General features: G+C 57.6%; 52 protein-coding genes and 1 pseudogene (2 of these 53 only partly in view). 22 read left to right on the top strand and 31 right to left on the bottom strand.

Features of this window, described 5'->3' with window-relative positions; all coding sequences use genetic code 11:
* Positions 1-456: the 5' portion of an NAD(P)H-dependent flavin oxidoreductase gene (locus ACQKPC_RS07825; RefSeq protein WP_427623987.1), read on the bottom strand. 609 nt of this gene lie to the left of the window's left edge; only the first 456 of its 1,065 coding nucleotides appear in the window; it begins with the start codon at positions 454-456; the stop codon falls past the left edge of the window.
* 160 nt (positions 457-616) lie between these two features.
* Between ACQKPC_RS07825 and ACQKPC_RS07820 the strand changes: the two genes are divergently transcribed.
* Entirely contained in the window at positions 617-1,600 is a 984-nt protein-coding gene (locus tag ACQKPC_RS07820; RefSeq protein ID WP_427623985.1) for an MDR family oxidoreductase, read from the top strand.
* Between the two features lie 53 nt (positions 1,601-1,653).
* Positions 1,654-2,142, top strand: coding sequence for a GyrI-like domain-containing protein (locus tag ACQKPC_RS07815; RefSeq protein WP_427623983.1), 489 nt, complete (start codon positions 1,654-1,656; stop codon positions 2,140-2,142).
* On the opposite strand, the gene ada is transcribed toward ACQKPC_RS07815, so the two are convergent.
* The 5 genes from ada to ACQKPC_RS07790 form a co-directional block, all read right to left on the bottom strand.
* A complete protein-coding gene (ada, locus tag ACQKPC_RS07810) occupies positions 2,106-3,179 on the bottom strand; it encodes a bifunctional DNA-binding transcriptional regulator/O6-methylguanine-DNA methyltransferase Ada (protein ID WP_427623981.1) in 1,074 nt (357 codons plus the stop codon). The two genes, ACQKPC_RS07815 and ada, sit on opposite strands and share 37 nt — an antisense overlap.
* 87 nt (positions 3,180-3,266) lie before the next feature.
* Complete coding sequence (gene alkB / locus ACQKPC_RS07805) at positions 3,267-3,947, bottom strand: DNA oxidative demethylase AlkB (RefSeq protein ID WP_427623980.1); 681 nt, start codon at positions 3,945-3,947, stop codon at positions 3,267-3,269.
* On the bottom strand, positions 3,937-4,647 hold the full coding sequence (locus ACQKPC_RS07800) for a 2OG-Fe(II) oxygenase (RefSeq protein ID WP_427623978.1): 711 nt from the start codon (positions 4,645-4,647) through the stop codon (positions 3,937-3,939). Before ACQKPC_RS07800 ends, alkB begins: the two co-directional genes overlap by 11 nt.
* Before the next feature lie 126 nt (positions 4,648-4,773).
* Positions 4,774-4,944, bottom strand: coding sequence for a hypothetical protein (locus tag ACQKPC_RS07795; protein ID WP_162130638.1), 171 nt, complete (start codon positions 4,942-4,944; stop codon positions 4,774-4,776).
* Positions 4,945-4,972: 28 nt separating this feature from the next.
* Positions 4,973-5,275: a DUF1883 domain-containing protein gene (locus ACQKPC_RS07790; RefSeq protein WP_007900033.1), complete on the bottom strand. Its 303-nt coding sequence runs from the start codon at positions 5,273-5,275 to the stop codon at positions 4,973-4,975.
* 212 nt (positions 5,276-5,487) lie between these two features.
* Here ACQKPC_RS07790 and ACQKPC_RS07785 point away from each other — a divergent pair, with 212 nt between their 5' ends.
* Positions 5,488-5,844, top strand: coding sequence for a hypothetical protein (locus ACQKPC_RS07785; RefSeq protein WP_427623976.1), 357 nt, complete (start codon positions 5,488-5,490; stop codon positions 5,842-5,844).
* Between the two features lie 72 nt (positions 5,845-5,916).
* Complete coding sequence (locus ACQKPC_RS07780; protein WP_007935641.1) at positions 5,917-6,147, top strand: hypothetical protein; 231 nt, start codon at positions 5,917-5,919, stop codon at positions 6,145-6,147.
* 168 nt (positions 6,148-6,315) lie between these two features.
* On the opposite strand, the gene ACQKPC_RS07775 is transcribed toward ACQKPC_RS07780, so the two are convergent.
* The gene (locus ACQKPC_RS07775; RefSeq protein WP_123495387.1) at positions 6,316-6,597 is read right to left on the bottom strand and encodes a hypothetical protein; all 282 of its coding nucleotides are present in this window, start codon (positions 6,595-6,597) and stop codon (positions 6,316-6,318) included.
* 139 nt (positions 6,598-6,736) lie between these two features.
* Positions 6,737-6,925 carry a hypothetical protein gene (locus ACQKPC_RS07770; RefSeq protein ID WP_007900038.1) on the bottom strand — a complete coding sequence of 63 codons (189 nt, stop codon included), beginning with the start codon at positions 6,923-6,925 and terminating at the stop codon, positions 6,737-6,739.
* A gap of 280 nt (positions 6,926-7,205) precedes the next feature.
* Here ACQKPC_RS07770 and galU point away from each other — a divergent pair, with 280 nt between their 5' ends.
* The gene (gene galU / locus ACQKPC_RS07765; protein WP_007900040.1) at positions 7,206-8,045 is read left to right on the top strand and encodes a UTP--glucose-1-phosphate uridylyltransferase GalU; all 840 of its coding nucleotides are present in this window, start codon (positions 7,206-7,208) and stop codon (positions 8,043-8,045) included.
* A 129-nt stretch (positions 8,046-8,174) separates the two neighbouring features.
* Positions 8,175-9,533 carry a glutathione-disulfide reductase gene (gene gorA, locus ACQKPC_RS07760; protein ID WP_427623974.1) on the top strand — a complete coding sequence of 453 codons (1,359 nt, stop codon included), beginning with the start codon at positions 8,175-8,177 and terminating at the stop codon, positions 9,531-9,533.
* Here the strand turns inward: gorA and ACQKPC_RS07755 are convergent.
* Positions 9,530-10,549, bottom strand: a complete 1,020-nt coding sequence (locus ACQKPC_RS07755) for a DNA-binding protein (RefSeq protein ID WP_427623973.1) — start codon at positions 10,547-10,549, stop codon at positions 9,530-9,532. The two genes, gorA and ACQKPC_RS07755, sit on opposite strands and share 4 nt — an antisense overlap.
* A 178-nt stretch (positions 10,550-10,727) precedes the next feature.
* Between ACQKPC_RS07755 and ACQKPC_RS07750 the strand changes: the two genes are divergently transcribed.
* From ACQKPC_RS07750 to ahpF, 3 genes are all read left to right on the top strand, one after another.
* Complete coding sequence (locus ACQKPC_RS07750) at positions 10,728-11,666, top strand: site-specific integrase (RefSeq protein ID WP_427623971.1); 939 nt, start codon at positions 10,728-10,730, stop codon at positions 11,664-11,666.
* Between the two features lie 137 nt (positions 11,667-11,803).
* Positions 11,804-12,367 carry an alkyl hydroperoxide reductase subunit C gene (ahpC, locus tag ACQKPC_RS07745; protein ID WP_007900047.1) on the top strand — a complete coding sequence of 188 codons (564 nt, stop codon included), beginning with the start codon at positions 11,804-11,806 and terminating at the stop codon, positions 12,365-12,367.
* Positions 12,368-12,492: 125 nt separating this feature from the next.
* Positions 12,493-14,055: an alkyl hydroperoxide reductase subunit F gene (gene ahpF, locus ACQKPC_RS07740; RefSeq protein ID WP_427623970.1), complete on the top strand. Its 1,563-nt coding sequence runs from the start codon at positions 12,493-12,495 to the stop codon at positions 14,053-14,055.
* A gap of 186 nt (positions 14,056-14,241) precedes the next feature.
* Here ahpF and gloA read toward each other — a convergent pair whose 3' ends face one another.
* Positions 14,242-14,763, bottom strand: a complete 522-nt coding sequence (gene gloA, locus ACQKPC_RS07735) for a lactoylglutathione lyase (RefSeq protein ID WP_008075428.1) — start codon at positions 14,761-14,763, stop codon at positions 14,242-14,244.
* Positions 14,764-14,919: 156 nt separating this feature from the next.
* Here gloA and ACQKPC_RS07730 point away from each other — a divergent pair, with 156 nt between their 5' ends.
* Positions 14,920-15,423, top strand: coding sequence for a DUF4946 domain-containing protein (locus tag ACQKPC_RS07730; protein ID WP_427623969.1), 504 nt, complete (start codon positions 14,920-14,922; stop codon positions 15,421-15,423).
* Positions 15,424-15,596: 173 nt separating this feature from the next.
* Here ACQKPC_RS07730 and ACQKPC_RS07725 read toward each other — a convergent pair whose 3' ends face one another.
* The 3 genes from ACQKPC_RS07725 to ACQKPC_RS07715 form a co-directional block, all read right to left on the bottom strand.
* Complete coding sequence (locus ACQKPC_RS07725; protein ID WP_008075430.1) at positions 15,597-15,962, bottom strand: histone-like nucleoid-structuring protein, MvaT/MvaU family; 366 nt, start codon at positions 15,960-15,962, stop codon at positions 15,597-15,599.
* A 233-nt stretch (positions 15,963-16,195) separates the two neighbouring features.
* Entirely contained in the window at positions 16,196-17,731 is a 1,536-nt protein-coding gene (locus ACQKPC_RS07720; RefSeq protein WP_427623968.1) for an EAL domain-containing protein, read from the bottom strand.
* A 103-nt stretch (positions 17,732-17,834) separates the two neighbouring features.
* The gene (locus tag ACQKPC_RS07715; RefSeq protein ID WP_427623966.1) at positions 17,835-18,707 is read right to left on the bottom strand and encodes a LysR family transcriptional regulator; all 873 of its coding nucleotides are present in this window, start codon (positions 18,705-18,707) and stop codon (positions 17,835-17,837) included.
* A gap of 274 nt (positions 18,708-18,981) precedes the next feature.
* On the opposite strand from ACQKPC_RS07715, the gene ACQKPC_RS07710 reads away from it, so the two are divergent.
* Both ACQKPC_RS07710 and hppD read left to right on the top strand, forming a co-directional pair.
* A complete protein-coding gene (locus tag ACQKPC_RS07710) occupies positions 18,982-19,929 on the top strand; it encodes a DMT family transporter (protein ID WP_427623965.1) in 948 nt (315 codons plus the stop codon).
* Positions 19,930-20,177: 248 nt separating this feature from the next.
* Complete coding sequence (hppD, locus tag ACQKPC_RS07705; RefSeq protein ID WP_218394992.1) at positions 20,178-21,254, top strand: 4-hydroxyphenylpyruvate dioxygenase; 1,077 nt, start codon at positions 20,178-20,180, stop codon at positions 21,252-21,254.
* A 128-nt stretch (positions 21,255-21,382) separates the two neighbouring features.
* Here the strand turns inward: hppD and rarD are convergent, their stop codons facing one another.
* The 3 genes from rarD to ACQKPC_RS07690 form a co-directional block, all read right to left on the bottom strand.
* Positions 21,383-22,264 carry an EamA family transporter RarD gene (gene rarD, locus ACQKPC_RS07700; protein ID WP_427623964.1) on the bottom strand — a complete coding sequence of 294 codons (882 nt, stop codon included), beginning with the start codon at positions 22,262-22,264 and terminating at the stop codon, positions 21,383-21,385.
* 357 nt (positions 22,265-22,621) lie between these two features.
* Positions 22,622-23,635, bottom strand: a complete 1,014-nt coding sequence (locus ACQKPC_RS07695) for an aldo/keto reductase (RefSeq protein ID WP_427623963.1) — start codon at positions 23,633-23,635, stop codon at positions 22,622-22,624.
* Positions 23,636-23,904: 269 nt separating this feature from the next.
* Positions 23,905-25,215 carry an MFS transporter gene (locus tag ACQKPC_RS07690; RefSeq protein WP_063343739.1) on the bottom strand — a complete coding sequence of 437 codons (1,311 nt, stop codon included), beginning with the start codon at positions 25,213-25,215 and terminating at the stop codon, positions 23,905-23,907.
* A 169-nt stretch (positions 25,216-25,384) separates the two neighbouring features.
* On the opposite strand from ACQKPC_RS07690, the gene ACQKPC_RS07685 reads away from it, so the two are divergent.
* The 4 genes from ACQKPC_RS07685 to ACQKPC_RS07670 all read left to right on the top strand — a co-directional run bounded on the left by ACQKPC_RS07685 (position 25,385) and on the right by ACQKPC_RS07670 (position 31,114).
* Complete coding sequence (locus ACQKPC_RS07685) at positions 25,385-26,497, top strand: sugar diacid recognition domain-containing protein (protein WP_427623961.1); 1,113 nt, start codon at positions 25,385-25,387, stop codon at positions 26,495-26,497.
* Between the two features lie 274 nt (positions 26,498-26,771).
* Complete coding sequence (locus ACQKPC_RS07680) at positions 26,772-27,914, top strand: glycerate kinase (protein WP_427623960.1); 1,143 nt, start codon at positions 26,772-26,774, stop codon at positions 27,912-27,914.
* Between the two features lie 346 nt (positions 27,915-28,260).
* Complete coding sequence (locus tag ACQKPC_RS07675) at positions 28,261-29,886, top strand: methyl-accepting chemotaxis protein (RefSeq protein WP_427623958.1); 1,626 nt, start codon at positions 28,261-28,263, stop codon at positions 29,884-29,886.
* Between the two features lie 40 nt (positions 29,887-29,926).
* Positions 29,927-31,114, top strand: coding sequence for a pyridoxal phosphate-dependent aminotransferase (locus ACQKPC_RS07670; protein WP_427623957.1), 1,188 nt, complete (start codon positions 29,927-29,929; stop codon positions 31,112-31,114).
* A 129-nt stretch (positions 31,115-31,243) separates the two neighbouring features.
* On the opposite strand, the gene ACQKPC_RS07665 is transcribed toward ACQKPC_RS07670, so the two are convergent.
* Together ACQKPC_RS07665 and potE are read right to left on the bottom strand one after the other, a co-directional pair.
* On the bottom strand, positions 31,244-32,149 hold the full coding sequence (locus ACQKPC_RS07665) for an amino acid ABC transporter substrate-binding protein (RefSeq protein ID WP_427623955.1): 906 nt from the start codon (positions 32,147-32,149) through the stop codon (positions 31,244-31,246).
* Positions 32,150-32,197: 48 nt separating this feature from the next.
* A complete protein-coding gene (gene potE, locus ACQKPC_RS07660; protein WP_427623954.1) occupies positions 32,198-33,538 on the bottom strand; it encodes a putrescine-ornithine antiporter in 1,341 nt (446 codons plus the stop codon).
* A gap of 302 nt (positions 33,539-33,840) precedes the next feature.
* Between potE and ACQKPC_RS07655 the strand changes: the two genes are divergently transcribed.
* Complete coding sequence (locus tag ACQKPC_RS07655) at positions 33,841-34,206, top strand: histone-like nucleoid-structuring protein, MvaT/MvaU family (protein WP_427623953.1); 366 nt, start codon at positions 33,841-33,843, stop codon at positions 34,204-34,206.
* Positions 34,207-34,333: 127 nt separating this feature from the next.
* Here the strand turns inward: ACQKPC_RS07655 and ACQKPC_RS07650 are convergent, their stop codons facing one another.
* Positions 34,334-35,860, bottom strand: a complete 1,527-nt coding sequence (locus ACQKPC_RS07650; RefSeq protein ID WP_427623952.1) for an amino acid racemase — start codon at positions 35,858-35,860, stop codon at positions 34,334-34,336.
* Between the two features lie 10 nt (positions 35,861-35,870).
* Positions 35,871-37,160 (bottom strand): dicarboxylate/amino acid:cation symporter, encoded by a 1,290-nt coding sequence (locus tag ACQKPC_RS07645; protein ID WP_427624009.1) that lies wholly within the window; start codon positions 37,158-37,160, stop codon positions 35,871-35,873.
* A gap of 229 nt (positions 37,161-37,389) precedes the next feature.
* On the opposite strand from ACQKPC_RS07645, the gene ACQKPC_RS07640 reads away from it, so the two are divergent.
* Positions 37,390-38,319 carry a LysR substrate-binding domain-containing protein gene (locus ACQKPC_RS07640; RefSeq protein WP_427623951.1) on the top strand — a complete coding sequence of 310 codons (930 nt, stop codon included), beginning with the start codon at positions 37,390-37,392 and terminating at the stop codon, positions 38,317-38,319.
* A gap of 42 nt (positions 38,320-38,361) precedes the next feature.
* Here the strand turns inward: ACQKPC_RS07640 and ACQKPC_RS07635 are convergent, their stop codons facing one another.
* Both ACQKPC_RS07635 and ACQKPC_RS07630 read right to left on the bottom strand, forming a co-directional pair.
* Positions 38,362-39,561 carry an MFS transporter gene (locus tag ACQKPC_RS07635; RefSeq protein WP_427623950.1) on the bottom strand — a complete coding sequence of 400 codons (1,200 nt, stop codon included), beginning with the start codon at positions 39,559-39,561 and terminating at the stop codon, positions 38,362-38,364.
* Between the two features lie 86 nt (positions 39,562-39,647).
* Complete coding sequence (locus ACQKPC_RS07630) at positions 39,648-40,607, bottom strand: alpha/beta hydrolase (protein ID WP_427623949.1); 960 nt, start codon at positions 40,605-40,607, stop codon at positions 39,648-39,650.
* 331 nt (positions 40,608-40,938) lie between these two features.
* Between ACQKPC_RS07630 and ACQKPC_RS07625 the strand changes: the two genes are divergently transcribed.
* The gene (locus ACQKPC_RS07625; protein ID WP_427623948.1) at positions 40,939-41,856 is read left to right on the top strand and encodes an AraC family transcriptional regulator N-terminal domain-containing protein; all 918 of its coding nucleotides are present in this window, start codon (positions 40,939-40,941) and stop codon (positions 41,854-41,856) included.
* Positions 41,857-41,999: 143 nt separating this feature from the next.
* Positions 42,000-42,524, top strand: a complete 525-nt coding sequence (locus ACQKPC_RS07620; protein ID WP_427623947.1) for a cupin domain-containing protein — start codon at positions 42,000-42,002, stop codon at positions 42,522-42,524.
* Positions 42,525-42,825: 301 nt separating this feature from the next.
* On the opposite strand, the gene ACQKPC_RS07615 is transcribed toward ACQKPC_RS07620, so the two are convergent.
* From ACQKPC_RS07615 to ACQKPC_RS07600, 4 genes are all read right to left on the bottom strand, one after another.
* Positions 42,826-43,482, bottom strand: coding sequence for a dTMP kinase (locus ACQKPC_RS07615; RefSeq protein WP_427623946.1), 657 nt, complete (start codon positions 43,480-43,482; stop codon positions 42,826-42,828).
* Between the two features lie 264 nt (positions 43,483-43,746).
* Positions 43,747-45,030, bottom strand: coding sequence for a salicylate 1-monooxygenase (salA, locus tag ACQKPC_RS07610; protein WP_427623944.1), 1,284 nt, complete (start codon positions 45,028-45,030; stop codon positions 43,747-43,749).
* Between the two features lie 234 nt (positions 45,031-45,264).
* Positions 45,265-45,843, bottom strand: a complete 579-nt coding sequence (gfa, locus tag ACQKPC_RS07605; RefSeq protein ID WP_427623942.1) for an S-(hydroxymethyl)glutathione synthase — start codon at positions 45,841-45,843, stop codon at positions 45,265-45,267.
* A 115-nt stretch (positions 45,844-45,958) separates the two neighbouring features.
* Positions 45,959-47,299 (bottom strand): MFS transporter, encoded by a 1,341-nt coding sequence (locus ACQKPC_RS07600; protein ID WP_427623941.1) that lies wholly within the window; start codon positions 47,297-47,299, stop codon positions 45,959-45,961.
* A 337-nt stretch (positions 47,300-47,636) separates the two neighbouring features.
* Between ACQKPC_RS07600 and ACQKPC_RS07595 the strand changes: the two genes are divergently transcribed.
* Both ACQKPC_RS07595 and ACQKPC_RS07590 read left to right on the top strand, forming a co-directional pair.
* A complete protein-coding gene (locus ACQKPC_RS07595; RefSeq protein WP_427623940.1) occupies positions 47,637-48,539 on the top strand; it encodes a LysR family transcriptional regulator in 903 nt (300 codons plus the stop codon).
* Between the two features lie 347 nt (positions 48,540-48,886).
* Entirely contained in the window at positions 48,887-53,719 is a 4,833-nt protein-coding gene (locus tag ACQKPC_RS07590) for a M10 family metallopeptidase C-terminal domain-containing protein (RefSeq protein WP_427623939.1), read from the top strand.
* A gap of 61 nt (positions 53,720-53,780) precedes the next feature.
* On the opposite strand, the gene ACQKPC_RS07585 is transcribed toward ACQKPC_RS07590, so the two are convergent.
* From ACQKPC_RS07585 to ACQKPC_RS07565, 5 genes and pseudogenes are all read right to left on the bottom strand, one after another.
* The gene (locus tag ACQKPC_RS07585) at positions 53,781-54,668 is read right to left on the bottom strand and encodes a DUF2950 domain-containing protein (protein ID WP_427623938.1); all 888 of its coding nucleotides are present in this window, start codon (positions 54,666-54,668) and stop codon (positions 53,781-53,783) included.
* 26 nt (positions 54,669-54,694) lie between these two features.
* A complete protein-coding gene (locus ACQKPC_RS07580; protein WP_427623937.1) occupies positions 54,695-56,167 on the bottom strand; it encodes a DUF3300 domain-containing protein in 1,473 nt (490 codons plus the stop codon).
* A 28-nt stretch (positions 56,168-56,195) separates the two neighbouring features.
* Positions 56,196-56,261: pseudogene (locus tag ACQKPC_RS07575) on the bottom strand (hypothetical protein); the annotation flags it as partial.
* Between the two features lie 24 nt (positions 56,262-56,285).
* Positions 56,286-56,735, bottom strand: coding sequence for a hypothetical protein (locus ACQKPC_RS07570; RefSeq protein ID WP_427623935.1), 450 nt, complete (start codon positions 56,733-56,735; stop codon positions 56,286-56,288).
* A 185-nt stretch (positions 56,736-56,920) separates the two neighbouring features.
* Positions 56,921-57,091, bottom strand: partial view of an alpha/beta fold hydrolase gene (locus ACQKPC_RS07565; protein WP_427623934.1) — the end only. The gene runs 1,587 nt beyond the window's last position; 171 of the gene's 1,758 nt are visible here — the last part of the coding sequence; the start codon falls outside the window, past its right edge; it ends in the stop codon at positions 56,921-56,923.

Genomic DNA, 57,091 nt, shown 5'->3' with positions numbered 1-57,091 from the left:
CCCGGTAGCTTTTACCCGATCCAATAGAGACTTTTCCGGCAAGCCAAAGTGAAAACTCACCACTGCGGGACGAAATTCTTCGATCACTTCGCAGGCCGCATGATCGAACGGTGCGCGATTGGACACTGGCGTCGGCGCGTCGAAGTCGACACCCAGTTCCCGGTAATACGGTTCCAGCAGGTTTTTCCAGTCCCGTGCGCGTTGCTCATCGGGGGCCGGAGGTTGATGGCAGAAGAAATTCACGCTGAACGGGCGCTGGGTGTGTTGGCGAATCGTTTTCAGCTCCTCGCGCAACTGCTCGATGCTCAGCATCGCGGCGGGCATCGAGCCCAGGCCGCCAGCGTTGCTCACCGCAATCACCATGGCCGACGTTGTCGCGCCGGCCAAGGGGCCCTGGATGATCGGCAGTTCGATCCCGAGCAGGTCAAGAATGCGGGTGTCTGGCCATTGACTCATGTGCAGTGTTCTCCAACGTCGGTAGAAGCGAATTTGTATCAGTAATGACTGACGCAAGGCCAGTCGAGTTTGAGGATTGGCTTAAAGTCGGCTACGGCGATGTGTTTTCATGTGTTATTTCAACAGCACGACAACTGAGCGATTCCATCGGGAGGCAGTGATGTTCAAAGGTATTTTGATCGACAAGGACGACAACGGTTACCGGGCCACCTTGCAAGAGATCAGTGATGATCAATTGCCTGAGGGCGATGTGACGGTGCGTGTGGCGTACAGCACGCTGAACTTCAAGGATGGCCTGGCGATCACCGGCAGCAGCCCGGTGGTGCGCAAATTCCCGATGGTGCCGGGGATCGATCTGGCAGGCACTGTCGAAGTCAGCGGTCATCCGGATTACAAGGTTGGTGATCAAGTCCTGCTCAATGGCTGGGGTGTGGGCGAAGGACACTGGGGCGGATTGGCGCAGAAAGCTCGCCTGAATGGCGACTGGCTGATCCCGTTGCCCAAAGCCTTCACCGCCGCGCAAGCGATGGCCATCGGCACGGCCGGTTACACAGCGATGCTGAGCATCCTGGCGCTGGAGCACAACGGTGTGAACCCCGATCAAGGCGAAGTGCTGGTGACAGGCGCCAACGGTGGCGTAGGCAGTTTCGCCATCGCGCTGCTGAACAAACTCGGCTATCGCGTGGTGGCGTCCACCGGCCGCACCGCCGAGCACGACTACCTCAAGCAATTGGGTGCCAGTGAAATCATCGATCGCGCCACGTTGTCGGAGCCGGGCAAACCATTGGCCAAGGAACGTTGGGCGGCGGTGATCGATTCGGTCGGCAGCCACACGCTGGCCAACGCTTGCGCCAGCACTCGGGCCAACGGCATCGTCGCTGCTTGCGGACTGGCCCAGGGCATGGACTTCCCGGCCTCCGTTGCGCCGTTCATTTTGCGCGGTGTGACCCTGGCCGGCATCAACAGCGTGACCCAACCCAAAGCCAAGCGGATACTGGCCTGGAATCGCCTGGCCAAGGATCTGGACTTTGCCTTGCTGCCGCTGATCAGCCACGAAATCGGCTTGAGTGAAGCCATCGACGCGGCCCAGCGCCTGCTTGCCGGCCAGTTGCGTGGTCGGGTGGTAGTCGACGTCAATCGTTGATCGTTTTCGTTCCAATCAAACAGACAAATTGTAGAAACAAGGAAATAGCGACAATGGATGTAAAGCTGCGTGAAGTGCTGCCCTTTAGCGTCTCTGGGTTGCAGGTTCGAACCCTCAATGCCGCAGAAAAGCAGCCAGATACCGCGCGAATCGGCCCAATGTGGGAACAGTTTTTCGTTGAGGACGTTTTCGACAAGATCGCCCACAAACAGCCGGATTCCTTTATGTACGGCGTCTATTCCAACTACGAGTCCGACGCTTCGGGTCACTTCGATGTAACCGCGGGTGCAGCGGTCACCGCGCCCTCCGAGGACTTTGCGCAAATTCAGGTTGAGGGCGGCGATTACCTGGTATTCAGCGCCAAAGGGCCGATGCCCGACAGCGTCATCCAGACGTGGGGCCTGGTCTGGGCTTACTTCGAGGATAACCCGCAGGTTCGCCGCAAGTTCGCCACGGACTTCGAGGTCTACACCGGCCCGGAGACCGTGGCGGTCTACATCGGCATTCAGGACTCAGCCGCGTTTTCGCGTTCCAGCAACTGACGCTTGCGCTCCACGCCCCAGCGATAGCCCGACAGGTTGCCGTCGCTGCGCACCACGCGATGGCAAGGGATTGCCACCGCCAGGCTGTTCGCACCACAGGCCTGGGCCACGGCGCGCACGGCTTTCGGTGCGCCGATGCGTTGAGCGATATCGGCGTAACTGGCGGTGCTGCCGGCGGGAATCTCCCGCAGGGCTTGCCACACCCGCTCCTGAAATGCCGTGCCGCGTACGTCCAGCGGCAAGTCCAGGCCGAGGGCCGGGGCTTCGATAAAGCCCACCACTTTAGCGATCAACTGCTCGAACTCATGATCGGCGCCAATCAGGTTGGCACGCCGAAACTTGTCCTGCAGGTCACAGACCAATTGATGCGGGTCGTCCCCCAATAGAATCGCGCAGACGCCGCGCTCACTTTGCGCCACCAGAATCGCCCCGAGGGAACACTGGCCGACGGCAAAACGAATGTCATTGTTCTGCCCGGCCGCACGGTAATCGCCGGGCTTCATGCCCAGCACTTGATCCGCGGCCTCATAGAATCGGCTGTTGGAGTTGAATCCGGCGTCATACAGGGCGTCGGTGACCGTGCCGCCGTCCGCCAGGCGCTCGCGAACCTTGCGTGAACGATGGGCGGTGGCGTAGCCCTTGGGCGTCAGGCCGGTGATGGCCTTGAACACGCGATGGAAGTGGAAACTGCTCAGACCGGCTGCGTCCGCCAGTTCATTCAGCGCCGGCAACGTCTCGGCGGATTCGATGTGACGGCATGCGGCGGCCACGGTCGTGGCGTGCTGTGCGGCGACGTCGCTTTGATCCTTCGCGGCTCGTTTGCTGGGGCGATAACCCGCCGCCTGAGCTTGCTCGGCGGTGTCGAAGAACTCGACATTCTGCGGTTTCGGCAAACGCGCCAGGCTGCTGGGGCGGCAGTAGATGCCGGTGGTTTTCACCGCATACACAAACTGCCCGTCGGCGCGGGGATCGCGCGCGACCACGGCAGCCCAGCGAGGATCGTTCTCGGTAGCGATTTTTGTCGATTGAGTTGTCATGGCTTCATGTCCGTTGACCCGTTTCATGCAGATTAACCAGCCGGCAGAGACGCCACACTCCGGGTCTTGCGGTCGAACTCAACGGTTTCATCCCGCGGTACGAAAGGTGAAGTTGATCCGTTGTTCGCCCAACTGAGGGTGATAACCCTCCTTGATCGGCAATACGCCGTGATAACGCAAACGGTCGACGCCGCCCCAGACCACAATATCGCCGTGCAACAGCGGCACGCGTTGGCTTTTGGTGCTGCGTTCGAAGCCACCGAACAGGAACGTCGCCGGCAACCCCAAGGACACCGAAACGATGGGAGCCGCGTAGGAACCTTCGTCTTTGTCCTGATGCAACGACATTCTGGCACCGGGAATATAGCGGTTGATCAGGCAGGAGTCCGGTACGAAATCCATAAAGTCTGCCTCTCGTGCCGCCGCTTGCGCCAGCTCGAAAAACACCTCAGGCATTTCAGGCCAGGGTGCGCCGGTCTGCGGATCATTACGGGTGTACTGGTAGCCGCTGCGGTCAGTCGTCCAGCCCCAGGTGCCGCAACTGCTCAGTGCCACTGACATGGTAAAGCCGCCGGGCGTGACCATCTGCCGAAAGGGCGCGGCGGCCAGAACCGCCTCCAGCGCCGGCAGCAACCGGTCGAGCCAGGGCAGGGCAAAGCCTCTAAGCACGTAGGATTGTTCGCCAATCTGCTCGCGTCTGGACGGCTGCTCGGGTTCTGTATCGGCAAACAGATCAAAAGTGATCGGGCTCATGGGGTCATAACGCATCGTGAAAGATGATTCCAAGGGTATGCCGTTTTCCACTGTGCAGGCGACTCACGCCATGACGCATCGTTACTCGGTAATAGCCGCGAACACCTTTTACCGGACGCTGATTCACGGCAAAAATCAACGCGTCGCCTTTCTTCAGACCGATGACTTGCGGGCGCGACTGCATTCTCGGACGTTGTTCCGTCAGCACAAACTCACCGCCGGTAAAGTCTTCCCCCGGTTCTGACAGAAGAATCGCCACTTGCAGCGGAAAAACGTGTTCGCCGTACAGGTCCTGATGCAAACAGTTGTAGTCCTGCGGCCCATATTGCAGCAACAAAGGTGTCGGGCGTTCCTGACCGGCGGCATGACAGCGCTGCAAAAATGCTTCGTGCGATTCGGGGAAACGGGTCGGCAGGTCCATCGATTCGTACCAGCGATTGGCGATTGGAACCAGTCGAGGGTAGAGCGCGCTACGCAACCGGGCCACCGGATCCGGCAACGGGTACTTGAAGTACTTGTACTCGCCCCGGCCAAAACCGTGGCGAGCCATCACCACTTTGGAGCGAAAGGGCTCGGGCCGGTCGTACAGGGCGCTTATTTCATCGCAGGACTGATGGCCTAAAAACGACCGGATTAGCGCGCAGCCATCCTGATCGAGTTGCTGCGCAAGCGTGATCCAGTCGAGGGCATCGTTATGAATCGGGTCGGTAAACAAGGTTCTGACTCCTTGACCAAAAGGTCGAGGCGGTCAGTTTAGTGAGCGTTGCGGGAGTGGGCACTCCGGCGCTTGCGGTCGAATTCGAAAGGGGAGCAGACGTCCATGTTGTCGCTCCAGATCGCTTTACAGCGCTTTGCTCACGCTGATCTCGCTGATGACATCTTCAGTCTGGCCATGAATGACGTCGAGTGCAGCCTTGGCTTCTGCTTCCGTGCCGTTTTCCAGCTGGGCGAATTCAAAGCGGCGCTCGCCGTTGAGTTTGTATTTGATGACGTATTTGGTCGTCTGGGCCACGGTCATACCTGCCTGTTTTGGTGTGGGCTCAGCTCAGTTTGGAGCTGGAGCGGCGGATGATTTTGATCGAGTGCGTCAGGGTCGGTTTGCGGGTCACGCTGATCGGCCGGCGATTGACCGTGTCGATGGTGATGTTCCAGAAACCGGTGCTTGGCGCAGTGATGCGGGCCGGGAAGGTGTCGAATGCGCCGCCGTGGTAAGTATGACGGCCGCCATTCTTGAAGCTGCGGAAGTTGGCGTCGTTCATCAAGCGGATGTTGCACATTTGGGAGCACTGGATGACGACGATGTCGTCTTCGTTGAGGTGCTCGCGCTGGTGGATAAATTTCATGAGGCGCCTCCAGAAGGGCTTTTTCTACAAAATCAAAACGATAGCATGGGCGATTGGCGCAGTTTATCAGCCCGAACAGGTTATTATCCGGCTCTCGAGGTGCGCTTTGACAATTAAAAACAGTTATACGGAATTCTATGAGCGATAAAAGCAGTGAGCCTCGGAGAAAACCAGCATTTGTGCTGTCGGAAGGTCTTTATCGGAGGTTCTGTATGAAGTGGGGAGTTCTGGTCGGGCCGTTGGCGTTGGCAGTGGGTGGATGTGCGAGTGTCTCGGACATCAATGAGACACTGCCCACCATGAGCGTGATATCAGGCAAGAATCCCCATGAGTACGCCCAATGCCTGGTCGAAAAGCTCGCCGATAGCCGTGGAGCCCTGCAAGTCGAACCGCACAAGGACGGCGTGCGAGTTATCGTGCCGCAAAAGTTCTCGTCGGGGCCGGCCGCCGTGTTTGAAATTGAAGACCGCTCTGGCGGCAGCAGCATCAAGCTGCATGAGCGCATCTCCAATGTGCCATTGCGCCCATGGGATGTACGCAATGCCGCCACCGCATGCATATCCGGCTGATAAACTACCCCCAGTCAGCATCGATGCCGTCAAAGTCGCGCTTTGACGGCATTGTCATTTCTGGAGTCAAGCATGAAGCGAGAGCAGGTGCGGGAGCGCCATGCAGAGGGTCATATCTCTGCCACCCACGTGATTCAGAACCCGGCGAATCCGGGGGAGTGGATCGTGTTTTTCAAGAAAAGCGCCGGGCGCAGTTTTTTCCTGGTGGATGACAACGATGAAGTCGAGTCCTTCAGTCGCCTCGACGATTTAATCGAGACCGTGCGCGGGCTCGGGATCAAATTCGCCGAAATCCATATGTAGGGCAGGGGGAGCCCTAATGACGTTAAGTTAAGACACTGAACCTGTGGGAGCGAGGCTTGCCCGCGAAGAATACACCGCGGTTTTTCAGGTATTACGCGTCATCGTTCTTCGCGGGCAAGCCACGCTCCCACAGGATTTGCGTAGCTCAAGTTTCTCAACACGGGAGAGCTACTTGCAGACCACCACCACGCTGCGGTTTTTGTAATTGCCGACGTCGACGCCCAAGGTCTTGTCGCTTTCCTGCGGCGAAGGTGTGCCGTCGGTACCGACAATCCGATAACCGGTGCCAGCGCACGAGGCATCGGCTTTTTCGTAGCAGGTGGCCCAGTCGTTGGCTTCCCCGGAGCAGTCGATGCTCAGGCCTTGTTCGCCATTTTTCAGGTAAGTGGTTTCGGACGTGGCGCAGCCGCTCAGGGCCAGAACTGCAATCAGTGGCAAAAATTTATTCATGTCGTGGTGGTCGTCAGTGATGGTGGCTAAAAGCTGTGACAGCGGCTGCATCGAAAGGTTATAGCGAATGGCCACTTCGTTGCGGACAATCACAAAAAAGCCCTGCGCAAAGGCAGGGCTACGTCGTGTCAGGTTCAGCTCAAGGCTTGTCCTTGCCGCGCCGCTTGGGGCCTGCGGGTTGATCTTGCAACACCGATGCCACTTCAATCGCCAACGCTTCGGTAGGGAACGGCCCGGCAATATTTTCGCCGCCGACGCTGTCTACCCACCACTGGCCGTCTTTTGCCTGATTGATCAGGTACCCATTAACACTTTTTGCTGCCGACATCTATCTGCCTCGTTGGCTGGTTCAATCGCACAATGATAGCGCCAAATGCCCTCAACGGGTGCCTATGGTGTAGGGTAGGGCGGATTGTCTTTCGGATGATGGCCGCGCAAATCTGCCGATCTCTGCTATCTATAAGAGGTTGTGCAATGTATCTGCGGAACTATCCATCAGAATATTTCTCTATGATGGCATCGGTTAGCCAGCGCGGGGCATTGTAAGGTGCACGCCGCCTGATTAGACTGCGCCGAAACTCGTACACACAGCCCTTTCAAGGACTTATATGATCAAGAAATGCTTGTTCCCAGCAGCCGGTTACGGTACTCGCTTCCTGCCAGCGACTAAAGCCATGCCCAAAGAAATGCTGCCGGTGGTAAACAAGCCACTGATCCAGTACGGCGTTGAAGAAGCACTGGATGCCGGGTTGACCGAAATTTCCATCGTCACCGGTCGTGGCAAGCGCGCTCTGGAAGACCACTTCGACATCAGCTACGAGCTGGAAAACCAGATCAAGGGCACCGACAAAGAGAAATACCTGGTCGGTATCCGCAAACTGCTCGACGAGTGCTCGTTCTCCTACACTCGCCAGACCGAAATGAAAGGCTTGGGCCACGCGATTCTGACGGGTCGCCCGCTGATCGGCGACGAACCTTTCGCCGTGGTACTGGCGGATGACTTGTGCGTAAACCTGGAAGGCGACGGCGTACTGACCCAGATGGTCAAGCTGTACAAGCAGTTCCGCTGCTCCATCGTTGCCATTCAGGAAGTCGACCCGCAAGAAACTCACAAGTACGGCGTGATTGCCGGTGAGATGATCCGCGACGACATCTACCGCGTTCACAGCATGGTTGAAAAACCAAAGCCTGAAGATGCACCGTCGAACCTGGCGATCATCGGCCGTTACATCCTGACCCCGGACATCTTCGACCTGATCGAACAAACCGAGCCAGGCAAGGGCGGCGAAATCCAGATCACCGACGCCCTGATGAAGCAGGCACAAAACGGCTGCGTCATGGCCTACAAGTTCAAAGGCAAGCGTTTCGACTGCGGTGGCGCCGAAGGCTACATCGATGCGACCAACTTCTGCTTCGAGAACTTCTACAAGACTGGCAAGGCTTACTGATAGCGCCTGAGCTGCTTGTATTGAAAAGCCACCTTCGGGTGGCTTTTTCATTTTCCGGCCCCACATAGTTTGCAACGCTTGCCCAAAGGCCGCCCGCAGGTATGCTGGTGGCCTGCCGAGGAGATAGAAATGGCCTACGATTTTGACCTGTATGTGATTGGCGCCGGTTCCGGCGGTGTGCGGGCTGCGCGGTTTTCGGCCGGTTTCGGCGCGAAAGTCGCCGTGGCCGAGAGTCGCTACCTGGGCGGTACGTGTGTGAACGTCGGCTGTGTGCCGAAAAAATTGCTGGTCTACGGTGCGCACTTCGCCGAAGACTTCGAGCAGTCGCAAGGTTTTGGCTGGACCCCGGGTGAGGCGAAGTTCGACTGGGCGACGCTGATCGCCAACAAGGATCGCGAGATCAATCGCCTGAACGGCATCTATCGCAATCTGCTGGTCAACAGCGGTGTGACCCTGCATGAAGGCCACGCGAAAATCGTCGATCCGCATACCGTCGAGTTCGATGGCAAGCGCTACACCGCCAAAAACATCCTGATCGCTACCGGTGGCTGGCCGCAGGTCCCGGAGATTCCGGGGCACGAGCACGCGATCAGTTCCAACCAGGCGTTCTTCCTTAAAGAGCTGCCAAAGCGCGTTCTGGTGGTCGGTGGTGGTTACATTGCGGTGGAGTTTGCCGGGATTTTCCACGGGCTGGGTGCCGAGACCACGCTGCTGTATCGCGGAGATCTGTTCTTGCGTGGCTTCGATGGTGCGGTGCGCAAGCATTTGCAGGAAGAGCTGTCCAAGCGCGGCATGGACCTGCAATTCAATGCCGATATCGAACGCATCGAAAAGCAAGCCGATGGCAGCCTGAAAGCCACGCTCAAGGATGGTCGTGTACTGGAGGCGGACTGCGTGTTCTACGCCACCGGCCGGCGTCCGATGCTCGACAACCTTGGGCTGGAAAACACCGGCGTCAAACTCGACAAGAAAGGCTTTGTCGAGGTCGATGAGCAGTATCAAACCGCAGAGCCATCTATCCTGGCTCTGGGCGATGTGATCGGGCGAGTACAGCTCACGCCGGTCGCGCTCGCGGAAGGCATGGCCGTGGCGCGGCGTTTGTTCAAACCCGAGCAATATCGTCCGGTGGATTACAAGATGATCCCGACCGCCGTGTTCAGCTTGCCTAACATCGGCACTGTCGGCCTGACCGAAGAAGAGGCGCGGGAGGCCGGCCACGAGGTGGTGATCTTCGAAAGCCGTTTCCGGCCGATGAAGCTGACCCTGACTGAATGCCAGGAACGAACCTTGATGAAGCTGGTGGTGGACGCCAAGACTGACAAGGTCCTGGGCTGCCACATGGTAGGCCCGGAAGCCGGCGAGATCGTTCAGGGGTTGGCAATTGCCTTGAAGGCAGGCGCGACCAAACGTGACTTCGACGAAACCATCGGCGTGCATCCGACTGCCGCCGAAGAGTTCGTCACCATGCGTACGCCGGTCGCGAGTTAATCGTCCTTACGCGGCGCTGATGCGTCTGGCCCTGCCGCAACGACAGCGGCCAGTCGCGCGCTTTCATCCAGGCTTGCCTGCAACTTGATCAGTTCAACTTCCAGCGCTTTGTTGATGTGCGACTGTTCGTCGATGTTCTGCTTGAGTGACTGGCTTTCCAGCATGGCAATGCGCAAGCGTTCCTGGAGGAGGGTGCGTTCGCTGTCGATACGGTTGACCTGTTCCAGCAGCTGATCCTGCCGGCTATTGGTGTGCTTGAGTTGCTCTTGCGACAGGCTCAACTCTCGCAGCGTTCCGCGGTTTTCCGTCAGTAAGCGCTCGTTATCGCGATGCAGTTGGGTGATTTCATCCTGTCGAACCAGTGCGCTTTGCTGCGCCTGACGCAACTCCATCTGAATCTGCTGCACCTGGCCTTCGTGGCGGCGCTGTTCCTGCTCGCGCTGGTCTTTGACGGCATTGCGGTAGTGTTCCAGCGCCTCACGAGCGTGCAGGTGCTTTTCTTCCAGCGAGCGAATCTGCTCATCCTTGTCTTGCAAGCGTAATTCGAAATCTGCCAGCGCCTGGTTCAATCCGGCGTTGCGGGTTTGTTCGCTTTGCAGCATGGAGCGAGTGTCATGCAGTTCTGCCGATTCCTGGGTCAGTGCCAGACTTTGAATTTCGTATTGCTGGTGCAATTCGGTATTGGCCTCGCGGGCCTCATGCAGTTGGGTTTCCAGCTCTTTTCGTTGTTGCTCGAACTGCGCGCGTGCCTGGTCGATGGGTTCTTGCGCCTGCTCTTTCAGGCGTTGCGCCAGCCGCGACACCAGGCTTGTCAGCTCATCGTCGATAGGCTCGGAAGGTGCTTGGGCGGGTTCGGCGCCGTCATCGAGCTCCTTCATATAGCGATGGATTGTGGTTTTTGAACCGGTATTGCCCATCTCGATCCGCACCGCGTCGATGCTCGGGTGTTCGCCCCGGGCGAGGATTGCTGAGCGTGCCGCTTGCACCAGTGCCTTGTTTACGCCGCCACGTGCCATGTGTTCTCCTACGATTTGATACTGTGGTACGTACCACTAATATACACAATGTACCATGATATGAATAAAGTTTAAATTCCGTGATTCATCATGCGGGATATACTGGTATTACCCCGTGTGATGCGCTGTAATCCGGGGTTTCACCCGCCAGAGCGGTACGTTTTCGAGAACTGAGCCCATGACTGAACTGGATCGCTACCTGCAAGCCGCCACGCGCGACAACACCCGTCGCAGCTATCGCGCGGCCATCGAGCACTTCGAAGTCAGTTGGGGCGGGTTCCTGCCAGCGACCAGTGACAGCGTGGCGCGCTATCTCGTGGCCCACGCAGGCGTGCTATCGATCAATACCTTGAAGTTGCGCTTGTCCGCGCTGGCCCAGTGGCACAACAGTCAGGGTTTCGCCGATCCCACCAAGGCGCCCGTGGTGCGCAAAGTGTTCAAGGGCATTCGCGCGCTGCACCCGGCACAGGAGAAACAGGCCGAGCCATTGCAGCTTCAGCATCTGGAGCAAGTGGTGGCCTGGCTGGAGCAGGAGGCGCAAACCGCCAAGGCGCAGGGCGATCAACCGGGATTGCTGCGGGCCCGGCGTGACACGGCGCTGATTCTGCTGGGCTTTTGGCGCGGTTTCCGTAGCGATGAATTGTGTCGCGTGCAGATTGAGCATGTGCAGGCCAGCGCCGGCTCAGGCATTACCCTCTACTTGCCTCGCAGCAAGAGCGACCGCGAGAACCTCGGTCAGACGTACCAGACGCCAGCCTTGCAGCGTTTGTGTCCGGTGCAGGCCTATATCCAGTGGATCACTGAAGCGGCGCTGGTCCGCGGGCCGGTGTTTCGGGGTATCGACCGCTGGGGCCATTTGAGCGAGGAGGGCTTGCACGCCAATAGCGTGATTCCCTTATTGCGCCAGGCACTGGAGCGCGCCGGTATTGCGGCCGAGCACTACACCAGTCACTCCTTGCGTCGTGGCTTTGCCACCTGGGCCCATCAGAGCGGTTGGGATTTGAAGTCGTTGATGAATTACGTGGGCTGGAAGGATATGAAGTCCGCCATGCGCTATGTTGAATCCAGCCCGTTTATCGGGATGACCCGCATCGCTGAAAAGCCATTGACGCTGTAGATCACGTTTTCTTCTATTAATACTGTCGGCTAATAGCGAAAACCAATCAACAGCATCAGGTTTGCCAATGAGCCAGCCGGCGATCGACTGGGTAGGATTCACCCATCAACTTCTTAACCCCTGACGGAGAGTCATCGATGCCTATCATCAACAGCCAAGTTAAACCGTTCAAAGCTGACGCCTTTAAAAATGGCGACTTCGTAAAAGTGTCGGACGCTGACCTGAAAGGCAAGTGGTCTGTCGTGTTCTTCTACCCAGCTGACTTCACCTTCGTCTGCCCGACCGAACTGGAAGACCTGGCTGACAACTACGCCGAGTTCCAGAAGCTGGGCGTCGAAATCTACAGCGTTTCCACCGATACCCACTTTGCTCACGCTGCCTGGCACAACACTTCGCCAGCGATCGGCAAAATCCAGTACACCATGATCGGCGACCCGACTCACGCTATCTCCCGCAACTTCGACGTGCTGATCGAAGAAGCTGGTCTGGCTGACCGTGGCACCTTCGTGATCAACCCTGAAGGCCAGGTCAAAATCGTTGAACTGAACGACGGCGGTGTAGGCCGTGATGCTTCCGAGCTGCTGCGCAAAATCAAGGCTGCTCAGTACGTTGCTGCTCACCCGGGCCAGGTTTGCCCAGCCAAGTGGAAAGAAGGCGAGGCCACTCTGGCTCCGTCCCTGGACCTGGTCGGCAAGATCTAAGTCTGTGACGCGCTTCATCAGGGCGGAACTCCGCACCTCCTAAGTAAGCTGCACCGCCCTCAAAAACGCCCGGGCGAGATTCGCTCGGGCGTTTTTTTTCGACACGAATAAAGGAAATCGCCCGTATGTTGGACGCCACTCTTAAAGCCCAGTTGAAATCGTACCTGGAACGGGTCACCCAGCCGATCGAGATCGTTGCATCCCTCGATGACGGTGCGAAATCCCAGGAAATGCTCGCATTACTCAAAGACGTTGCCAGTCTTTCTACCCAGATTACTTTGCTCGACAACGGTGACGATGCACGTAAGCCATCGTTCTCGATCAACCGCCCGGGAGCCGACATCAGCCTGCGTTTCGCCGGTATCCCGATGGGCCACGAATTCACGTCCTTGGTGCTGGCCCTGCTGCAAGTTGGCGGCCACCCATCGAAGGCCAGCGTTGAAGTGATCGAACAGATACGCTCGCTCAAAGGCGAGTTCAACTTCGAGACTTACTTCTCGCTGTCCTGCCAGAACTGCCCGGACGTGGTCCAGGCGTTGAATCTGATGGCTGTGCTGAACCCGAACATCCGCCACGTCGCCATCGATGGCGCGCTGTTTCAGGCTGAAGTCGACGAGCGCCAGATCATGGCCGTCCCAAGCGTTTACCTGAACGGCGTTAACTTCGGCCAGGGCCGCATGGGCCTGGAAGAGATCCTCGCCAAGATCGACACCAGCGGCATCGAGCGCCAGGCCGAGAAAATCAGCGCCAAAGAAGCCTTTGATGTACTGGTCGTCGGCGGTGGCCCGGCCGGTGCTTCGGCGGCGATCTACGCTGCTCGTAAAGGTATTCGCACCGGTGTGGCGGCGGAACGTTTTGGTGGGCAGGTGCTCGACACCATGGCCATCGAGAACTTCATCTCGGTGCAGGAAACCGAAGGGCCGAAACTGGCCGTGGCGCTGGAAGAACACGTCAAGCAGTACGACGTGGATATCATGAACCTGCAACGCGCCGACAAGCTTGTGCCGGGCAAAAATGGCGCGCTGCACGAAATCCACTTCGCCAGTGGTGCGTCCTTGAAAGCCAAGACCGTGATTTTGGCGACCGGCGCCCGGTGGCGTGAAATGAACGTTCCCGGTGAGCAGCAATACCGCAACAAGGGCGTGGCGTACTGCCCGCACTGTGACGGTCCGCTGTTCAAAGGCAAGCGTGTGGCGGTGATTGGCGGCGGTAACTCCGGCGTCGAAGCAGCCATCGACCTGGCCGGTATCGTATCCCACGTGACGCTGCTGGAGTTCGACGTACAACTGCGCGCCGATGCGGTATTGCAGCGCAAGTTGCACAGCCTGGCGAACGTTACTGTTATCACCAGTGCGCAAACCACTGAAGTGACTGGCGATGGTCAAAAGGTCAACGGCCTGCGCTACAAGGATCGTCAGTCGGACGAGTTGCGCACTGTCGAGCTGGAAGGAATCTTCGTGCAGATAGGTCTGTTGCCTAACACCGATTGGCTCAAAGGCACCATCGAGCTGTCGCCGCGTGGCGAGATCATCGTCGATGCCCGCGGTGAAACGTCGATGCCTGGCGTGTTTGCGGCCGGTGACGTGACCACCGTGCCGTACAAGCAGATCGTGATTGCGGTGGGCGAGGGCGCCAAGGCTTCCCTCAGTGCATTCGATCACTTGATCCGCACCTCGGCGCCTGCATAAACGCCGACGCCGAAAACACAAAACCCCATGAGTGATCATGGGGTTTTTTTGTGTCTCGCACTGATCGTTCCCACGCTCTGCGTGGGAATGCAGCCCGGGACGCAGAGCGTCCCAAAGCGTGACGCAGAGCGTCACAGGAGGCGTTACCACGCAGAGCGTGGGAACGATCATTTCTGTGTGTGGGGCTTACATCGGTGCAGGCTGAATGATTTCTACCCAGTAACCATCCGGGTCCTTGATGAAGGCCAGGCTCTTCATGCGGCCGTCGTTCAGGCGTTTCTGGAAATCGCAGCCCAGCGCTTCGAAGCGCTCGCACGCGGCACGAATGTCCGGTACCGAAATGCAGATATGGCCGAAGCCACGTGGGTCGGTGTTGCCATTGTGGTAGGCGAAATCCGCGTCGTTCTCGGTGCCGTGGTTATGGGTCAGCTCGAGAATGCCGGGAATCGATTTCATCCACTCGGTGCGAGCCGCGGCATCGGCCGGGATCTGGTTTTTATCGACCAGCGCCAGGAAATACAGACTGAACTCGGCTTCCGGGAAATCGCGTTTTTCCACCAGCGAGAAACCCAGGACGCGGGTGTAGAAATCCAGGGACTTGGTAATGTCCTTGACCCGCAGCATGGTGTGGTTGAAGACGAACTTCTGGGTGGCGGTGTCGGGTTGTGCAGTCACACCGGGAAATGTATTGAGTTCGTGCAGGCTCATGGGGCCCTCCGGAAAATCCAAGAATGGTCACAATGATACGCAAGGGCTCCGGCATCGCCAAACCAAAACCGCAGGCTTGCCTGACAGCCGGGTGAGGCTCAGACTTTACGGCTCAATTCGTGAGTGTTCATTGCAATGACCCGATTCTGTCAATCGATGTTCGTCCTGATGTGTCTGCTTTCAGGTGTTACCCCCGTTTATGCAGAGGCTCCGGTCATGACCTGGCCAGGCGGATGGACCGTCGAGGCTATTGCGCAAGACGAGGCTAAACCCCAGGTATCCCGGCAACGCGCGGTAAAAAACGATCAGGATGGTACGCCGGTGATGGTGATGGAGTTGACCATGACTCAGGTAGAAAGTGGTCATCAGGTGAACCTGGAAGGCGTGCTCCTGGAAATGCGCAAGTCGGTGCAAAAGGACTTTTTTCAGAGTGGATATCAGAGCGTTTGCACTAAAATTCACCCGACTACCTTAAGCCGGCTATCGGCGCTGGAAACTACCTGCACGATTACGCAGAACGGTCGACATGTGCTGTCTCAAACATTGGTCGCGGCGGTTGACGCCGATAAGGCCTATGTTCTTTCTTATGCGGGGCAGGCAGAGGTTTATAAGGCAAGTCAGGACGACATAGCGGCGGCTCGAAACAGCTTGAAACTTTAGTTTAAGGTTTACGTATCAGTAGATTTCAGCGTGTTCGACATTTTTTAGATAGCCAAAGGGATTAAGCATAAAGTTCATCGGGATGTAACGAGTTGATCGGCGACTTTCGTTGCATTTAGACGCTGTCCATGAAAAAGCCCTGCATTGCAGGGCTTTTTCATGATCGCGAGTGCTTAGCCTCGCAGCCAGGAATCAACGGTGGCAGCACCGTATTGTTCCTTCCAGGCTTTCAGGCCGCGATGATTGCCGCCCTTGGTTTCAATCAGTTCGCCGGTGTGCGGGTTCTGATACACCTTGACCACGCGAGCGCGGCGGGTTTTAGGCGCTGCTGCCTGCTGCAGGCCGGATTTTGCCGGGTTTGGATCGAGGATGGCGATGATGTCGCGCAAGCTCTTGCCGTAGGTTTTCATCAGCCCCTGGAGCTTTTCTTCGAATTCGATTTCTTTCTTGAGCCCGGCATCGTTCTTCAGCGATTCCAACTGCTTGAGCTGTTCTTGAAGGGCCTTTTCAGCTGCACGGAATTCAGCGAGTCTGGACAATATCTTTACTCCAATAGTGTGTTTGGCTGATACCAACCGCAAACAAAGCTATAAGCCAAGAGCCTTGAAGCGACTCGGTGATAATGGCGCACCTGCCAGTTCTGCACAGGCATGAAAAATTGTAGTAGTTAATTGGCCAAGAGTAAATCCTGACTTTTTCTTCATGTAACAAGAGTAGTCTTTTGATTCAATTTGGTGCGCATCTTCATGATTTCGCCCCTTAGAGCGGTTAGTTAACGATCACTTAATGCTCTAATGAAGTCTGCGCCGGGCATCGGCCGACCAAACAGATAACCTTGCAGGAAGTTCACGCCGTGGGCCGTCAGATAGTCACTCTGTTCTACGGTTTCCACGCCTTCGGCGACAATACCCAGATCGAGTTTGGCCGACAGTTCGATGATGCTGTCCAGGATGTGTCGGGACAGGGCGTCAACGCCAATCATGGAGACAAAGCTCTGATCGATTTTCAGAAAGTCCACATTGAACTGACGCAAGTAACCCAGGCTTGAGTGACCCGTTCCGAAGTCATCGATCGCGATCATCACGCCCAACCCGTGAAGCTGCTCGAACAATTGCAGGGTGATGGCTGTCGGCTCGATGAGTTCGCGTTCGGTCAGCTCCAGCACCAGGTTGATGCTGCCCGGGGCGAAAGCGCTGAGGAATTCACGGCAGTCTTCGACCAGTTCCAGATCCCGGCAGTGACTGGCGGTAATGTTGATGCCAATGTGAAACGGCCTGTCGAACGAGGTCGACAGGGGAGCCAGCAATGCGCAGGTCTGTCGCATCAAGGAGCGAGTCATCGGCACGATCAGCCCGGAATGTTCGGCAAACGGGATGAACAGATCAGGGCGTACCAGGCCTTCTTTGGGATGTTTCCAGCGCATCAATACTTCGGCGCCGGACCACTGCTTATTGTCGCCGTGCACCACGGGCTGAAAATAAGGAATGAACTCTGCTGCCTCCAGCGCCCGCTGCATTTCACGGCTCGGCGACATCGAGCGTTTCTGCAGCACATGTCCGATCGAGCCGGACACCACACCGAAGAACATCAACAGACTGAACAGCGGCGGGTACTCACTGCGCATGTAACGCCAGGTTTCTCCTTCGGGAAAACCTGCGGTAACGGTAAAGGCATAACGCGAAGACGCCAGCGTGTTTAGCGCCACGGGCAAGGCGGGCAGGGCATCGTCATGGACCTTGCCGTCGGCTGACAACCAGTGGGGGCCGACTTGCAACAACAATAATGCTTTGCGACCGATCAGGCGCAGCACGTTACTCAGGTGATAACCGTCCAGCGTGGTCAATGCGCCCTGGTTTCCTTCGCTCAGCCGATACACCAGCAACGCGGTATTGGGCGTGACTGGATTGCCGTTCATGAGCCATAGCTTGCCTTGGGTGTAATCGTCGGGATTGATCTTTTCCTGATATTCACCGAACAACGAACTGCAATAGAGGTTGGTGTTCCATACAAGATTGGTCGAGCGCACGAATGGTCGGCGGGTGACTTGTTCACGCAGGGCCAGTTTGACGTCGCTGCAATTCTGGCCGGCCAGAGGCAGTAGTTCTTGCGCCGCTAGTGCGGTGTTGTCGAGCATCAGCTCGAATTGGCGAACGGCTTCTTCGCCAGACAGTTCGGTACTTTGCTTGAGCGTACGTTCAGCCTGCAGATAGAGGATGGCACCCCCCAACGCCATTGGGAGCGCCGCGCTCAGAACGGTCACGACGATCCGGGTACCGCGTTTGCGGCGGCTTTTGACGTTCAGTGGCATTCGCAAATCCATCGCGATAAAAGAGGGCTCTCAAAGGTTGGCAGGGCGACACGCCTCCCAGAAGAGTTCAGCCATGATAGTTGGCCGGCAGCACCTATGCCGTTCAATGATCATTCAGGCTTGAAGCCAGTTTGATAAAGGCCAGCGTCGCAGGTGATGACTGACGCTGATCGAGCACCGCCAGCCCGACTTGGCGGCTGACCGGTGGCGACAGCGGTTTTTTCACGTAGCGGTTGTCGTTGTGGTCAGGCAAAGAGCTTTCGGCGACAACGGTCAGGGCGTCGCCACGGCCTACGGTGTCCAGTGTGCTGAGCAACTGCGAACAGCGATAGCGAATATTCGGCGTCAACCGCGCCGCGTTGAATAAGCGCGATACCAGTTCCGAAGAACCGGCTTCGGTCAGTACAAAAGGGTCGTGGCATAAATCGCTCAAGCTCAAACTGTCGCGACCGGCCAGCGCATGGTCGGCAGGCAGCAGCGCGACCATCTGGTCTTCGATCAGCCCAAAAGTGTCGAAACGCTCCAGGGGCAACACCACGAAGCCGATATCGATACGTCGCTCTTCCAGCCACTGGATCACTTGGCGATCCGGCCCTTCGTCGATGTGAACCTCGATGCCCGGGTGTGCGGCGCGGTAATGCTGCAGGATTTTCGGCAGTAGTTTGATCGATGAAGTCGGGCCGAACGAGCCGATGCGCAGGGTGCCGCGTTTCATCCCGCGGGCATCCGCCGCTTCCTGGCGCAACGTGTTGGCCAGCCCGAGCATCGCCCGAGCGCGCAGTAACAGCTGCTGGCCGATGTCACTCAGCTCGACCTGAGACTGATGCCGACGCAGCAGTTCTACACCCAGTTCCTGTTCCAGCGACTTGAGCGCGTGGGACACCGCGGATTGGGAAATCTCCAAACGATGGGCTGCCGCCGTGAAACCGCGCAGTTCGGCCACCAGCGAGAAAATCTCGAGTTGAGTCAGGGTCATGAGTATTTACTCATTTTACGATGATCGGGTATTAGCAGAATGATACGCCATGTGCCGAGGCCGATCGCAATCTGTAACAGCTGGTGAAGCCTGCGTTCGGCTGCGAAGCAGTCGTGAATCCGGCTGATGCGGTCTGCCTGACGTGCCGCAGTCCCTGATTTTGCGACTGCTGCGCAGCCGAACGCAGCCTCGCGGGCTCGGCAGCTGCTACGGGTGCGCTATGGCTTAACTGACTGGTTATGCCATGTACCCGATTTCTGATGGTGGAGACCTAATGACTACGTACGAACAGACACTTGCGAAAACTACCGATGTACCGGTTTATCTGAAACTGGCCGCGGTCACCATGATCTGGGGCGGGACGTTCGTCGCCGGGCGATTTCTGGCCGACAGCCTCAGTCCGATATTGGCCGCGAGCCTGCGGTTCTTGCTGGCGAGCGTGGCGTTGCTGCTGTTTCTGTTGCTGGCGCGGGTGCCTTTGGTGCGCCCCAGCCCTCGGCAATGGCTGCAACTGACGCTGCTGGGTTTTTTCGGGATTTTCTTCTACAACCTGTGCTTCTTTTACGGGCTGCATTACATCAACGCGTCACGGGCGTCGTTGATCGTGGCGTTGAATCCGGCCGTGATCGGCCTGGCGTCGTGGCTATTGTTCAAGGAGCGACTGAGTGGGGCGAAAGTGGCCGGTATCGCTATCTGCATTGCCGGCGCCAGCCTGGTGATCGTCAGCCGCAATCCGCAGTTACTGGCCGGTGGTACTGATGCCTGGATCGGCGATCTGTTGATTTTCGGCTGCGTGCTCGGCTGGGGCATTTATTCTCTGTTCTCCAAAGGCCTGAATCAAACGTTGGGGCCGGTGCAGACGGTGACGTACTCGATTTTGCTGGGCACGCTGATGCTCTGGGTGACCAGCGCCGTGCGTGGTGAACTGAGTGTCGCGGCGCTGGCTGAACTCGGCACGCAACAATGGTTGAGCCTGATGTACCTGGGCGTACTGGGTTCGGCATTGGCCTATATTGGTTATTACGACGGTATCCGCAAAATCGGTGCGACGCGTTCGGGTGTGTTCATTGCCTTGAACCCGCTGACCGCCGTTCTGTTTGGCGCATTGTTGCTGGGTGAGCAATTGACACTGGTGATGTGCCTGGGCGGCGGGCTGATCCTGGCAGGGATTTTTCTGTGCAACAAACCGCTTGCGCACGCTACAAAAAGGGGGATTTTATAAGAAGGCGGACAAACTGATTTACGCTGTGTAGAATCGAGTTACGCATATAAGAATAATCGTCTTCTGGCAGCAGAAGCCTCGCCCGCAAGAGCCTTGGGTCGACAATGAAGAGTTTTGGGTTTCAATTGATCTACGGTGACTTCCTCGCCCGCAGCGTGCGGGGCATCTCCTGCGCGCCACCCGCCGGTCTCAGCATTGCTAGCAACTAACGATCCGTTAATTGACAAGAAAATGATGAGGCGCCAACCATGGCAGATTTATACGAAAACCCAATGGGCCTGATGGGCTTTGAGTTCATCGAATTCGCATCGCCGACCCCTAACACCCTGGAGCCGATCTTCCAGATCATGGGCTTCAGCAAGGTCGCGACCCACCGTTCCAAAGACGTGCACCTGTATCGCCAGGGCGCGATTAACCTGATCCTCAACAACGAACCCAACAGCGTGGCGTCGTACTTCGCGGCCGAACATGGCCCGTCGGTGTGCGGGATGGCGTTCCGCGTCAAGGATTCGCAAAAGGCCTACAAGCGTGCCCTGGAACTCGGCGCCCAACCGATCCACATCGAAACCGGTCCGATGGAGCTGCACCTGCCGGCGATCAAAGGCATTGGCGGCGCGCCGCTGTACCTGATCGACCGTTTCGGCGAAGGCAGTTCGATCTACGACATCGACTTCGTGTTCATCGAAGGCGTTGACCGCAACCCGGTCGGGGCCGGCCTGAAGATCATCGATCACCTGACCCACAACGTGTATCGCGGGCGCATGGCTTACTGGGCCAACTTCTACGAGAAGCTGTTCAACTTCCGTGAAATCCGTTACTTCGATATCAAAGGCGAATACACCGGCCTGACCTCCAAGGCCATGACCGCGCCGGACGGCATGATCCGTATCCCGCTGAACGAAGAGTCCTCCAAGGGCGCCGGGCAGATCGAAGAGTTCCTGATGCAGTTCAACGGTGAGGGCATCCAGCACGTGGCCTTCCTCAGCGATGACCTGATCAAGACCTGGGATCACTTGAAAAGCATCGGCATGCGTTTCATGACGCCGCCGCCGGACACCTACTACGAAATGCTCGAAGGCCGTTTGCCGAATCACGGCGAGCCGGTCAACGAATTGCAAGCGCGGGGCATTTTGCTGGACGGTTCGTCCGAGTCGGGCGACAAGCGTCTGCTGCTGCAGATCTTCTCGGAAACCCTGATGGGCCCGGTGTTCTTTGAATTCATCCAGCGTAAAGGCGACGATGGCTTCGGCGAAGGCAATTTCAAGGCACTGTTCGAATCCATCGAGCGTGACCAGGTTCGTCGGGGTGTGCTCTCTACTGATTAACCCGGTTCAGCTTTAAAACTGTGGGAGCGAGCCTGCTCGCGATGGGGACTTCAGATTCAACATGGATGTTGGCTGAAAGACCGCTATCGCGAGCAGGCTCGCTCCCACATTTTATTGTGCATGCAATGTTACGGGCGTCGATGACGCATCAAATGCTTGAACCCTTCAAACACCAACACCAGCACCGCCAACCAGATCGGAATATAGGTCAGCCATTCGCCGGCCTTGATGCTTTCCCCCAGCAGCAACGCAACGCCGAGCAACAGCACCGGCTCGACGTAACTCAACAACCCGAACAGGCTGAACGGCAGCAGCCGACTGGCAATGATGTAGACCACCAGCGCCGAAGCACTGATCACCCCGAGTATCGGGATCAACAGCGACAGCCACGGATGTTGATCAAACACGCCGAAACCTTGCTCGCCGCCCTGCACGAACCAGAACGCCACCGGCAGCATCAACGCCATGTCCAGCCAGAGCCCGCCAAGGTTGTCGGTGGCCAGGCGCTTGCGCAGGATGAAATAGATCGGATAGCCGACCACCACCAGCAAGGTCGCCCAGGAAAAACCGCCGACCTGATACAACTCGTTGAGCACGCCAAGGCTGGCGAAGAACACGGCGATTTTCTGCAGATAGGAAAGACGCTCGCCATAGGCGATTCGCCCAGTCAGGACCATGGACAGCGGCAACAGGAAATACCCCAGCGACACGTCGAGGCTATAACCGTTGAGCGGTGCCCACATGAACAACCAGAGTTGCAGGCCCAGCAGCACCGCAGAGCCAATCAGGCCGACAATCAGCTTCGGCTTGCCAGCCAGCCGCCGAACAATCTCGACCACGCGCTTCCATTCACCGGACACCACCATGAACACCGTCATGCACGGCGCGGTCAGCAGCATCCGCCAACCGAAGATTTCTACGCCGCTCAAGGGGGAGAGCAGCGATGTGTAGTAATACATGACGGCAAACAGCATCGAGGCTGTAACCGATAGAGCGATACCTTTAGACAAACTGTCCTCGCGGGTTGAAGGTCAAACGGGGCGCGCAGGATACGTGGTTTTTGTGTTGAATATTGTCCGAACGATCAACACCCATCGAGTGTGGCAGAAGCACAGACAAATGGTGGATGCAAAACCGCCATCGCGAGCAGGCTAGCTCCCACAGTTGGCCGTGATCGACTGTAGATCTTGTGATCCACACAAAACCCTGTGGGAGCGGGCCCGCGAAAGCGGACTGCCAGTCAACATCAATGCTGAATGTGAAACCGCCATCGCGAGCAGGCTCGCTCCCACAGTTGGCCGGGAACGCCAATAGATCTTGTGATCGACACAAAACCCTGTGGGAGCGAGCCCTGCTCGCGATTAATCTCAAACCGTGCGCAGTTTACGCCCTGGTACAAAGTGGCTCACGTCATTGAACCCTGGCGTCGACGCGTGCCCTGGTGTCACTAGCGAATCAATAAACGCCTCGTCCTCAGCCGTGATCTTCACCGCCTGTGCCTTGGTGTACGCATCCCACTGTTCCTCAGTGCGAGGCCCGACGATGGCCGAAGTCACAGCGCCATTGTTCAGTACCCAGGCAATCGCGAACTCGACGATGCCCACGCCACGGCCCTGCGTGTACTCCTGGATCTGTTGGGCAATGCGTAACGACTCCACCCGCCATTCGGTTTCCAGAATGCGTTTGTCCTGACGGCCCGCGCGGCTGTTGGCGTCCGGTGTCACGTCGGGCGCGTACTTGCCGCTGAGCACACCACGTGCAAGAGGACTGTATGGCACCACACCGAGGCCATAGTTTTGCGCGGCAGTGATCTGCTCGGTTTCCGCCTGACGGTTGACGATGTTGTACAGCGGTTGGCTGATGACCGGCCTGTCGACACCGAGTTTGTCGGCGATGCGGATGACTTCGGCAATACGCCAGCCACGGTAATTCGACAGGCCCCAGTAGCGGATCTTGCCCTGGCGGATCAAATCGCCAATGGCGGACACCGTGACCTCCAGCGGCGTGTTGTGGTCTTCGCGGTGCAGGTAATAGATGTCCAGATAATCGGTGCCCAACCGCGTCAGACTGGCGTCGATGCCGTTGAACAGATGCTTGCGGCTCAGGCCGCTGCGGTTCGGCATACCGTCCACCGGTCCGAAGCCGACCTTGGTGGCCAGTACCCATTCCTGCCGCCGACTGGCGATCGCTTCGCCGACGATCTCTTCGGAACGGCCGTTGGTGTACACGTCCGCAGTGTCGATGAAGTTGATGCCCTGGTCCCAGGCCTTGTCGATGATTCGCAGGGAATCTTCGGTGCTGGTCTGTTCGCCGAACATCATGGTGCCCAATGTAAGGGTCGACACCTGTAAACCCGAATGACCCAGCGTGCGATAGCTCATGACGAAATCCTTTTACCGGTCAGAAAGCCCTAATCAAATACCAGAACCGTGACTGGGAGCAATCGGAATTATTAGGCCCGATCACCTGTGGCGAGGGGGCTTGCCCCCGTTGGGGCGCGAAGCGGCCCCGGCATTTCAAAGTTGAACCGCATGTAACGGGTTTACGACTGCTTCGCAGCCGAACGGGGTGATGCGGCACTCCGACAAGCCCCCTCGCCACAACAGCCCCTCGCCACAAAAGCATGCCTGCGATCTTTTGATCTTGCCCTTTAAACCCGCAACGTCCGCGTCATGCGCAACGCCAGCAAACTCCCACAAACAATCACACCCGCCAGCAGATACAGCGCCGCATCGGTCGACCCGGTGCTGTCCTTGACCCAACCCACCAGGTACGGGCTAAGAAAACCCGCCATCTGCCCCATGGAGTTGATCAACGCCAACCCACCGGCAGCCGCACCCGCGCTGAGCATGGCGGTCGGCACGGGCCAGAACATCGGCAGGCCGGTGAGGGCGCCCATGGTGGCGATGGTCAGCCCGAGAATGGCAATGGCGGGGTTGGCAGCGAAGTTCACCGCAATCAACAGACCCACCGCGCCCATCAGCATCGGCACCACCAAGTGCCAGCGGCGTTCTTTGCGCAAATCAGCGGAACGACCGACCATCAACATAAACACCGCCGCCAGCAGATACGGAATCGCACTGAGCCAACCAATCACCAGGTTATCGCTGAAACCCAGATTCTTGATGATCGACGGCAGCCAGAAGTTGATCGCGTAGACACCGCTCTGGATGCAGAAATAAATCAGGCCGAAGGCCCAGATCGCCGGGTTCTTGAACACCGCCAGCAGGGAATCGGTGGCGGTTTTCGGTTTGCTGGCCAGGTCTTGCGCGTGATCGGCCTCAAGCACCGAACGCTCGTAAGGGGTCAGCCACTTGGCGTTGGCGTAGCTGTCGCTGAGCAGGAAATAGGCGAGGGCGCCGAGGATCACCGTCGGAATGCCTTGCAACAGGAACATCCACTGCCAGCCTGCCAAACCGGCTTGTCCTGCACCGAAGTGGTTGAGAATCCAGCCGGAAAACGGGCTGCCGAGCAGGCCGGACACCGGGATCGCCGACATGAACAGCGCCATGATGCGGCCACGGCGGAACGTCGGGAACCACTGCGAAAGATAAAGCACCACGCCCGGGAAGAACCCGGCTTCGGCCGCACCGGTAAACAGGCGCAAGGTGTAGAACTCGGTCGGTGTGGTGACGAACAGCAGGCAGGTCGAGAGCGTGCCCCAGGTGATCATCATCAACGCGATCCAGCGTCGCGGGCCGAATTTGGTCAGGGCCAGGTTGCTCGGTACACCGCACAATACATAGCCGATGAAGAAGATCCCGGCACCGAGGCCGTACACGGTTTCGCTGAATTTCAGTGCGTCGAGCATCTGCAGTTTGGCGAACCCGACGTTCACCCGGTCGAGGTAATTGAACAGGTAGCAGATGAAGATGAAGGGGATCAAGCGCAGGGTAATGCGTTTGTAAACGGCGTTTTTGTCGTCAGCGGTGGCCAGGGTAGCTGCGGCGCTCTGTGACATGGCGGGCTCTCTCTTTATTATGATTTTTTGCGACGCAAGGGTAACGTTGATCGCCCAGTGAGTCTCGGCCACCCCTTGGGTGGTTGTCTTTGTGCCTGAGCACAGGATTTATGACCAAGGCCTGTGCGGGTGTACAACCCGTTCCATCACGTTTTCAAGGAACCGCGCTATGTTCGAACTCGATCACGACCTGGCCCAGGACATCGTCGACCGGGCGATGGCCATCCTGCCGTACAACGTCAATGTCATGGACAGTCAGGGATTGATTCTCGGCAGCGGCGAACCGGAGCGCATCAACACTCGCCACGAAGGCGCGCAGTTGGTGCTGGCCAACGGGCGCGTGGTCGAGATCGACGCGCAGACCGCGATTCACCTCAAAGGCGTGCAACCGGGCATCAATCTGCCGCTATTGCTCGATCAGCGTTTGATTGGGGTGCTGGGCATTACCGGCGAACCCGAGCAATTGCGCACCTACGCCGAGCTGGTGCGCATGACCGCCGAGATGCTGGTGGGCCAGCGCAATCAGCAGGCCGAGCAGCAATGGCGGCGTCAGCGTTGCGATGATCTGCTGGCGCTGCTGCTCAGCGAGGCGGGGGATTCGCCGCGGTTGCTGGACGAAGCGCAGCAGCTGGGGCTCAAACCGCAGTTGACGCGGGTGCCGTATCTGTTCGAGTTGGGCCTGGAACACGGCCCGGGCCAAACCGTCGAAGCACTCAGCGCCTGGCTGATGTCGCGTTATCCGGACAGTTGGTGCGTGAGCTCGGCCAAGTCTTCGTTGCTATGGTGCCGACCGGCGACGCCTGCGATCGAAAATGATCGGCTGCTGGAGAAGCTCGATGGCCTAGGCTGGAATATTTTGCGCATTGCCGTGGGCGGGCAGGCCGATGGCTTGTCGGGATTGCGCCGCTGCTATCGTCGGGTCGGTGATTTGCTGGCCTACGGGCGTGATGTGTTGCCGCATTCGCGCTTGCTGACGCTGAACCGCTATCGGCTACCGGTGATGCTCTGGCGGCACCGCAACGACGATGCGCTGGATGAACTGCTGCGTCCGCTGCGCAAAGTCATCGCCAAGGATGGCAACGGCCAACTGCTGGCGACCCTGCGCAGTTGGTGCGAACACGACGGCCAGAGCCAGGCCTGCGCCGAGGCGTTGGGCATTCATCGCAACAGTCTGCGTTACCGCATGGAACGAATCGCTGAACTCAGCGGCGTCGATCCGCTGAAGCTGGATGGAATGCTCGCGCTTTACCTTGGAGTCCAGCTCCTGCCCCAAACCGACTGATACACACAATTCCCCGGTCGATCACGCGCATCCATTCGCACGCGTTCAAATGTAGGAGCTGGCGAAGCCTGCGATCTTTTGATCTTGATCTTCAGTGCGCCGGAAAAAAGCAAGATCAAAAGATCGCAGCCTTCGGCAGCTCCTACGTTGAGAATTATGTAGGCAGTGAGTTTTGTGGAAATGAACAATAATCCTCTTGACCGCTTGTGCAGCGGACCGGCGTTATTGTTCATGGCGGCTGGCAGCATGGACGCATTGGAACTGGAGAATTCGCATGAAAATCGTCATCGCCCCCGATTCGTTCAAGGACAGCCTGAGTGCTCAATGTGTGGCCGAGGCCATTGCGCTGGGGTTGGCGGAAGTCTGGCCGGATGCACACTTGATCAAGTGCCCGATGGCTGATGGCGGGGAAGGCACGGTCGAATCGATTCTGGCCGCATGCGACGGCGAACTGCGCCGTACCCATGTTCGCGGGCCGTTGGGTGCCACGGTCGATGCCGCGTGGGGCTGGTTGCCACAGAGTCACACCGCGATCATCGAAATGGCCGAGGCCAGTGGCCTGCAATTGGTTGCGCCGAACCTGCGCGATGCCTGCACCAGCAGCACCTACGGTACCGGTGAATTGATCCGCGCCGCGCTGGATGCCGGCGCGCAACGGGTGATCCTGGCGATTGGCGGCAGCGCCACCAACGACGGCGGCGCCGGGGCGATGCAGGCCTTGGGTGTGAAACTGCTGGACGCTCAGGACCAAACCCTGGTGCCGGGTGGTCTGGCCTTGGCGCAACTGGCCCGCCTTGATCTGAGTGAGATCGATCCGCGTCTGGCCAAGGTGCGCTTCGACATCGCCGCCGACGTCAATAACCCGCTGTGCGGCCCTCATGGCGCCTCAGCGATTTTCGGCCCGCAGAAAGGTGCAACACCCGAACAGGTCGAGCAACTGGACCAGGCCCTCGAGCACTTTGCCGAACTCTGCGCACAAGCTTTGGACAAGGACGTGCGCGACGAACCGGGCAGCGGCGCGGCGGGCGGTCTGGGGTTTGCCGCCAAGGCGTTCCTCGGTGCGCAATTTCAGGCCGGGGTGGAAGTGGTCGCCGAATTGGTGGGGCTGGCCGAGGCGGTCAAAGGCGCCGACCTGGTGATCACCGGCGAAGGTCGCTTCGATGCCCAAACCCTGCGCGGCAAAACACCGTTTGGCGTGGCGCGCATCGCACGCCAGTACGGCGTGCCGGTCATCGTCATCGCCGGCACCTTGGGCGAGGGGTATCAGGCGCTGTACGAGCATGGCATCGATGCGGCCTTTGCCTTGGCCAGCGGACCGATGACATTGGAGCAGGCCTGCGCTGAAGCACCGCGTTTGTTGCGTGATCGCGCCCGTGATATTGCGCGGGTGTGGCGGGTGGCGGCCCGCAAGGCCTGACCAATGCCCGTCAGTTAAACGCAATCCATGTGGGAGCGGGCTTGCTCGCGAAGACGGCGGCACAGTCAACATTAATGTCGTCTGACACACCGCTTTCGCGAGCAAGCCCGCTCCCACAGGTTCTGCATTTAAGCTAACGAGTGTTTCACCGCTGAAACACGCCTGCCTCCCTCGAAAAATATTTCTCCAACCCCTGCAAAAACCTCAACCCCGGCCGATACAGCTAACAGGCGCACACAAACTTATTACAACAGTGGCGCCAAACTGAAAGGTGCGTGCGCCATTGCCCACCCGAACAGTGATCCCCCGCAAGGATGCTCGCCGCCTCAATTACCGAGATCATCCTATGTCACTGCGTAATCTGAAAATCGCGCCTCGAGCTTTCCTGGGTTTCGCCTTCATTGCCTTGCTGGTGATCGTGCTGGGTGTGTTTGCCGTGAACCGCATGTCGATCATCCGCCAGGCCTCAATCGACATGGAAGCCACGCAGTTACCCAGCATCGGGTTTCTGGGTAATGTGACGGAAAACGTCCTGCGGCTGCGGATTCTCTCGTTCCGCGTACTGGTCAACCGTGATCCGGCCGCATTGCAGGAAGCCCAGACCCGCATCGGTGTGCTCGTCGACAAGGTGCGCAGCGCCCAAGCCAGCTATGCCGCCTTGCCGGCCGGCCCTGAAGAAGCCGCGCTGTACAAAACCTTCGCGACAACCCTCGACAACTACATGCAGGCCCAGAGCCAAATGCTGGACCTGTCGCGGCAGAACAAACTGGAGGAGATGCGCGCCCTGATCAATACCCGGATCAAGGAAGGCACCGATCAGATGGGCGAGCAACTGAACAAACTGGTGGCGCTCAACGCCGCCGATGCCAAAGTCGCGTCGGCCAAGGCGGGCGAGCATTACAACGAAGCCTTTATCGGCATTGTGACGGTGGCGGTGATGGCTTCGTTGCTGACCGTGCTGCTGGCCTGGCTGTTGACCCGCAGCATCCTCACACCGCTGAACCGTGCGGTGCTTGCGGCCGAAACCATTGCTGGCGGCAACCTGAGCAAGGTCATCGAAGTCGACGGCAACGACGAACCGGCGCGTTTGCTTGGCGCCTTGTCCGCCATGCAGATCAACCTGCGCAAAACCATCGAACAGATCGCCGGCTCCGCGACGCAACTGGGCGCCGCCGCGGAAGAACTCAGCACCGTGACGCAAGAAGCGTCCCGTGGCCTGCAACAGCAAAACAACGAAATCGAACAGGCCGCCACCGCCGTCAACGAAATGACTGCCGCCGTGGAAGAAGTGGCGCGCAACGCGGTGTCGACCTCCGAAGCCTCGAACCAGTCGACCCAGGCGGCCCGCGAAGGTCGTGACCGGGTGGTGGAAACCGTCGACGCGATCCAGACCATGACCCACGACGTGCAAAACACCGCGTTGATGATCGAGGGCCTGGCGACTCAGGGCCGGGACATTGGCAAAGTGCTGGACGTGATTCGTGCCATTGCCGAACAGACCAACCTGCTGGCCCTCAACGCCGCGATTGAAGCGGCCCGTGCCGGGGAAGCCGGGCGTGGCTTTGCGGTGGTGGCGGACGAGGTCCGGGCATTGGCACATCGCACCGCGCAGTCGACCCAGGAAATCGAGAAGATGGTCGCCGGCATCCAGAACGGCACTGGTGAAGCAGTCTCGTCGATGCAGCAAAGCAATCAGCGCACCCAAAGCACTCTGGAAATGGCTCGTGCGGCGGGTATCGCCCTGGAGCAGATCACCCAATCGATTCAACTGATCAACGAACGCAACCTGGTGATCGCCAGCGCCTCGGAAGAACAGGCTCAGGTGTCCCGTGAAGTCGACCGCAATCTGGTGAACATTCGCGACCTGGCTACCCAGTCTGCCGCCGGTGCCAACCAGACCAGCGCCGCCACCCACGAACTGTCGCGATTGGCGGTTGATTTGAATGCTATGGTGGCGCGTTTCGTGATTTGAGATAGGGTTGAAACTGGAACTCGCGCGTTAGGAGAAGTACATGCGCTATTCAGCCTTGACCCAACGAATCGATGGTGACGGAGCCGCAGCCTGGAAGATTCATGATCGAGCGCTGGAATTGCGCGAGCAGGGCGTCGACGTGTTGCTGCTTTCCATTGGCGACCCGGATTTCGACACGCCGCTGCCGATCATTCACGCCGCCATCGATAGCCTGTTGGCGGGTGACACCCATTACTCGGATGTACGCGGCACCCGCGCGCTGCGCAGTAGCATCGCCAGCCGTCATCAGCGGCGCAGCGGTCAATTGGTGGATGCCGACCATGTGATCGTACTGCCTGGCGCGCAGTGCGCGGTGTATTCGGTTGCCCAATGCCTGCTCGACCCTGGCGATGAAGTGATCGTCGCCGAACCGATGTATGTGACCTATGAAGGAGTGTTTGGTGCCTGCGGAGCCAGCGTGGTGCCGGTGGCGGTGCGTCCGGAAAATGGCTTTCGGGTTGAACCGGCGGATGTCGCGGCGCTGATCACCTCAAAAACCCGCGTCATTTTGCTCAACAGCCCGAATAACCCCTCCGGTGCCAGTCTGTCGTTGCAGAGTTGGCAAGCGTTGGCAGCGTTGTGTGTGCGGCATGACCTTTGGCTGATCAGCGACGAGGTCTACAGCGACCTGTTGTTTGAGGGCGAGCACATCAGCCCGGCCAGTCTGCCGGGCATGGCCGAGCGCACCGCGACGATCAACAGTCTGTCCAAATCCCATGCCATGACCGGCTGGCGGGTGGGCTGGATGATCGGCCCGAAACCGTTGGCTGAACATTTGATGCATCTGTCGCTGTGCATGCTGTTCGGCCTTCCGGATTTCGTCCAGAACGCCGCGCAAGTGGCGCTCGATAAAGATTTGCCGGAAGTGGCGCTGATGCGTGAGGAATATCGCCAGCGTCGCGATCTGGTGTGCGCAAGGCTGAGCGGTTGCCCGGGTATCCGGCCGATCAAACCGGATGGCGGGATGTTCGTGATGGTCGATGTGCGCCAGACCGGGCTCGGTGCGCAAGATTTTGCCGAGCGTTTGCTGGAAGGGTACGGCGTGTCGGTGCTGGCGGGCGAAGCCTTCGGGCCGAGCGCGGCGGGGCATATTCGCATTGGCCTGGTGGTGGATCAGGCGAGGCTGGCGGATGCGTGTCAGCGGATTGCATCGTGTGCGGCGCAGTTGCTGCAGGTGCGACGGGCCTGAAGGATGTGTGTTGAGTTTGATGGCCTTTTCGCGGGCAAGCCTCGCTCCTACAGGGGATTTTGTGGCGTTCACAAAACTCCGCGGGAGCGGGCTTGCCCGCGATGGCTGTTGTACTTTTCAGGATTGCCTCTACGGTATCGCATAGACCTTGAACAGCTTTTTGTCCGTGTCGGTAATGCCTTCCAGATAGGTGTCGTATGCCTGCTCGATCTCGCCCGATCGATACATTTCACTCAGCGCGGTGTCGACCAGCAAACGGAAATCTTCATCGTCTCGATCCACCGCCATTGCAGTCGGCGAGTACTCGAAAATTCGATCCAGCAGCACCAGATTCCCTGCGGAATAGTGATTGGCGAGGAGATTCTTCAACATCATGCGCTCGGCGAAGAAGGCATCGGCTTTGCCTTCGGCAACCAGTTTGAGGCCCGCTTCAGTGTTCTCGACCGTGACCAGGGTAGCCACCACCCCGAGTAATCGCATCTGTTGACGGATCCATGCCTCGGTGACGCCACCTGCGGTGGCGGCATAGGTTTGGTTGGCCAGCCCATGATTGATGGTCGCACGCCAGGTCGGTCCGGTATGGGCTACTTTGCCATTAAGTACATTGAGCAACGCCTCAGGCGCTTCCTGGCGCACCACTGCCGAGAGGCCGGCCGTGTAGATCGGAACCGAGAAGCTCACACGCTTGCGTCGCTCCAATGTGGGGGGCGTCGGCGTACAGAGGATGTCGATCTCGCCCGAGCTCACGGCATTCATCTCGTCGTTGATGGAGACGGGGCGGTAACGTACCTGCAACGCGGGCAAACCCAGCTCGGTCTTGATTTTGTCGGCGACCTTCAGACAAAGCTCGATCGCATAACCGCTGGCTTTGTCGCCTGCCTGGACGGTAAAGGGTGCGAAGTCCGGCAGGTAACCGAGGGTGAAGGTATTACTTGCCCGTACGCGTTCAAGGGTATTGGCACCAGCCATCACCGGCACCATTGTGAACAGGCAGACGAACAGCAAGTTAGTGGCTTTGGTCAGTTGTACGCTCATATTCTTGGCGCCCCACATTCGGATGTCTGTGCTGTCCTGAAGATACAGCTAAGGATTGCCGGCCCTGGTCTGAACGGTTGGAGACACATCGACAAAACGCTTGGAGAGGAAGCCATAGAGCAAGTAGCCGAATGCAAGGACAATGAGGCCACCGAATACGGCATCTTTGCCGCAGGCATAAAGGGCGTACAACGAATAGGCCACGGCGATCAGTAAAAGCGTCGTGTTGCGGGTGTAGACCCCTGTACTGACTTTGGCTTTGTACATCATGACCAGCAGGCCGGTGGCGGCTGTCACGTATGGGATCAGGTTGGTCACTGCTGCCAGGCTGACGAGCTTTCCGAACTGGGCGCTGGCATTGGGCGAGATGGTCGACAGCGCCATCAAGGTCTGAAAGACGCCGCAGACGAGCATGCCGACTATGGGCGCATCCTGTGCGCTGACCTTGCTGAACAATTTCGGAAACATGCCTCTGTCAGCGGTCATCTTGGCCGTTTGCGCCAGGGTGAACTGCCAGCCCAGCAGCGAACCAACACAGGCCATCACCGCCAGCGCCATGACGATGTTGCCGACCGTGGGGGTGAACATATGTGCATAGACGAGCGCGAAGGGCGCCGAAGAGTTGGCCAGTTCGGCATTGGGTACGATGCCCTGGATGACCGTAGTCGACAGCACATACACCACTGCCGCACCCAGCGTGCCGAACAGGCAGGCCAACGGTACGGTGCGCTTGGGATCTTCCACTGCATCGGAGGCCTGTGCCGCCGACTCCATGCCGAGGAAAGCCCACAGGGTAAGGGGAATAGCCTTACTGATAGCGTCGGAGATCGGCAGGTTGTTCGGATTCCAGGCGGCAATCAGCACATCGGGCTTGAACCAGAACCAACCGATGATGCTCAAGCCTGCCACCGGGATGATCACCCCCCACACGGTAATCGCGCCGATCTTGCCGGTGATACCGGGGCCACCGAAGTTGGCCACGGTGGTCAACCAGAGCAGGCCAACCGTACCGATGAACAGAGGAATGGCGCCACTGCCCAGCCAGGGCACGAACGATGTCATGTAACCCACCGCGGAGATGGCGACGGCCACGTTGGCGATGCCCAGCGAGAGAAAGTACAGATACGAACAGAGGAAAAAGCCTGATTTGGCGTGCGCCTCTTCGGTGTAGGCAGACAACCCGCCTGAGCGCAGGCAGTAAATACCGCACTGGGAAAAGCAGTAAGCGATGGCCATCGAACCGACGGCAGTGACGATCCATGACAGCAACGAAACGGCCCCGAGTTGGGCCATGCTCGTCGGCAACATGATGATGCCCGACCCCATCATGTTCACCGTCACCAGAGTGGTGAGCCCCATGAGGCTCATTTTCTTGCTTGAGTCGGCCATCGGGAACTCCTTGATCTGCTCAACACATTGACCATAGCCCTGATTGCCATGTTCAACGTCGGGAAATAGCCCATCGAACAGATTTATCGCCAGTTAGTCTCATCGAAGATGGCTTTTGGGGTTCTGAACAGCAAAAAGAAATGGCCGACAGGGTATGACTCCAAAGCAGGAGACTTGAGACAACAAGCTGACTTCGTTTGTTGTTCAAGCATCTGATTTAGATCAGTCAACGGTCATTGTAGGGGGACTTTTCTTTAGCTGGATTTGTCACATGTACATACAAAACACATATGAGGTTTTACATGTCCAAGCTCGCAGAGTTCCGTCAACTGGAAAAACATCTGGCTAAACAGCTCCAGGCGCTCGAAGCACTGAAAGGTGATGCAGGCCTTCAAAAGGAAATTGATTTCGAAAAGAAGCTGCGTGATTTGCTAGCCAAATACGGCTATAGCCTGAAAGACGTGATCAATCTTCTTGAGCCACAAACGGGTCGTCGCGCATCAGTAACCGCGCCGAAATCCGGCACCCGCAAGCCGCGCCAGGTGAAGATCTACAAAAACCCAAACACTGGCGAAGTCGTCGAGACCAAGGGCGGCAACCAGAAGATACTGAGGGAGTGGAAAGCCAAATTCGGCTCTGCCACTGTCGAGTCCTGGCGGACCAAGTGAGTTTGGTTTGAGTACAAAAAAGGCCTGAGGAGGGCAATGCCAGTCAGTTAAGCGAGTAAACCACTTTTCGTAGGAGCCAGCGGTGCGGCGATCCGACTTGCCGCACCGCTGGCTCCTACATGTCCGATCATTGCCCGAGAAGGGCCTTTCTGTAGCTGACACGGGCTAGTGCCTGAGGCTTGACCGTATTTTCACGGGCAAGCTCAATACACTTCAATGCCAAAATAGTTGTCGGGTCGATCAACGCCACCGTATGTTTTTTTATCTTGTAAGCTTCGCTATGTTCGAGCACCAGAGGCAACTCTGTACAACCCAAGATGAGCACATCAGCGCCCAGTTCACATAAGTGCTCAGCAGCGGTTAGAAGCTGGTCTTTGCATATGCCGTCAGTGAAACCCGCTTTAACACCATGGTCTCCATAAATCGACTTCATGACCAACACTTGGTAATCCACGCCTGGGGTGATGACGTGAAGTCCTGCTCGCCGGGCAGCCTCGTGATAGACCTGACTCTTGATTGTGCCGGACGTCGCTAGCAGCCCTACGGTTTTGCCTGCACCGTATCGCTGAGCGATAGCCTCAACCGTCTCCGTCAACATATTCACTATGGGTACACGCAGGTGCGCCTGGATGCGTTCGACGAAGGCGTGAGCTGTATTGCACGGAATCGCAATGGCATTGGCGCCGGCGCTTTCAAGACGCTTGCATGTTGCATACATCGCCATTGTCGGGTCGGTGTCGTCATACAGCAGGTTGGCTGTGCGATCAGGAATCTGGGGGTTTTGTTCGACCACCATTTTAATGTGCTCTTGATCTCGGCCTGCCGGGGTATGCGCAACTACCTTACCCATGAAGTCGACTGTTGCCGCCGGCCCAACTCCGCCAACTATCCCTAATTTAAACGGCGGACGTGTCAACTGGCCGCTTTGCGACGTCGCGAAACCGGCATAAATCTCGTTGATATCCAGAGCTGTGATGCCTCGCCGTTGCAGATCACCACAGATCAATGAGAACTCAGTCATACCCGGCAATATGATTGTGGCTCCCTGATCCTGAAGCGAAAGGCACGCCTTATAAACACACTCAAGCGGCACCCCGTCTAGGTACCCGTCTTTGATGCCGTTAACGCCATACATCGCGTCCATCAACCCGGACTGCTCGTTATCATCTGGATACACGAGCTTGAAGTCATTGCCGAAATATCGCTCAAACAGCCCGGAGTGCCGAACATAGTCGGATGCGATGATTCCCAACGTACTGCCGCGTTCAGCGATGTGATCAATATGCTTGCGCAACGCAGCCACCATATCCAGGACGGGTATGCCTATTTCATCCTGAATTTCCTCTCGAAAGGTGTGACTGGCAAAGCAAGGTAGTAAAACGGCATTTACTTCGCTTGCCTCGAATGTCTGACAAACCTGAAAAACGTAGAACTTCCTGGAGGTCATGTTCGCGCCCCGGTCCAGGGGCATCAGGACGTCTTTGAAAGGGTGTTGCTCAAACAGGAAGTGATAGCGACCTTGATCTTCCAAAACAGCTCTGGACTTCACCAATTTGTAGAAAAGATCGCCGCCGGCCAGTGAGCCAAGTCCGCCGACGATACCTAGTTTGCGAGCAAACGATGACCCGCTGGACGGCTTCGATTTACCTTTCATGTTCAGGTTCTCAGGCGGTGGCTGCAGTATGAATCGGGAGCGGAGATTTCGTGCCGGGCGCTTCTTCAACTTCTTCATGTGGTTCTGATTTGGCAACCACAGCCGTTGCGATGCTATTGCCAACCACGTTGGTGGCAGTCCTGGCCATATCAAGGAATTGGTCAATGCCAAGGATTAGCAAAATACCGGCTTCGGGAAGATTGAACATGGGTAACGTAGCCGCCACCACAACCACCGAGGCTCGGGCTACACCCGCCATTCCCTTGCTGGTGATCATCAGCGTCAGCAAGATGAGCAGTTGCTGTGTGAAGCTCAAGTCGACGTTGTAGGCCTGAGCAATGAACATGATGGCGAACGCTTGATACATCATCGAACCATCAAGGTTGAATGAGTACCCCAATGGAAGAACGAAACTCGATACGCGCTTGGGTGCACCAAACTTCTCCAGTGCCTCCATGGTTTTCGGGTAAGCGGATTCGCTGCTGGCAGTGGAAAATGCGAGGAGGATGGGTTCGCGAATGAGCTTGCCCAAGGTAAACACTGAACGACCCAGGAACAGGTAGCCGGCAGCGAACAACACGCACCACAGCATCACAATACCCAAGTAGAACTCGGCAATCAGTTTTCCGTAATCGACTATCAAGCCAAGGCCTTGAGTGGTGATCGCCGATGCGATTGCTGCGAAAACCCCAATGGGCGCGAAGGCCATGACGAAGTCCGTGACCTTGAACATCACCTTGGCCAGCTCTTCGATGCTATCGACAATCGTCGTGTAACCAGCTCGTTTCACACCCGCCAAGGCAAACCCGAAGAACAACGAGAACACCACGATTTGCAGGATTTCGTTGTTGGTCATTGCTTCAGCAATGCTGCGGGGAAACACGTGACTGATGAATACCTTGAGGCTGAAATCCCCGGTGTTGACCACCGCAGGGCTTGCCGCATGCTGGACGACCTCCATGTTCAGTCCCGCACCGGGCTGGAACAGGTTGACCAGGCCCATGCCGATTGCCAGCGAGATCACCGAAGCGGTTACGAACCAGACCATGGCTCTTAGGCCAATACGCCCAACGGAGCGGGAGTTTCCCATGCTGGCAATGCCACCGACCAAGGTAGCGAATACCAGCGGCGCGATGATCATCTTGATCATGCGTAAAAAGATGTCGGTGACCATAGAGAAGTAAGAGGCGATCTCTTTGGCGCTTTGTTCGCTCCCTGCGAAATGGTGGCACGCCCAACCGACAAGCACGCCCAAGGCGATGCCAATTGCGATCCGACGCGGAAGTTTATTTTTCTTCACGGAGCTTTCCTCAAGTGGTTTTTTTGCTTTTTTTACTTGGCAGGAGACAAGTGTCATTGGGTCGAAGCTCTATGGCATCGCTTCAACGTTTTCGATTCTAGGGGCGGGATTGAAAGGTCGTGATGAGTAATCTCGCTAGCCTCATGCGCTTTTGGAATAGTTTTCGAAACTGCTGCTTTGTCCTGACTGAGGCGCAGTACACTGCGCATTCGGGGCATGAGGTGCCGGTATGCAAATCAAATGGTTGGATGATCTTTTAGCGATTTCCGAGTGGAAGAACTTTTCTCGGGCTGCGGAGGTTCGCTGCGTGACCCAGTCGGCTCTGTCGCGTCGCATACGGTCACTTGAGGAATGGGTAGGCGCGGAGTTGGTAGATCGCGGTACTTATCCCGTTCAGCTCACGCCTGCGGGGCGAAGTTTTTGTGAAGAGGGCCGCGAGGCATTGGCGGGGTTATTGAGACTGCGCTCGGCCCTGCGCGAGGTTGAGCGAATGCCTGGGCGATCTATCCAGGTGACTGCTGGCCACAGCCTTTCAATGACATTTCTACCTAAATGGCTAACCCAATTTCAGCAGCACAATGAGCAGTTCAACGCCCGAGTCGTTGCCGCGAACATTCATGATGCCGTCATAGCCTTGGAGGAGGGGAGTTGCGATCTGATGATCGTCTACCACCATCCCTTGGCACCCATTCTTCTAGACCCGGAAAAATTCGGTTGCCTGACGTTGGGGCATGACGCCTTTATTCCGTTGTGTGCCCCTGACAAGAAGGGGCAACCGCTGTATCGCTTGCCCGGCACCTCAGCTAAAGCTGTGCCTCACCTCGCTTATACGGCCACAACTTTTCTAGGGCGCGTTGCCGACATAGTCATCAAAAATGGTCCAAGTGTGAGTGTGCTGGAACGGTGCTATGAGGCAGACATGGCGATGCTTTTGATGCGAATGGCGATAGAGGGGTATGGCGTGGCATGGTTGCCACAAAGCGCTGTCATTGACGAGCTTCAGCGAGGTCAGTTGGTAAAAGCGGGTGGTGATGAATGGAGTACGCGACTGGAGATACGCTCCTACTGCTCCATCACCAACGAGAACCCTACGATGCGCAGTCTATGGAAAACCCTCGAAGGAGCTTCCCGCGATCTCCATGGCAAAACAGCTCAATAGTGATTTTGGGTTTACGACCGCGCGGGTTTGGCTTTACCGGCATCAAGCGATGCTCGTCGCGGCAAGAGGCTCCCGCGATGCTGCGCGTGCAGCCAGGAAGGCAAGAACGGCCGCCACGCCCAGCACAGTGGCGCTCAATTCGAAGGTCGCTCGATAGCCGCTCAAGTCAAAGACCAGCCCGCCAATGGTTGCACCAGACGTGATTGCCAGTTGGATGATCGCCACCATTAAGCCGCCTCCAGCTTCAGCAGCATCTGGCAACGTTCTCGCCAGCCATGTCCACCATCCCACGGGCGCAGCAGTCGCAACCAGTCCCCAGAGGCCAAGCAAAACAGTCGTGATGGCCGCCGAGCTACCGAATGAAACAAGCGCCAGTGCAATCACTGCCATCAAGATCGGGATGACGATGAGGGTTCGATGCAGACCATTTTTCAAGAACGCTTCAATCAGGAAGGTTCCTGCGAGGCCCGCAATACCCAGGACGAGCAACATCAACGACAGCATGGAAACACTGACGTGGGTGACCGTTTCAAGAAACGGGCGCAAATAGGTAAACAGCATGAACTGGCCCATGAAAAACACGCTGACCGCCACCATGCCTAATGCGACCGGCGTGCGTTTCATCAACTTGAAGACGTTGCCAGTGCCTGAACCGCTTTGCGATTTCATCGGTGGAAGGCTTAACAACAGCCATACACAAGCGACTATCGCGACGGGGATGACGCACAAGAATGCACCGCGCCAGCCAATCAGGGCACCGAGAAAACTGCCCAGTGGCGCTGCAATAACCGTCGCCAAAGCATTGCCGCCGTTGACGGTTGCCATTGCGCGAGTGATCTGGTCATCAGGCACCAGGCGCATGGCGGTTGCCGCCGACAATGACCAGAAGCCACCAATCGCAACACCGATCAGCGCGCGGCCGATCATGAACACCCAGTAGTTCGGGGCGAACGCGACTACTGTTCCAGAAAGAATCATAAGCAGTGTCAGTGAAAGGAGCAGCGGTTTGCGGTCAATCCGCGCAGCCACCGATGCGATCAGAAGGCTGGTGAACAAGGCAAACAGCCCCGAAACGGAGATTCCCTGGCCGGCTTGTCCCTCGGTGACGTGTAGATCTGCGGCAATCGGTGTCAGGAGGCTCACGGGCATGAACTCCGATGCCACCAGCACGAAGGCGGCGAGCGACATGGCGAATACGGCGCCCCATGATTTATGGGGCACAGGGAGGAGGTGATCAGTCATTGGTTGAATCCTGTATTGCGCGAAGCGTCGTAGCCCCGAGGACGAGGCTACGAGAGAAGTGATGCCCGGCCAGGGCACCGATCAGATTACTTCAGGGTGCTTTTGAAGAACGTGGTCAACTTGGCGAATGGAATGAGGTTGACCCGGTCGTAAAGATCCACGTGTCCGGCATCTGGAATAATGAGCAACTCTTTAGGCTCGGCGGCCCGCTTGTAGGCGTCCTCACTGAACTCGCGTGAGTGTGCCTGGGCGCCGGCAATAAACAGCAGCGGGCGAGGGGAGATAGTCTCGATGTCATTGAACGGATAGAAGTTCATGAACTTCACGTTGCTGGTCAGCGTCGGCATGGTGGTTGTCTGCGGCGATGCGCCGGCCGGAGTGACTTCGCCTCGGTGGGTGCGATAAAAATCGTAGAACTCGTCACCCACGGCATTGCCGGTCAGTTTGAGCGGCGTGCCGCCGGTGTAGCGGATATCGCCACCCTGGAATTCGGCATAGCGCTGCTCGGTGGCGTCGCGAATGATCTGCTGGCGTTGTTCCGCAGTCACTGCGTGTTTGAGACCGTTACGGTTGGCCGCACCCATGTCGTACATGCTGACGGTGGCGATGGCCTTCATACGCGGATCAATCTTGGCCGCACTGATAGCGAAGCTGCCACTGCCGCAGATGCCGAGGACGCCAATTCGCTCAGGATCGACAATTGGGTGAGTGCCGAGAAAGTCCACGGCGGCACTGAAGTCTTCTGCGTAAATATCGGGCGAGACGGCTTGGCGAGGCACGCCCTCGCTCTCACCCCAGAAGGACAAATCCAGGGACAGGGTGACAAATCCTTGTTCGGCCATTTTGGTGGCGTACAAGTTCGCACTCTGCTCTTTCACCGCCCCCATTGGATGGCCGACGATGATGGCGGCGTTCCTGGATTTGGGGGCGAGGTCTTTCGGGGTGAACAGGTTGCCCGCCACCTTCATACCGTATTGATTCTTGAAGGTGACCTTTTCAACGGTCACTTTCTCGCTTTTGTAGAAGTTGTCCGCGCCGTTTGACATATCGGCTCCCATTGAAGAAAAAGAGGTGATGAGAAGCCCCAAGGCAAGAAAAATTCCTTTCACCGGATAGTCCTTTCGATTGAGTTGTAGTTTGCTGGAGTGCTTTGACCCAGTGCTTAATCAGCCAACATGGCGTTGTCGATCACGAAGCAATACTTGACGTCATGGGAGATTCCTCAATGGGTGTGTCGGATGAACATTCTCCGGTTCTGCCCATACTCCCTGTAGTGCATATCGCTGGATTACTTGCCTGATTCTATGAGTCTCTGTTTTTTTGCAGGACGGTCGTGAACTGGCGAGTTAGAGTTCAGCGAAGAGGTACTAGACGAACATGACGATCAAACACGGCACCGCACCGCAACAGACATCGCCGCAAGAAACGCTTGCGCAGATCATCGGCGCGCAGATCCCGAAACCAGGTGATTACGGAACGCCCATTACGGGCCTCGGCTTCTTCAGGCGCGAACATCCATCGCCGCCCGTCGTCTGCATGGTCGAGCCAAGCATCATCCTCGTTGCCCGGGGTGAGAAACAGCTCTGGGTAGGCGGCGAAGGCTATCCGTATGACACGTCGCGATTTCTGATCACCTCATTGGACTTGCCTGCCAATTCGGAGGTGCTGGCAGCAAGCCCGGAACAGCCATGCCTGGGACTCACTTTGAAGCTCGATCTGCGCATGCTGGCTGAGCTGATAGCACAAAGTGACCTACCACCGACCCGTGATCGATCAGTTGCGAAGGGGGTAGGAATTGGTTCAGTGACCCCTGCAATGCTGGCGTCATTCGAGCGCTTATTGGCACTGCTCGATGAGCCGGAGTCCATTCCTGTTCTGGCCCCCTTGATTCAACGCGAGATTCACTACCGTCTCTTGCAAAGTGATCAGGCGAGCCGGCTACGACAAATCACTTCTGTCGATGGCCAGGGTTATCGAATCGCCAAAGCCATCGATTGGCTGAAGTTGAATTACACCTCGGCCCTTCGTGTCGACGAACTTGCCGCCCGGGTACAGATGAGTACGCCTACCTTTCACCACCACTTCCGTCAACTCACCACAATGAGCCCCTTGCAGTACCAGAAATGGCTGCGACTGAACGAGGCGAGGCGATTGATGCTCAATGAACACCAGGACGTATCCAGTGCGGCTTACAAGGTTGGATATGAAAGCCCGTCCCAGTTCAGCCGCGAATACAGCCGTCTGTTTGGCGTACCTCCCAAGCGGGATATTGCGGTGTTGCGAGGGCAGGGGTAGCTATAGAGTCAAGCTGACGAATTGCGTTTGCTCACGCTTTTAAACGCTATCGAGATAAAACGACTAAACAACCATTTAGCATAGTTATAATCTATCGAATAGATATTAGTAATAGCTACAGTGTTTTAAGGAGGGCAATCCACATGACCAACAGTGAGCTCAACATTCAAATTCCCAGCGCTGAAGCAGTCATCGCCGCATTGGCTCTGGAGCCTCACATGGAAGGCGGTTTCTACCGAAGAACCTTTCAATCTGATCACCACGCTATGGTCGAGGTCAATGGAGGTCAACGTCACTTGATGACTTCAATTTATTACCTGCTGACCAAGGATTCGCCTATAGGTCATTTTCACTTGAATCAATCGGACATCGTTCATTACTACCATTTGGGAAACCCGATTCAGTACAGCCTGATTTTTCCAGACGGCACGTTGAATATTGTGGTGATGGGCAGCGACGTTATCGCCGGGCAATGTCTGCAGCTGCATGTACCTGGTGGCGTCTGGAAAGCTTCGCAGCTGATGAATGGTTTGGCGGAATACGGTTTGATCAGTGAAGCGGTTTCACCAGGATTTGATTTTGCAGATATGGAGATGGGCAATCGGCAGAAGCTCAGAGAACAGTTTCCCGAGCATTCAGAGCTGATTGGAAAGCTGACGCAAGGATGAAGGGCTTGGATGAATTGAGGGCTTCAAAATCTGCGTGCAACCGGGCTAATCCTGAAACATCATGTTACGTGTAATGTATATTATGTTAAATTATGTGTCAGGACGGAACTTCTACCAAAGGTTCTTTCAAGCTACCAATCCCCGATCCGTGTCTGAGCCAACTCAATACCCCGGCTCCAGCAATCGACGCTCGAACCGTCTGATCATGTAGGAAGCTTCGGCTCAGAGTTCTGATGACAGGCACCCAGATCAAAGCATCAGCCGGCTACCGCTGCGGCGACAAATCACCCCTTCGATCCTGCTAACGATCTATACCTACGGCTATCTCAACCGCATCAAGACCGGGGCAGCGAAGGACTCTATAGATCTCAGAAATCACCTGCATCGTTGCGTCTTCGATCGTTCCTTCGTTACGGCATAAAACCCAGCCGTGATCTGCAATCGCTCGCTCGAACGCCTTGGTACAAGCGATATGTTCTTCCAGCTTATGGATCACAGTACTGCTCAGCCCACGCCGTCGTGCCGCGGCCCTCGCCCATGAAATTTCAGGGGCGGTGACAACCCCGACATGCAGGTCTGGCACTCGAACGTTTCGATCAATGTTCAACTGTAGAATCTCTGCAAACGGGACTATCTGGCGAAACGCGGCTTCAGACGGGTACCAGCGATCGATCAAGATGATGCTGCCTGGTGGCTGTTTAGCCAGCACGTGCCGGGAAATCCAGGTACGGCTATCAGCAAAGCGCTCACAAACCTCCAACTCCAAATCCCGGGTGGGATTTCTGACGAGTTTGTTCACGAGGGCCATTGTTTCACCCCTATAGGGATCGCTTTTTTTCTCGCAAAGTCGGATCACCTTTTTGTTGTCTGCCCTCAGTACTTTCGTAACGGCCTCCAACAGTGTGGTTTTGCCGGCTCCCTTGGGCCCATCTAGAGAAACAAACAGCGGACGATTCATTCTTCACATAACGATTGATGTACGGTTTCTTTTGCCCTGTTCGTTCGCTGGAACCGCTTGGCGCGACTATGCGAATCGACTGGAGGGGCCTTATGAACAGACATTGATGAACACTCTAACCGTCGCTCTCAGCTTTCGACAGGCGATGCGCCGAAATTGTGGAAGTTTCTGTACAAATCCGAGTCTCTGAGCGGTGGGAACGATTAAAGTCGCTTATCCAGCCGGCGCATTCTTGTCCCACCCCGTGCATACCCGGGCAAATCACTAAGCCAGTACTTTCCAGCCCAGTTGCTCACGAGCCTCTTGCAGGTCGGATTGCAGATCGTGATCCCACAGCCAGTCGAAACGCTCTGCCAGGGTTTTGCCCAGCAGCTGCTCGTTATCGGCTACCGCCGGATCACGCAGTTCATAGAGCTCGCCGGCTTCCCAGGAGGTGCGTTGCACACGACAGGCGCGTGGACGACGGATCGCGTCATAGACCTCGAGCACCGCTTGCGGCCGGCTCGCCAGAACCTGTGGGTCTGCCAGCAGTCGGGCCAAAAGCCAGGCATCTTCCAACCCCTGCCCTGCGCCAGCGCCCTGGTGCGGCAACATGGCGTGTGCCGCATCGCCGATCAGACCTACGCGGCCGTGCACGTAGCCCGGCAGTTCTTCGAGTTCGTGCAGAGCCCAAAGGGTCGGCGCTGGAATGCACTCGAGCAGCACCCGTGCGGCATCGCCCCAGTCGGCGAAGGCGGCAAGCATTTCTTGCTGGCTGGCATTACGAACCCATGGCGAATCGCTCGGCCAGGATGGGTCAGGCTGACTGCGATCGGAAATGAACGCCACGACGTTGATCAGCCGGCCTTGTTTAACCGGGAATGTGAGGATGTGTGCGTCGAGCCCCAGATACATCTGCGGGACGTCGACCAAGTGTTCATCTACACCTCGAGTACGGTAGGCAGCGCGCAACTGTTCGCTGTCGATCATCCCGCGGTAAGCACAAGTACCGCTGAAGCGCGGCGTAGCCAAGGGCTGTCCGAGGCCTTGAAGAACATGATCACGAATCGAAGACTTGATACCGTCCGCAGCGATCAACAGGTCACAGCGGTGCTCGCTGCCATCGGTGAACAATACGCGGGCCTGTTCGGCATCCTGCTGCACGCTCACCGCGCGCTTGCCGAATTGGGCGATTCCCTCTGGTAACTGGCTGGCCAACGCGTCGAGAAAATCCGCACGATGCACTGAAGACTGCCCTACCCCTTCAGCCAGGCTTGCGCCGAGGTAACCGGCATCCTCGCCGCGGCGCCATTCGAACCAGATATCCTGCCAGGGATCAAGCGTGCGGTCGGCGATCTGCCGGTAGGGTTCGGCAATACCCAGGCCGGCGATGGCACGAACGGCGTTGGCGCCGAAGGAAACACCTGCACCGACCTCGCCAAAGGCGGGGGCCGATTCGAACAACTGCACGCTGAGATGGGAGTGGCGGCACAGATCCAGTGCCAACGCCACACCGGCGATACCACCGCCGACAATACCGATGTGCAAAGTAGATTGAGAGGTTTGCATAGCAAGGTACCCATGAGGCTGATTGTTATTGGAGTACCTGAATCATCGCCATCTGAGCGCTATTGATAAATACCGTAACTCTCATACTCAACATTACGAATGTGAATATTGTTCACCGGAAAAATGCTGCTTAAGCGCAACGCCCTTCACCTGGAACGAATCCAGGTGAAGGGCGTTGCACTCATGGTTCAGCCAAGGTGGATCGTGCCGAATAATACATTCGGCAAAATGGGTTTAACGGGATGCGAGAACACCATTCAACTTCGCCACTTGCGTAGCCAATGCGTCCATCAGATCTGGCGACAAGCAGTCATAAGGTTCCAAACCGAGCGCGCGCAGTTTTTCGCGAATGTCCTTCATGTCCTCCGGCGGAGTACCGGTTTCGATGAGCGACGAAACGAAGGCTGCAAAGCCCGGTGCAGCCCACCCTTTTTGCGGAGAAAGCTCGGTATGCACGAAGTCCAGGCCATAGAATGCATGGTCTTTATTTTCGATGCGGCCGTACATATGCGCATGGCACTCTTTGCAAGCATGTCGTTGAATAGTGGCGCGCTCGTCAACAATGGCCAGCTTCTCAGCGTTCGCGATGACGCTGACTTTATCGCGAGGAACAACAGCAACGACCGCGAATTTCGCACCGGCGGGTTTCCAGCACTTGCTGCAGCCACAGGCATGATTGTGCAGAGTCTGAGCGTCAATCCTGATTTCAACCTTATCGGTCGGACACAGGCATTGCAGGGTACCGCCAGAGAAATTTGCAGCGCTTGGCGCTATGCCGTTATCCAGTGAAGGATGAAGCTTCAAATTGCTCACGATAAACCTCCAGTATCAGGGAGTATTCGAACTGGATCTGGAGCCTGAGCTCCAGGGCGCGGATCAGTATTTGATAGTGCCTTCATGCATCAGATCGAAGGCCTCATTAATACGTTCAAGTAGTATGGTATGAGTGACGAAGGGAGCCAGATCGATTTCGCGCGTTCTGGATCAGAAAGACCAGAATGGCTATTGCCCCTACCAGCCCCGGTATAGCGAAGATGAGAAAACTCGCCTGCAGCGGCAACGATGAGGCATGCAGTGCGCCGCCCAGCAGAGGACCAATGATGGCACCGGTGCGCCCTACCCCCATCGCCCAACCGAGGCCTGTAGCCCGGATCTGCGGCGGGTAATATTGCACGGTGCAAGCGTTGGCCAGGATCTGTGTGCCAATGGTGCACGCCCCGGCAACGGCGATGAGCAAATAGAGCACAGGTAATGGGGCCTTGAGTGCTAGCAGGCTCAGGGCCAAAGCCCCACAACTGAAGAAGACGAACAAGACCTTGGCGATACCTATTCGATCACCCAGCCACCCGCCGGCCACCGCGCCGATAATCGCACCAAGGTTCAGCGCCACCAGAAACGCCAGGCTCGAGTTCAAGCCATACCCTGCGGCACTCATGAGTTTTGGCAACCAGGAGCTCAATGCATAGACCATCAGCAGGCAACAGAAAAACGCCAGCCACAGCATGAAGGTGCTCAACTTGCGCCCCTCTTGGAACAACTGCGCAATCGACGCGTTTGTGCCTTTAGCGACTGTGTGATTCAGCTGATCGGTTGCGCTGGGCTCATAACTCGGTACGGCCTGCGTCAGTAATATCCGGGCCTTGGTCGTCTGCCCCGTTCGTAGAAGGAAATCCATCGACTCGGGCAACTGCCGTATCAAGAATGGCAACGCCAACAGTGGGATCAAGGCCACATAGAACACCGCTTGCCATCCCCACTGAGGAATCAACACCATGCCCAAACCCGCAGACAGCATCCCTCCTAGCGAGTAGCCACTGAACATGAGGGCGACCAAGGTGCTGCGGGATTTCCTGGGTGCGTACTCGTTCATCAACGCGACAACGTTCGGCATGACCCCGCCAATCCCCAGACCGGCAACAAACCGGCACAACGCAAAAGCCTCTGGGCTCTGCGCCAAGCCGTTGATCGCGGTGACACCACTGAAAAGAGTTACGCACATCATGATGGTTTTACGTCTGCCTATCCGGTCCGACAATGATCCGAAAAACAGCGCGCCCAACATCATTCCCACCAGCGCACAACTACCCAGCGCTCCCGCCTGTAATGAGCTCAGCCCCCACTCGGCCATCAGTGAGGGCAACACGACCCCATAGATGACCAGGTCATAGCCGTCGAAGATGATGATGAGTGCGCACCAGAACAGCACGCGCGCATGGAAGGCGTTGAAACGTGCCCCGTCAATCAGGGCTGATACATCGATCGTACGCATGGCATCGCTCTTTTTGTCATTGTTATAAAGCCGGAAGTTCAGATGCCTCCGGGAGTTGCGCAGTGCCCAACTCGCTGACCGACGTGCTTGAGGATTGGGCATTGAAGCGATCATGGCCAAGGCATCAACCGTGATAAATGCAGTGATCCGCATACCTATTATTTCGAACGTGAATAAAGATCGGACACGAGCAAAAGCCAAGCGACCCTTACAATGGACGCGACGGTTTAGCACTTGATAGGCTTGTGATTCTTGCAGCGGCCATTTCAGAGCGGTGCAGACCCAACAACGGGCAACGGTTTATTGCTCTGGTATGAGCCAATCTGCATGAGGCGTTATGGAATTACGTGAGCTGGATCTCAATCTGCTTTTGGTGTTCAACCAACTGCTCATAGACCGCAGGGTTTCGACTGCGGCGGATAATCTTGAGCTGACCCAGCCCGCGGTCAGCAACGCGCTAAAGCGGTTGCGTAGCGCCTTGAACGACGAACTTTTCGTACGCACCTACCAGGGAATGGAACCCACACCTTACGCCCGGCAGCTGGCTGAGCCGATTGCGCAAGCCATTCAAACATTGCGCGATGCACTTGGCCGACAGGACACGTTTGACCCGCTTAATAGCAATCGAAGATTCACCATGGCCATGACGGATATTGGTGAAATCTACTTCATGCCGCGGCTGATGGATGCGCTGGCTGAACGCGCTCCGGGTTGCTCGATCAGTACGCTGCGCAACAACACCGATACCCTGGCCGAAGGGCTGCAGAACGGTGCGATCGACCTGGCCGTCGGGTTACTTCCTCACCTTCAAGCCGGTTTTTTCAAGCAGCGCTTGTTCCACCATCGCTACGTCTGCATGTGCCGCAAAGGCCATCCTGCCACCCGGGAGCCGTTGACGCTTGAGCGTTTTTGCAGCTATGACCACGTTCGTGTTGTAGCGGCGAACACAGGACACGGCGAAGTTGATACGTTCCTCGCACGGGCTGGCATCGAGCGAAATATCCGTTTGGAGGTTCCGCATTTCGTCGCGATAGGCCACATACTTCAACGTACGGACTTGCTGGCAACTGTGCCTGAACGATTCGCCACCAGTTGCGAACAACCCTTCGGACTCGCCGTTCTACCGCCGCCCCTGGAGTTGCCGAAAATCGAGATCAATCTGTTCTGGCATACCCGATACAACAAGGATCCGGCCAATCGCTGGTTACGCCAGCTCATGTTTGAGCTGTTCTCCGATTGAATATCAGGGTCGACCCGCAGGGACCGAGTTCCAGGTTTGATTTGATTGAATGAAGAAGCCGCCTTCCTGAAGGCGGTTTTTTTTCGACGAGCCTAAACGAACCTGAAAAATCGCCTTCGCGAGCCCGCTCCCACAGGGCATCACTCGCCACCTAAGCAAACGTCAACAGAACGTTACTTTTCCGAAACGCCTCAAAAAACCTCGCAACCGTTAATCAGTTAGTCCGGTTTTTTGACGCTCCCCCGATGCGCGGTAACAACTTTTGCCCTCCGCTGGGTCATAACACGGTAGCTGTCGATGGAATATTGGCATCTTTCGAGGTTTTCGCCTGATACGGAGATAAGCTCATGATTTTCAATGTACAAAATTTTGGCGCCAAAGGAGATGGCATCACTGACGACACGGCGGCGATACAAAGTGCAATTGATGCGGCGGCCGCTGCAGGCGGGGGGCAGGTGTACATGCCGTCCGGAACTTACATCGTTTCGGGAGGTGAGGAACCCTCCGACGGTTGCCTGATGCTCAAGAGCAACGTCTACCTGTACGGCGACGGCATGGGAGCAACCACCGTCAAGGTGGCTGACGGCTCCGACACCAAGATCACAGGGGTCATCCGCTCCGCCTATGGCGAGGAAACCCATGACTTCGGCGTCAGCAACCTCACCATCGACGGCAACCGTGACAGCACCACGGGCAAGATCGACGGTTGGTTCAACGGTTACATTCCTGGCGAAGCAGGCTACGACTCCAACGTTACCCTCGACAGCGTCGAGATCAAGGATTGCTCCGGGTACGGTTTCGACCCCCACGAGCAGACCGTCAACATGGTCATCAAGAACAGCGTGTCCCACGGCAACGGCCTGGACGGCTTCGTGGCTGACTTCCTCAGCAACAGCACCTTCGAAAACAACATCGCCTACGACAACGACCGCCACGGTTTCAACATCGTCACCAGCACCCACGATTTCACACTCACCAATAACGTCGCCTACGACAACGGCGGCAATGGCATCGTGATCCAGCGCGGCAGCGAGGACATCCCCTCCCCCAGCAACATCACCATCACCGGTGGCGAGGTGTACGGCAACGGCGCCGAAGGGGTGCTGATCAAAATGTCCAGCGAGGTGACGGTCAGCGGCGTCGACATTCACGACAACACCAGCGCCGGGATACGCATCTACGGCAGTAACCACGTCGAGATCATCAACAACACGCTCAACAACAACTCCCTGGGCAGCCCCGTACCGGAGATCATCATCCAGTCCTACAACGACACCCTGGGCGTATCCGGCAAGTACTTCAACGGCAGCGATAACACGATCCAGGGCAACATCATCACCGGCAGCAACCTGTCGACCTACGGCGTCGCAGAGCGCAATGAAGACGGCACTGATCGCAACGCCATCATCGGCAACACCATCAGCCACACCAGCAACGGTGCCACGCTGATCTATGGCGACGGCAGCTACGTCAGCGCCACGGTGCCGATAACCACCGTGCAAGGCACGGCTGGCAACGACACCCTGCTGGGCAGTGCCGCCAGCGAGATTTTCTACGGCGTTGCCGGCAACGACACCATCAATGGCGGGGCCGGTGGCGACATTCTGGTGGGTGGTGCAGGTATCGACAAACTCACCGGCGGTACGGGCGCCGATACGTTCCGTTTCGTCGCTCAGTCCGACAGTTACCGCAACGCAACCGCAAGCTTCGATGACATCATCACCGACTTCGACGTCAGCCAGGACAAGATCGACCTCGCCGGCCTCGGTTTCACCGGCCTGGGCAATGGCCGTGGCGGCACCCTGCAGGTCAGCTACAGCGCCAGCAGCGACCGCACCTACATCAAGGACTACGATGCCGACGCCAGCGGCAATCGCTTCGAGTTGATCCTTTCGGGTAACCTGACCAGCACCCTGACGGCCAATAACTTCATCTTTAATCGGGTGATCACCGGCACCAGCGGCAGCGACTCGCTGCTGGGTAGCGATTCGGCCGACACCCTCCTCGGCCTTGCAGGTAATGACAACCTCAGTGGCGGCGCGGGCGACGACAAGCTCGACGGCGGTGCCGGTATGGACACCCTCACCGGTGGCGCCGGGGCGGACATCTTTGTGTTCTCCAATCGCCTGGACAGTTACCGCAACTACAACACTGGCGGCGCCAACCTTGGCGACCTGATCACCGACTTCGATACAACCGCCGACAAAATCGACCTCTCGGCCATGGGTTTCACCGGCCTGGGGGATGGCAAGAACAACACCGTGTACGTGGTGCTCAACAGTGCCGGCACCAAGACTTACATCAAGTCCCTGACCGCCGACGCCAATGGCAACCGCTTCGAAGTGGCACTGGACGGCAACTACGTCAACACGCTGACCAGCGCCAATTTCGTCTTTGCCACTTCGCCAACGGTCAACCATGCGCCGGTGGTGGCAACGGCGTTGCTGGATCAGAACGCGACCGAAAACACCTCGTTCAGCTACTCGGTGCCGGCCACCAGTTTTACCGATCCGGATAACGACAGCCTCAGCTACACCGCGACCCTGGCCGATGGCAGCGCCCTGCCCGCGTGGCTGGGCTTCAATGCCACCAACCTGACCTTCACCGGCACGCCGACCGGCACCGCGTCCGGCAATTACAACGTGCTGGTCAAAGCCACGGACCCGGCCGGTGCATCGGTCAGCGATAGCTTCGCCTTGGTCGTGGCCGATGCGCCCGCCAACACCATCACCGGCACCAACAACGCTGAAACCCTCAACGGCACGGCGGGCGCAGACCTGATCCTCGGCCTCGGTGGCAACGACACAATCAAGGCCGGCACCGGCGCGGACATCGTCGATGGCGGCGCCGGACGCGATTCGCTGTACGGCGGCGACGGTGCCGACACCTTCCGCTACACCAACGCACTCGACAGCTACCGCGACTACGACACTGGCGGTGTCACGGCCACCGACACGATTTATGACTTCACCGCGGGCGTCGACAAGATCGATGTTTCGGGCGCTGGCTTTGAAGGCCTCGGCGATGGCCGCAATGGTACGTTGTACATGACCCTCAACGCGGCCGGCGACAAGACCTACATCAAGTCCGCCGAAGCGGATGCTGATGGCAATCGTTTTGAAATCGCCCTCAACGGCAACTACCTCAACACCCTGACCGCCAGCGACTTCGTGTTCGGCGAGAGCACCCAGCAGGACATCCTCTACCTGCCCACCCTCGGCCAATCCAATGCGCGCCTGCTGCGCATGACGGAGGACGACAATCAGTCCGGCACCTCGATGCTGGTCAACGACCTGGACCGCTATACCCCCTATGACGTGCGCAGCCAATTCACCGATGCCAATGGTAACGGCATCGACATCGCGGTGGGCGGCAGCACGGTTACAGGCTTGTCGACTCTCAGCGCCGAGGAACTCAAGTTGTGCTGGTGGCTGACCGACACCAACCAACCCGGGGCTGCGCTGTTGCGCGCCGTGACGCTGCTGCGCGACCAGCTCACCGAACTGCAATCGATCGATAACGTCACCATGGGCATCGTTTGGGGCCAGGGCGAGGAAGCCGCCCAGGAGATCGCTCGCGCCACGGACAAAGCAGCGGCAACAGCGGCCTACAAGGCCGCGACCCTGAAGGTGTTTGATTACCTGCATGCCCAGTTCGGCAACTTCAGCGTGTACTTGATGGAAACCGGTCACTACGAACAGGACGCGGCGCGTGCCCGTGGTTATTCGGAAGAGAAAATCGCCTCCATCGTCGAGGGGGTTGGCTATGTCCGCGCCGTCCAGGAAGCCATCGCCGCCGAGCGCGCCGACGTCAAGCTGGCGGTGGACTACACCGACCTGCCCTTGCGCCACGAAGTCGATCCGCAGGCGTATCCCGACGACGTCTGGCACCTGCACGAGGAGTCCGCGGAGATCGTCGGCCAGCGCCTGGCCGACTACATTGCCAATGACCTTGGCTTCCAGGGCAACCCCAACGACAACAATAGCGTGCAGGACATTTTCGACAACGCTCAGAACATGATTTCCGGTACCCAACAGGCGGATACCCTGGTGGGCAGTTCGGGCAACGACACACTGGATGGCAAACTGGGCGCCGACACCATGACCGGTGGCGATGGCAACGACATCTATGTGGTCGATAACGCGTCCGACCGCGTGGTGGAAACCAATACCTCGACCTCACAGATCGATACGGTGCAGGCCTCGGTCAGCTGGACCCTGGGTGCTAACCTCGAGAACCTGGTGCTCACCGGTGTGTCGGCCATCAACGGCACCGGCAATGAGCGGCACAACTTCATCACCGGCAATGCCGCCAATAACGTGCTCAATGGTGCCGCAGGGGACGACAGCATGAGCGGCGGCGATGGCAACGACACCTACTATGTCGACAACGCCGACGACACCGTGATCGAGATCAACAGCAATGCAGCGCCGGGAGGGGTCGACAGTGTGCACAGCAGCCTGGCGGCCTACACCCTCAGCAACAACGTCGAGCATCTGTATATCGATAGCGCTGGAGCCGCCAATGGCACGGGCAACGCGCTGGACAACACACTGTTCGCCGGAGCCGGGAACAACGTGCTGGATGGGCGCGATGGCAATGACACGGTGTCTTTTGAACGCGCCTTGTCCGGCGTTACCGTAAACCTCTCGACGTCAGCGCAACAAAACACCGTGAGTTCCGGGCTCGACACCTTGAAATTCGTTGAAAACCTGACGGGAAGCGCCTACGCCGACAGTCTGTCGGGCAACAGCGCCGCGAACGTTCTGAACGGGGGCGCGGGCAACGATACGCTGGTGGGCGGTTCGGGCAATGACCGGCTGATCGGCGGTGCAGGCACCGACAACCTCACCGCTGGCACTGGCGCGGATACCTACGCGTTTGGTGCGCTGTCGGACATGGGCATCGGGGCTTTGCGCGATGTGATCAACGGATTCAAGAGCACCGAGGGCGATCTTCTGGATTTCACCGGCCTGGACGCCAACCCGCTGACCACCGCTGTCGACGCCTTCACCTTCGTCGGCAGCAACGCCTTTGACCCTGCCGACGCCACCGGCCAACTGCGCTTTGCCGATGGCATTCTTTCCGGCAGTGTCGATGCCGACGCCATCCCGGAGTTCGAAATCCAGCTGGTGGGTGTCCAGGAGCTGCACGCCAGCGATTTCACAGCCTTGGGTTAGGCTCACATCCCCGGGAGCGGGGCTTGCCCGCTCCCAAAGGGATTTGCAGTCCGAGGCAGATCTATTCCTGCCCCACGGTAACCACCTTCCAACTGTCATCTGGATCAAAGCGCTTCATCGACTGCGCCAACTTGTCACCAGCGGGTCCCAAGTCTTTTTCGAACACCTGCCCTTCATGACTGATCATGAAACTCATCACCCCGGTGTCAGCGTATTTCGCCGGCCAGGCGATCAGTGCAAAGCCACGGCTCATCTCGTCACCGATGAGGTAGCTATAGGCGCCGCCCGGTGCCGAAGGACCTTGGCCATCAAGGATGCGGAAGTGATAACCCTGCCAGTCTTCGCCGGCAATGGTTTTACCGAACAAAGGACCCAGCGGGCTGATCTGACCGCTATCGTCGTCCTCCCAATAAAGTCCGTCGTGTTTGCCGGCGGTGCTGAAGATTTTCTGCGCATAAGCGAGTGCGCCGTCCCCGTCATGATCCACTGATGCATACTCCATCTGGACGTCATGATAAGTCAGCACTGATTGCACCGCGGCGAGTTCGTTGCGGCCAATTCGACGTGCACGGACTTCGGCGCTGCCGGCGTCGATGTCGAAGCGCCAACCGTTCGCGGCTTTTATCATGGGGATAGGCAGTGTCCAGTGGTCACTGCCAACCGCCAGGACCGCCTTGCGATCGCTGGTTTTTTCAATGGCGTGTTGCTCGCGATATTGCTTCAAAAACGCATCCACATCACTGCGCTGCACGCCCTCGCGCGGGATGAAACTGCGCCATTCATTACCCAGCAAATCGGTCAGGCGTGCCTGATCGGCGTGTTCCGTACCCAGCGCTTCGACGAACGCCTGGGCGGCCATTTCTGGCGTTGGAAATGTCTGCTGTGCCGTAACCATGCACGACCACGTCAAGCCGGCAGCGATCGCCATGACATGAAGGCGCAAGCCCATGAGAGCCTTCACTCGAGCATTGTTTTTCAACGACGGCCCCCCCTTTGACGCGCTGGTGGATTGGACGGCCGACTGACCTGATGGCCGGCTGGACGCGAGGCACTAGGGCGCCGGGCGGATGCCTGGCTGACCTGGCCACGACTGGCTTGTGCGTTGGCCTGGGACGGTGAGCGCACGCCGGCGAATGCATTGTTGCGGGCACTGCCCGTACTGCCGGTACTGGCAGCCGGCCGTTTTTGCGCCGTCTGGCGCCCTTGCAAATCGCCCTGCCCGCGCTGATTTACCTGAGCGGTCTGTTTCCTGGGAGGCTGACTCTCCCGAGTAGTTCTGGCAGTGCCCTGGCTCCTGTCAGACGCCTTCGGTCTGTCTGTACCTGCTTGCATCCGATTGCCGGGCGATGTTGCAGACTGGGCTTTGCGCGCCGAATCACGGGCTTCGCGGTTGCTGGTGGCGGGTCGCTCGATACCGTGCTTGTCCATTGAACCACGGGCTTTTTCACGAGCTTGGGCTCGCTGGGCATTGTCCCCTCGATAGGCTTCACGCTGACGGGCACCGTCCAGTTGTCGGCCGTACTGTTCGCGGCTCTTACTGTCTCGGTAGGGAACGCCATCGCGATGAACAGCGTTGTGCTGCCATTTGTTCTGATTCCGAGTGATCTGGTTGTTGCGATTGATGTTGTTGTAGCGGTCGACGTCGATGTCGATGTCGTTGTTGCCCCAGTCACATTCACCCCATAACGAGCCGATGATAGCCACACCGGTACCAAAGGCCAGCCCGGCCATCAATGCCGAACCGGGGTAATAGGCCGGCGGCGGTGGATAGTACACGGGAGGCGATGCCGGATAAGGCCAGGTGCCGTAGGTTGTTGTCGGGTTATAACTGGGTACGTAAACCACCTGCGGATCGGAGGGCTGAATGATGATCGTGGAGGTGCTGCTGGCCGGAGCCGGAGCTGCCGGTGTCGGTGCCGCAGCCGCCTGCACCGTCACGTTTTGATACTGGTTGCTCTGCAGGTTGCCTGCTGCCTGGGCCTGATGACGCAAGCGTTGCACGCCCCCCATGACATCGTCGGGCTGCGCCAGGAAGGCATCACCCAGGCGTTGCACCCAGACGGGATCCTGTCCCAGCGTTGCCATGACTTGAGGGAAAGCAACCAGCGCCTGCACGCTCGGATCCCAGGGCTGGTTGGCCACTTGTTTGACCGCATCATCGCCCTTGGCGTCCGGGTGTGCTTTAGACCAGGTGACCGCTTCGGCGATTTCCCCGGGGTAGGTGGTGGCCATCAGCACCTGGGCCAGCAGTGGGTCCGGGTAAAGCGCAATAGGAGCCAGCATTTGATCCAGCTGCTCCTGGGTGAACACGGCATCTTTGGCCGCCGCGGTGACGGGCGCTGTATCGACAGTGCTTGTGGTCGCGCTCGCATCCAATGGCTGCGCCAGGCAGGAAGATCCGCTCAAAAACAATACAGCTGACACCGCGTAGAACAATGGAATGCGCATTGCACCCCCTCTGTGGTCAGGCAGGCTTGAGCGCCTTGATCGTTCCGCCCTTCCCTGCACCGTCGCGCCCGTCAAAGACGATACAGATCTTGATGCAATTACCCTTTGTTGTTCAGGTTCAAGGGGTTATCTGGTAGCCCCGTTGCTGCATGCAACTGCTGTAGGCGGAAGCAGTTGCAGCCGGTTCTGCCCGGCGATCCTGACGACGATCCTGACGTTGCCGAGATCCGCCTACAACCGCACCTGCCACAGCAGCATCCTTGGCCTTGTTCTGTCGATATTCCTGTTTAACGTCGTCGTCTACCTTGTCATAAACCTCGTCATACTGACGGCCGCGCGCTCCGGCAACCGCCGCACCGGCTACTGCGCCAGTAGCGGCACCACGGGCACGTCCACCTGATTCAGGCGTTGTGCTGGTGCTGTTGCCGGCCTGAGCCTGGCATGAGCTGATGTCCTGCTGAATCATTTCGGGAGACTGCCCTTTGAGCGGCGTTACGGTCTCGGCTGAAGCGCAAAGGCAGAATACCGAGACAATCGTAGCCAGACAGGGGGGGATGGATTTCTTCATAAAGCCTCCACTGCTATCAGTGTGCTTTGGATCTTTGAGTCTAGTTCAGCGTTTGGCGACTAGCCCTGGAACAATGTTCTTAGGGTGCAACTTCTAATTCCTTTTGTACGTGTGCACCCTCGAATGGGTGGCAAGTTTTGAGCACTGACTTACACCGCTATACAGCCAATACGCGCCGGATAATCTCAACGCTCCAGGACGTAATGGCCCGGGGCTGCATATAACGGCGGATATTTGCGTGAGCCAAGTTTGCGTGGTGCTGGCCGGCTAGCGCCCGACCGTTGTTCAATCCACTGCCGCCAATGCGGCCACCAACTGCCGGTGTGGCTCTCGCGTGCGTCTTGCAGCCAGCTTTC

The sequence above is a fragment of the Pseudomonas sp. NPDC089918 genome, assembly GCF_050280605.1.
Classification (GTDB): domain Bacteria; phylum Pseudomonadota; class Gammaproteobacteria; order Pseudomonadales; family Pseudomonadaceae; genus Aquipseudomonas.
Note: the sequence above shows the minus strand (reverse complement) of the source record. Positions and strands in the feature narration are given on the sequence as shown.

Excerpts from the sequence above, each read along its gene's own strand:
- ACQKPC_RS07675 (WP_427623958.1), top strand. The coding sequence starts at position 28,261 with ATGTCACTGCGTAATCTGAAAATCGCGCCTCGAGCTTTCCTGGGTTTC.
- ACQKPC_RS07585 (WP_427623938.1), bottom strand. The coding sequence starts at position 54,668 with ATGGGCTTGCGCCTTCATGTCATGGCGATCGCTGCCGGCTTGACGTGG.
- ahpF (WP_427623970.1), top strand. The coding sequence starts at position 12,493 with ATGTTGGACGCCACTCTTAAAGCCCAGTTGAAATCGTACCTGGAACGG.
- ACQKPC_RS07670 (WP_427623957.1), top strand. The coding sequence starts at position 29,927 with ATGCGCTATTCAGCCTTGACCCAACGAATCGATGGTGACGGAGCCGCA.
- ACQKPC_RS07665 (WP_427623955.1), bottom strand. The coding sequence starts at position 32,149 with ATGAGCGTACAACTGACCAAAGCCACTAACTTGCTGTTCGTCTGCCTG.
- ACQKPC_RS07695 (WP_427623963.1), bottom strand. The coding sequence starts at position 23,635 with ATGAGCTATCGCACGCTGGGTCATTCGGGTTTACAGGTGTCGACCCTT.
- ACQKPC_RS07620 (WP_427623947.1), top strand. The coding sequence starts at position 42,000 with ATGACCAACAGTGAGCTCAACATTCAAATTCCCAGCGCTGAAGCAGTC.
- salA (WP_427623944.1), bottom strand. The coding sequence starts at position 45,030 with ATGCAAACCTCTCAATCTACTTTGCACATCGGTATTGTCGGCGGTGGT.
- gorA (WP_427623974.1), top strand. The coding sequence starts at position 8,175 with ATGGCCTACGATTTTGACCTGTATGTGATTGGCGCCGGTTCCGGCGGT.
- ACQKPC_RS07710 (WP_427623965.1), top strand. The coding sequence starts at position 18,982 with ATGACTACGTACGAACAGACACTTGCGAAAACTACCGATGTACCGGTT.
- potE (WP_427623954.1), bottom strand. The coding sequence starts at position 33,538 with ATGGCCGACTCAAGCAAGAAAATGAGCCTCATGGGGCTCACCACTCTG.
- ACQKPC_RS07750 (WP_427623971.1), top strand. The coding sequence starts at position 10,728 with ATGACTGAACTGGATCGCTACCTGCAAGCCGCCACGCGCGACAACACC.
- ACQKPC_RS07720 (WP_427623968.1), bottom strand. The coding sequence starts at position 17,731 with ATGCCACTGAACGTCAAAAGCCGCCGCAAACGCGGTACCCGGATCGTC.
- ACQKPC_RS07690 (WP_063343739.1), bottom strand. The coding sequence starts at position 25,215 with ATGTCACAGAGCGCCGCAGCTACCCTGGCCACCGCTGACGACAAAAAC.
- ACQKPC_RS07625 (WP_427623948.1), top strand. The coding sequence starts at position 40,939 with ATGACGATCAAACACGGCACCGCACCGCAACAGACATCGCCGCAAGAA.
- alkB (WP_427623980.1), bottom strand. The coding sequence starts at position 3,947 with ATGCGTTATGACCCCATGAGCCCGATCACTTTTGATCTGTTTGCCGAT.
- ACQKPC_RS07595 (WP_427623940.1), top strand. The coding sequence starts at position 47,637 with ATGGAATTACGTGAGCTGGATCTCAATCTGCTTTTGGTGTTCAACCAA.
- galU (WP_007900040.1), top strand. The coding sequence starts at position 7,206 with ATGATCAAGAAATGCTTGTTCCCAGCAGCCGGTTACGGTACTCGCTTC.
- ACQKPC_RS07785 (WP_427623976.1), top strand. The coding sequence starts at position 5,488 with ATGAAGTGGGGAGTTCTGGTCGGGCCGTTGGCGTTGGCAGTGGGTGGA.
- ACQKPC_RS07655 (WP_427623953.1), top strand. The coding sequence starts at position 33,841 with ATGTCCAAGCTCGCAGAGTTCCGTCAACTGGAAAAACATCTGGCTAAA.
- ACQKPC_RS07715 (WP_427623966.1), bottom strand. The coding sequence starts at position 18,707 with ATGACCCTGACTCAACTCGAGATTTTCTCGCTGGTGGCCGAACTGCGC.
- ACQKPC_RS07770 (WP_007900038.1), bottom strand. The coding sequence starts at position 6,925 with ATGTCGGCAGCAAAAAGTGTTAATGGGTACCTGATCAATCAGGCAAAA.
- ACQKPC_RS07815 (WP_427623983.1), top strand. The coding sequence starts at position 1,654 with ATGGATGTAAAGCTGCGTGAAGTGCTGCCCTTTAGCGTCTCTGGGTTG.
- ACQKPC_RS07775 (WP_123495387.1), bottom strand. The coding sequence starts at position 6,597 with ATGAATAAATTTTTGCCACTGATTGCAGTTCTGGCCCTGAGCGGCTGC.
- ACQKPC_RS07755 (WP_427623973.1), bottom strand. The coding sequence starts at position 10,549 with ATGGCACGTGGCGGCGTAAACAAGGCACTGGTGCAAGCGGCACGCTCA.
- ACQKPC_RS07635 (WP_427623950.1), bottom strand. The coding sequence starts at position 39,561 with ATGACTGATCACCTCCTCCCTGTGCCCCATAAATCATGGGGCGCCGTA.
- ACQKPC_RS07780 (WP_007935641.1), top strand. The coding sequence starts at position 5,917 with ATGAAGCGAGAGCAGGTGCGGGAGCGCCATGCAGAGGGTCATATCTCT.
- ada (WP_427623981.1), bottom strand. The coding sequence starts at position 3,179 with ATGACAACTCAATCGACAAAAATCGCTACCGAGAACGATCCTCGCTGG.
- ACQKPC_RS07730 (WP_427623969.1), top strand. The coding sequence starts at position 14,920 with ATGTTCGTCCTGATGTGTCTGCTTTCAGGTGTTACCCCCGTTTATGCA.
- ACQKPC_RS07820 (WP_427623985.1), top strand. The coding sequence starts at position 617 with ATGTTCAAAGGTATTTTGATCGACAAGGACGACAACGGTTACCGGGCC.
- ACQKPC_RS07790 (WP_007900033.1), bottom strand. The coding sequence starts at position 5,275 with ATGAAATTTATCCACCAGCGCGAGCACCTCAACGAAGACGACATCGTC.
- ACQKPC_RS07680 (WP_427623960.1), top strand. The coding sequence starts at position 26,772 with ATGAAAATCGTCATCGCCCCCGATTCGTTCAAGGACAGCCTGAGTGCT.
- ACQKPC_RS07685 (WP_427623961.1), top strand. The coding sequence starts at position 25,385 with ATGTTCGAACTCGATCACGACCTGGCCCAGGACATCGTCGACCGGGCG.
- hppD (WP_218394992.1), top strand. The coding sequence starts at position 20,178 with ATGGCAGATTTATACGAAAACCCAATGGGCCTGATGGGCTTTGAGTTC.
- ACQKPC_RS07615 (WP_427623946.1), bottom strand. The coding sequence starts at position 43,482 with ATGAATCGTCCGCTGTTTGTTTCTCTAGATGGGCCCAAGGGAGCCGGC.
- ACQKPC_RS07600 (WP_427623941.1), bottom strand. The coding sequence starts at position 47,299 with ATGCGTACGATCGATGTATCAGCCCTGATTGACGGGGCACGTTTCAAC.
- ACQKPC_RS07580 (WP_427623937.1), bottom strand. The coding sequence starts at position 56,167 with ATGCGCATTCCATTGTTCTACGCGGTGTCAGCTGTATTGTTTTTGAGC.
- ahpC (WP_007900047.1), top strand. The coding sequence starts at position 11,804 with ATGCCTATCATCAACAGCCAAGTTAAACCGTTCAAAGCTGACGCCTTT.
- ACQKPC_RS07590 (WP_427623939.1), top strand. The coding sequence starts at position 48,887 with ATGATTTTCAATGTACAAAATTTTGGCGCCAAAGGAGATGGCATCACT.
- ACQKPC_RS07630 (WP_427623949.1), bottom strand. The coding sequence starts at position 40,607 with ATGTCAAACGGCGCGGACAACTTCTACAAAAGCGAGAAAGTGACCGTT.
- gloA (WP_008075428.1), bottom strand. The coding sequence starts at position 14,763 with ATGAGCCTGCACGAACTCAATACATTTCCCGGTGTGACTGCACAACCC.
- ACQKPC_RS07650 (WP_427623952.1), bottom strand. The coding sequence starts at position 35,860 with ATGAAAGGTAAATCGAAGCCGTCCAGCGGGTCATCGTTTGCTCGCAAA.
- ACQKPC_RS07570 (WP_427623935.1), bottom strand. The coding sequence starts at position 56,735 with ATGAAGAAATCCATCCCCCCCTGTCTGGCTACGATTGTCTCGGTATTC.
- ACQKPC_RS07640 (WP_427623951.1), top strand. The coding sequence starts at position 37,390 with ATGCAAATCAAATGGTTGGATGATCTTTTAGCGATTTCCGAGTGGAAG.